This is a genomic window from Mycobacterium sp. (assembly GCF_019247635.1).
Lineage (GTDB): Bacteria > Actinomycetota > Actinomycetes > Mycobacteriales > Mycobacteriaceae > Mycobacterium.
This window is the reverse complement of sequence record NZ_JAFBAR010000067.1, coordinates 1-57671: the sequence shown is the minus strand read 5'-3', so window position 1 is coordinate 57671 and position 57671 is coordinate 1. Positions and strand designations below refer to the sequence as shown.

The window sequence follows — 57671 nt, the reverse complement described above, 5'->3', positions numbered from 1 at the left end:
GGGCGAGGACGTAGCCGTCATATTCGGCGTTCTGCACCACTTGGACCGACCCCAATTGGCGATCAATCACCTTGCAAGCCAATTCAAGTCGGTCCTGGTGCTTGAGCCCAACGGCTTCAATCCGGCGTTGAAGGTGATAGAGAAGGTATCTGCCTATCACCGCGAACATGACGAAAAGTCCTACTGGCCGCCGGCGCTCAACCGCTGGTTTGCTCATGCCGGCATGTCCGTCGTTGCGCAGAAGTACTTCTGCCTCGTTCCTTATTTCTTTCCGACGTCGGCGGCCAAGGCATTGGCGAAGCTGGAACCGCGAGCCGAATCGACACCCCTGATTCGTCAGGTGACGTGCGGAACGAACCTAATTCTGTACCAGAAGCCGTAGCCTCGTCAGGTCGAGTCAGTGGGCTTCACGCCGCTTGTTATCGCATTGCCGACGTCCACACCGAGCTTGACCCGGTCGAAACGGACGACCTCGGCGCTCTTGGCCACCGCCCGCTTGATGGGTCCTGGCGCGGGCGCCAACCGCCACCAGTACCGGAACGCGTACCGATTGATGAGGCGCTCGACTCGAACGTTACTGTAGCCCGTTGTCTCGAAAAGGATTCGGATGCTGGAGTCCGAGAACAGCTGCATGTGCTCGATGTCGATGATCGGCGACCGTCTCCCGAGCAAGCGATTGAGCCGGCCGCGATAGTCGTGGGTCACCGTGACGAAGGCCCCGCCTGGGCGGAGTAGCCGCAACGCGGCAGCCGCGATGACTTTTGGGTCCAACACGTGCTCCATCGTCATGAAGCAACAGATCAAGTCGAACGACTCAGGTTCGAAATCCTGCTCTTCGAACACGCCCTGGCGGATCCAGGGCCGGCGGTGCGGCGGGGCCGCGTCGATGGCCGCGGCGGAGGGCTCCACGCCCACCAACTTGGTAAATCCCTGGTGCGCCAGGCGATCCAGCAAGGCTCCGGTGCCCGTACCGATTTCGAGCGCGGATTCCCGCATGGGCAGCGCAGCCAATAGTGGTTGCATGGCGCGAATGTACGTCGCCGCGGCATCATCGGCCTCTTCGGCGCTGTCGTAATCGGCAAGGTGGTAGGCGTGTGCCAGATCGTCTTGGCTGGGGGGCTCGTCGGCGTACACCAAATCGCACTTCAGGCACTGCACGAGGTTAAGGTTCATGTATTCCGGCGTCTTGCGGGACGCGTAGCTGAATTGGTCCAGGCGCTGTGGATCGACGTTGCTTCCGAGAAACGACCGCGCGTGCAGCGACCCAGCCCCACAGACGGGGCAACATCGCTTCGAACTCATCGTCGATCTTCCGTAGCCGAAACCTTCATGGCCTTACCGTCGGGCAGCAACTCCGTGTGTTCTCCGTTGCGGATCAGCGAGGCCCTGATCAAGCGGGGCCGCTCTTTCACCTCGGTCATGATCTTCGATACGTATTCACCGACTATGCCGATTGCGAAGAGATTGAAGGAACCAAATATGAGCGTGACGAGTAGAACAGTCGTCACGCCCTGAGGTGCCAGGTGGGGCACGAACACCCGAAGCAGGAATACGACCACCGCGGCTACCAACGACACTGCCAGTGAAATGATTCCGGCGTTTGTCAGCATGGTCAGTGGAGCGTTGCTGAAGGAGAAGATCGCCTTCTTGGCCCAGTCGATGTTCTTCGTGAAGCTGTTGGTCGAGCGCCCGAACATCCGCTCGGGCCGGACATAGTCGACGCCGGTCTGTTTGAAGCCGACGTAGGCGCGCAGGCCACGCATGAACAAATCGCGTTCCGGGCAATTGAGCAACCATCGCACCACCCGCCGGTCCATCAGCGAGAAGTCCCCCGCGTCAAGCGGGATGTTCACGTAGCTGTATCTGGCGAACAGTCGATAGAAGAGCTTGTACTCCAGGCCACGGTGCCATGGCATCTCACGCTTGATGCGCCTTCCGTAGACGACGTCGTAGCCGGCCTCCCAGTTCGCGTAAAATTCAGAAATCAGCTCGGGCGGGTCTTGCAGGTCGCCGTCGAGCAAGACGACACCATCCATCGTCGAAAGCTCCATCCCGCTGCGAAATGCCATCTGCGACCCGTAGTTTCGTGAATGGGTGATCCCAACTACGTGATGGTCTCCCTTGCTGATCTCGCGGATCACGTCGGCGCTGTCGTCCGGGCTTCCGTCGTTGACGAAGATGATTTCGTAGTCGACGTCGAGCTGATTGAACGTCGCGGACAGCCGTTTGTGCATCACGGGTATGGCCTGGGCGTCTTTGTAGCACGCGATGACCGCTGACACGCTGCGCCGGCGACCCATGCTTCCCTTTTTGGTCGCCGCTGCCATCTGCCGATCACTAAGGCTGTCAACCCATTTCGACATCGACACCAACCCGTCCTCGAGGGTGGTGCGTGCGCTCCAGCCAATCTCACGCGAGGCCTTGGCAGGATCGGAGTACCAGTCGGGGACGTCCCACGACCGTCCTTCCATCGAGCCGAATTGCGGTTCGGCCTCGATGTGGAAGATCTCTCGGGTGAGCTCGACCAGGTCACCGATCGTGGTCTTGGCTCCGGTGCCAATGTTGATGCTCTCGCCGTATAGCCCTGGGTGGATCCGTGTCGCGGACAGAACGAATGCTTCGCACACGTCGTCGACGTGGACGAAGTCACGCGAGGTCCTCGGATCCACCAGCGGCGGCAGCCTCCCGGCCGACGCTTCGCGCAGCAGCGTCGGAAGCAGACGCGACGTGTCTTCCAGCGGCCCGTACACCGAGTAGAGCCGGAGGTTCACCGCCGGAAAGCTCTGCTGCTTGCCCATGTAATGCAGGTAATTGGCAATCGCTACCTTCGAAACGGCGTACGGGCTATTGGGCTCGCAAAGGCTGTCTTCCGTTGGTGCCGTGCAGTTCGTCCCGTATTCGGACGAACTACCGGCGCTCACGAACGCGGTGAACGATCGCGACGAGAGGCGGTCGACCAGATTGACCGCCGACTGAAAGTTCGTCTGGTAGATCAGGGTGGCGTCGTCCTCGAACGAGTACGCGCCGTAAGCGGCGCAATGGAATACCGTCTGCGGCGCCGAACTGTCGACAAGGTGCCTGGTCAGCACGTAGTCGTTCAGGTCGACCTCGATGGTCTGCTCGTCCGGCACCTCGCGCAGCCGCCACCCCTTGTCGCCGTGCACGATCGCATACACGTCGTCGCGAATGCCGTACAGCTTCTTGAACAGATTTGCACCCACGAAGCCCGACGCGCCGGTCACCAGGATCGGGCCCTTGAGCGCGCGGATGTTCGATTCGAGCGAATCCATCGTCAGACACTCGCCAACGCGGACAACATCGTTGTCTGGTCGAGCCCTGACTGCGCCCGCATGAACTTCTGCGAACCGTAGCGACCAAAGCTGTGTGCGCGCGCACACAAATGTGTAAATCGCTTCGGCGTGCATCCGTGCTCGCTCAGGCTCAGAATCAGCTGCGACGCGAAAGATCCTTGGCGAACGTGCTCTTCGACCGCGATGAGCCGCCCTGACGAATTGAGCTTCGTCAGCAACTTCTCCGGGATCGGGTTGCTTTCCAGCGGCAATTCGCCGACGACCCAGAGATTGGGCCGCTGCTCGGCCGGCATGGCTTCGAAGCACCCCACGTACGAGCCGACCACCGCGCCAACCCCGATCACCGTCGGGCCCTCTCCCGTGGTCAGCTCCCGCCACGGCTGGAATGGAGGCACCGTCCATCCCGGGGGAGGCTCGCCCATTCCCACGCGCACGTATGCCGGATTCTCGGCCGAACCGGCAAGCGCCACAACTGCTTCGACGTCTTCATTGAAGGTGGGAACGATCGCGGTCATGCCGGGCAGGGTGAGCAGTGCACCGTAGTCGTCGACCGCGTGGTGGGTCGGGCCCATCACACCGTATCCGTAACCGCCGCCGTTGCCGATCAGTTTCACCGGAAGGTGGTGGAAACAAATGTCATTGCGGATCTGCTCGAACGGGCGTGCATACATGAACGGCGCGATGCTGTAGACCCAGACCTCCAGGTGCTGGGCGGCGAGCGCGGCGGCGACGGTGATCATATTCTGCTCGGCGACACCAGCATTGATGAACCGTTCACCCATCGCGTTCTGCAGCGGCTCAAGGGCGTTGAAGCCGAGATCGCCGGTGAGGAAAACCATGTCGTTCTCTTTGACCGATCGGGCGACCAGCGCGTCGCAGAGCTGCTTTCTCATTGGTGCCCGATCTCGTCAATCGCCTGCTGGTAGAGTTCCGCGCTGAGCGGTAGGTAGTGCCACTTCATTTCGTGTTCCATGAAGCTGACACCATGGCCCTTGACCGTGCGCAGGACGATCACCCTGAGCCGGCTGCACGGGGTCGCCAACGCCCTGCGTATCGCGCTTGCGTCGTGCCCGTCGACGACATCGATATCGACGTCAAATCCCTGCAACCGCTGCCACAACGGCGACATGCTGGCAACTTCGGTGGTGGATCCGAAACCCTGGAGGCCGTTGTGATCGACCAGGATGGTCAAGTTGTCCAGCTGGTGGTGGGAGGCGAAGATCAAGCCCTCCCACGTCGAGCCCTCCTGCCATTCGCCGTCGGAAGTCAGACATACCACCCGCGCGTCGGTTCGCTTCAGCCGGAACGCCAGCGCAGTGCCCGCAGCGAGTGATAGCCCGTGGCCCAGACTGCCTGTTGCGAAAGGAATTTCGGGAATTCCTGCGGCTGGCGGATGCCCGGCGAGCAGGGTGTCGTCCCGGTGGAAAGACTCCAGGTCATGATCGTCCAGTCGCCCGAGACTCCACAGAGTCGTGTAAAGGGCACCAGCCGAATGTCCCTTCGACAAGAAGAACCTGTCCTGCTCGCGAAGGTACTCGTGAAACACGACCAGCATCGCGTCGAGGCACGACAGGTTGCCGCCGATGTGTCCGACACCGCTCTCGTAGTGCATTTTGAGCAGCCGCTGACGCGCCACGCGAATGTCGTTCGCGCAGAGCGGTCGCCCAGTGGTCATCGTCATCGTCATCGTTCGGTAGATCGCGTCGTCGGCGGAGGAGGCCGCACCGATGACGCCCCCCGCGGCTCGCGGTCACAGCACGACGCCACCTGCTTCAGCAGCGCACCACGGACCGGAGTCATGAGCTGAAACATACTGGATCAGGCTCCTGGCCGTGCCCAATCCGACCAGATCGCCCGTGCGTTACCCGAACATCACCCGGCCGACGCGATCCAGAATCAATGCCGCTGAGTTGCGTTCAGCGCGCCCGCAGGACCGGCACCTCCTCAATCATTCTCGGCTAAGTCGCGTTTGCCGCACGATAGGCTTGGGACGCAGTCGAGAGGAGTCTCCCATCCGCGATCTCCGCATGCGGCCCACCGTCCTGTACACGTTGGTTGCGGCCGGTCTCGTCATGGGCAGCCTGGTACTGCGCAGCCCGGCGATCAGCGAGTGGGGCTTCCTGAATCCTGACGAAGCCGCACTCTTGACCTGGGCCCGCGCCGCGCGTGATTCTCCCGTTCCGTTCAGCACCTGGGAAACCGGCACCACTGGGCCGGTGGGCCCGCTCGTCCTCGCCGGCCTCAGCGGACTGGGCGCACCGCTGACACTGGCATTCGCGCACCTGCTCTCGGCGGTTCTACTGGCGCTCATCGCCTTCGGCCTTTTTGTCGCCGCTTCGCGGGCCATCGGTCGGGGACCCGCATTCGTGGCGATTATGGTGTGGTGGTTTCCGATCGCCATCACTTACCCGTTGGGCGGTCGCGCGGATTTCGACGCGCTGAGTACGGAGTACTTTCCGGTGTCGCTCATCGTGGCTTCGGCGTTGGTGCCCCGCGGGCAACTGGTGGCCCGACCATGGCTGTTCGCGATCGTCGGGGTGCTCGCGGGTCTCGCGGTCGGGGCCAAGTACCAGGCGGCTCCGCTGGCGGTGGCGTGGTTCGCAGCGCAGCTGATCGCGCTGCGCCCAGGTGTGAAGCGCGCCGCAGTGGCGGTGCTCTGGTGGCTGGTGGGCGCCGCGCTGCCAGCAGCAGTTGTCATGCTCGTGATGTTGGCCTCCTCGGCGACGAACTGGTCTTTGGTCGCGCAGGAACTGTCTTTCCTGACGGCTTACGCGGGTGGGCCCTCGCAGCTGCAGAAGGTCGCTAGCACGCTCCACGCTCTCATCACCCCGAAGTACTACCTACTGGTTGGGCTCGCCGGCCTGATTTGGCTAGGTAGGCACAGCGACAGGTCGTCCAACGTGGCACGTATCGTTCTCGTCGCCGGCGGCTTCACGGCGGTGCTCATGGGAGGCATGGGATTCGCCCACTACCTCATACTTCTGTTCGGAGCCGGCGGCCTGGCCGTCACCATGCCGGTCAAGCCTGGCGCCTCGCTGGTCCCGCGTCGGGTTGCGCCAAGGCTGGTGATCGGTGGCGTGGCGGTGGCATTGATGGTTGCGCTCGTGAACGGGTGGGTCATCGACAAGGGACGAGCCGCATCACCTCACAGAGTTCTCGCCGCTTTCTCGCCAGATTCCGTCGAAAGCAATCCCACGATGGCACGCGTGTGCCCAGCGCGGTCCAAGGTTGTGGTCTGGGGCTGGGCGGCTCAGCTCTACATCGCACAGGACTGGCAGAGCACCATCCCTTACGTGACCGCATACTTCCTGACTCCCGACAACAAACGGACGGCCGAGGCGGTGGTGCGCTCGGGGATCGAGGGTGCGGACTGCGTCGTCGAAGCCACCAGCATGAAGCTCTGCCCACCAACCACGTGCAACACGACGATGCCGCCGGAGTTCGCCCTCGCACGGTTCTATCCCGAACTCGCCGAGCTGGTCAGCACGCGGTTCCAGAGTGTCCCGATCAATGACTGCGACGGATGTAGCCTCTACGTCCGTAACAAACCGTCCTAACCGCCGCTGATTGGCGGAAGTTATTGCGTCGCGCGAGAATAGCCGCGTACAGCGCCTTCTGCCTAAAAACCTCCGCCAGGGACAGAATCAACCGGCATCTCGTAGAAGCGCAATCGCGCGTGCACGCCCGCCTTAACCAGCGGCAGAGTGTGACCGATACCGATTGAGTGGGCATGGATCTCGAGATTGCTGCCGCTGACCGACGAAGGGGTGGAGACGAGAAACGGTTCGGCTGCGTTGGCCGCAATGAGGCGATAGTCCGCCCCATCGAGCACCAGGGTAAAGAAACCCAGCGGAGCCACTGCGCCCTGGAAGAATCTATGCACGAACGCCGGATCCAGATCGATTCCTACCATGACCGCCATATTCGGTGCGCTCGGTGCGGGGCTCGTCACGGTGTTGTTGTTCAGATCAAACTGCGCCAACGGCGTGACCGCCCCGCAATGGGGAGCCGTGCGGGTGAACAGCGCCCAGTGGTTCTCGGCGGCGGTCAGCGTGTAATTGCACAGCAGCGCACGCGAATACAGCGGCGACTCCTGAGTCCCGAGCCGACCGTCAATGCCCTTCGCGGGCAGCGACGTGGACACCCGCGACAAGACATATTCCGGCCCGTTAACCAGCGAGTCGGCATTCAACCTGTCCAGCGATGGAGTGTAGGCGGAGTAGGTCGCGAAAACCGGTGTCGGCTGCCACGTCAGGTTGTAAGCCCATGCGACCGAGGTTTCGTCGGGGTCCACGTGAACGGTTTTGGTCCCGATGGTCTCGATGAAGCGCTGTGGGACGCCGTCGCGCTGCCGCTGCTGCGCTTTCGCGCGTTCGGCGCGGCGCTGGACACCGCCCGGCACGGCCAGCGTGACCAGACGTTCGATGGACTGCTCGGGGCCCTGTACCACGGCCACCGCTCGGTCGATGACGCCCCCGGGACCAGTGACGGTCGCAAAGACCACAAGCACGGCCGTCGCAATGAACACGCGATGGCGAGCTCTAAACCGAGGTGTGACAGCCACTACGACGATGATCGTGCCGAGCAGGATGCCGTAGTGCCAGACATCGAAACGGCCGAATGCACTTTTGGCCATCACCACGCTGACGAAGCCGACCAGCACCACAAAGGTGCGCGGGGTGCCGGGGGCGTTACGCACGAACAGCAGGCAAATGCATCCCAGCCACGCGAGGGTCAACAGCACGGCCGGGACGGCAGTCGGCATGAGGGGCTCGGATTGCGCTTCGCTGTAACCCGAAACCACGGCCGCGCTGAACTTCAACCAAGCCGGGAAGTCCCTCAGCTGCTGGCCCGCGATGAGCCAACAACTGAGTGTGGAAACCACGAAGGCGGCGACGGTTGCCAGATGACGCTCGATGCGCTTCCAGCCGAGCAGCAGCGACATAACAAGGGCGATGGCGAAGATGGCGAAGCCCGTGTTCAACTTCACCAGTAGCTGCAGGCCAGCGACGGCCCCCAGCACGGTGCACGTGACAAAGACCGTCGACCGCTTGCGGTCTTCCTGCAACGTCGGCATGACCGCCCAGACCAGTGCCGCGAGGACCGCCAACTCGGGATACATCAAGCCCAGCGAAGATCCGTGACCGACCTGCAGAGCGGCGGCGAGGGCGGTCGTCAAGAACGCCGCGGCGATCGACGTCGTCGGGGCGTAGCGCAGGCGCAATGCTGCCGTGAGCCCCAGAAAGAGCGCAGCGACTATCGCGAATTGGTAGATCGTGGCGAGCACCGACTGGCCGAACGAATAGTAGGCGGTGGTTTGCAGGTAGCCGAGGGGTCCGTACGTGAACACCAACCCCGGACCCCAGGCGATGTGCCGGCTCGGGGCCATCGCAACGACGGCTTCCCAGGACGGATCGATACCAACGCCGGCATCGGCCGAAGACTGCGGCGCGACGATGAGAACGGTAGCGGCCGCCGCGATGGCAAGCTGCCAGCGGGCCGCACCCCACGCTGTCGAACGCCAGGCCCGCGGTGTCCAGCGCCGCGTCCCCGATTGTTCCCCAGGCTCTGCCTCAGTGCCCTGCGCGTTCGCCGGGCGCGGCAGATTCTGGAGAAAGCTTCGCATCGGTCCCCTTGTGGCCTGATTCGCGATGGCGGTTCGCCAGGCGCCCACCGTCAAAGCAGCATCCCCCGAATCCACATCTACGCACCCGCATCCTGATCGACAAAGTGCGACCCTACTTGGTCCGTCCAGGTCGCGGGCCCGAAATGCCCGGGTTCCCATAAACCGCACATGTGTGCAACAACCCCGTTACAGCTTGTTGAAGTCGCCACTGATAGCGGCGAAAGCCCAGCGACGGGCGGCGCCGAAGAATTACATTGGGGAGCATGAGTGCGAGTGGTCGCCCGGCGATCTCGGTGGTGGTGCCTTGCTATGACGAAGAGGCGGTGCTGCCGGAGTTCCTCCGCCGGGTGGGGACTGTATTGAGTTCGTTGGGAGGAACCAGCGAGGTCGTCCTGGTGGACGATGGTTCACGAGATCTCACCTGGGAGATCATGTCCAAGGCTGCGGCGGAGGACCCGCGAATCGTTGCCGTTGGGTTGATGCGCAATCATGGTCACCAGCTGGCGCTCACCGCCGGGCTGAGCGTCTGCCGCGGCGAGCGCGTCCTGATCATCGACGCCGACCTTCAGGATCCGCCAGAGCTGTTGCCGGACATGATGGCTCTGATGGACGAGGGCGCCGACGTCGTCTACGGTCAGCGTCGCCATCGCGAGGGCGAGGGCATTTTCAAGCGTGCCACCGCCAGGATCTTCTACCGCACACTCAGCCGAGTCACCGACGTCGACATCCCGCACGACACCGGCGATTTTCGTCTGATCACGCGCGAAGTCCTGAGTTTGCTGATGAGCATGCCCGAGCGTCATCGCTTCATCCGTGGCATGGTCGCCTGGATCGGCGGCAAGCAAGTCCCGCTGGTCTACGATCGCAAAGCCCGAGCCGCGGGGGAGAGCAAGTACCCGTTCACCAAGATGGTGCGTTTCGCCTCCGACGCCGTAACCGGCTTCTCGGTGACGCCGCTCAAGCTGTCGACCAGGCTCGGCTGGGCCATGGCGGGGGTCGGATTCTTCTTCGCCATCTACTCGACCATTGGCGCGATCCTGGGCCACACGATCCCCGGCTGGAGCTCGCTGATGGCGGCCCTCTGTCTGCTGAGCGGCATGCAGTTCTTGATGCTCGGCGCCATCGGTGCCTATCTGGGCCGACTGTACGACCAGAGCAAGGGCCGGCCGCTGTTTATGATCCGCGAGGTGGTCGGCGGCACCGGCGATATCACCGTGCCGGTGATGTCGGCTGCTACCGCCGTGCCCGCGATGCAGGCCAGTGGGACGCTAGCGGCATTCGCGGGACGCGAACCCGACTAGGCAGACCATCGATGAGCATCGACGCCTTCACGGGCGGACACGAGCGCGCACGTCTTCCGGCGGGCATGACCGGCGTTCCCGGTCCGCTGTTCCGGATCGTCCGGGATCAGCGCGTCGCGTTCCTCATTGTCGGCGGGATGAACACGGCGATTGGAACCGGTTTTTTCGTACTGTTTCTTTGGCTGGTGGGGGGTTTCGTCGGCTATTTGGGCGTGCTGTTGTGCGCACACGTCGCCTCGGTTCTTTGCGCGTTCATCCTCTACCGCACATTTGTATTCCGGGTTACCGGTCACGTGTTGCGTGACTTGGCGCGATTCGAGTTGGTCAACCTGTCTGTTCTGGCCTTTAATGCGGCCACTCTGCCGCTGTTGGTGCAGCTGTTCGGCTGGCCGGTACTGCCATCGCAGTTGGCCATTACCGCGACGACTGTTCTGTACAGCTGGTTTGCCCACCGCGGGTTCTCGTTCCGCCGGAGCTCGTCCAAGGCGGAGCCACCGGTGCAACAACAAGCCCCCTTGTGACGCCGCGGGTTTCGGTCGTCGTTCCGGCCTACAATAGTGCCGCCTACATCGACGCGACGATGAAATCGATTCTGGCGCAGACCTGCACCGACTTCGAGTTGCTGGTCTCCGACCACAGCTCCACAGACGGCACCTGGGAGTCCTTGCAGCCCTACGCCGCCGACTCCCGGGTTCGGCTGAGCCGGTTGCCCCGGGGCGGGGGAGCGCCGGCGAACTGGAACGCCGTCACCGATCTGGCCACCGGCGAGTTCGTCAAGCTGGTCTGCGGCGACGATCTGCTCTACCCGGAATGCCTTGCGGTACAAGTGGATGCGCTCGCCGCGCACCCCTCTGCGGTACTGGCAGCGAGCCCCCGCGATGTCGTCGACGCCGTGGGCACGCCATTGCTGCGCGACCGGGGGTTGGCAGGATTGCGCGGCGAGGTAACCGGCACCGACGCCATCCGGCGCACCGTACTGGCCGGCACGAACATCTTCGGTGAGCCGGCGTCGGTGTTGTTCAGGCGCAACGCATTAACCGATGCCGGCGGCTGGGACGGCCGGTTTCCGTACATGATCGACGAGGCGACGTACTGCGCGGTTCTGCTGCACGGAAACCTCGTCGCGGTGCCCGGGCCGCTCGCCGCGTTCCGGGTCAGCCAATCGCAGTGGAGCGTGCGGTTGACACGCAGCCAAGCCGACCAGGCGATCGGTTTTCACCAGTGGTTCGCCGCCGAGCACCCGGGGCTACTCGACAAGCGCCACGTGTTCGTGGGCAACGCGCGAGCCCGCTTCAATGCCGTCGCCCGCCGCGCGGTCTACCGCTGGCTGGGGCGACGGATGCGCAGCGCGCCGGATGCCGGGGCGGTGGTCGGTCAGACGTCGACCTAGGGCACGTCGGTTCCAAACCCCATCTGCCACATAACTTCCTGCCGAGACTGGATTGTCAGTGTGTCCGCCTCCGAGCGACATTCGAGCGACAATGGAACTTTGTCGCGCAATTGTCGCCCGGAGGCGGGCGAACCGAGTGCACACTCGGCGGAGAGGCGGATGTGATCAATGTGGCGCATGGTTGTTCGGCGTCGATGAACGTGCGGTCTATTCGGTCGCGCCGCCGTGCCGTCGATCGGTGATGATCGTCTGCAGGAGGTCAACAATCTGCTGCTGTCCGGCGGCCGTGGCGTCGAGCGTGCCGCGTATCGCGATGAAACCGTCGTCCACGCGTGCGAACCTGTCATCGACATGTTGTCGGAGATCGACGAAATCTTGCCGAAGGGCATTGAAGCTTCCCGTGGTTGCTCGGCGGAGATCTGCTATCTCACCCCGGAGTTCACCGCGGAGGTCTGTTATCTCACCCCGGAGTTCACCCCGGAGGTCTGCTATCTCACCCCGGAGTTCACCCCGGAGGTCTCCTATCTCACCCAGGAGTTCACCCCGGAGGTTTCCTATCTCACCCCGGAGGTCTCCTATCTCACCCCGGAGGTCTCCCATCTCACCCCGGAGGCCACGTACTTCGCCACGGAATTCGCTGACGTCACGGTCGGCGGCGCCGGCGAGCACACGCGCCGCGGCCGCGTCCTGCTCGCTTGCCCGTACCCGGCCGTTCAGGTCGCGGACCTGATTTTCGAGAGCTGCGACGCGTGGTTCGAGATCCCCGGCCTCCATGCGGCAGAGCTTACCGGTGAGCACCGAGGCGACAACTCGGCTTTGAAGGGGCTTGGGACGATCGGGGTTTCGCGCAGAGAGTGACGCCACGCCAGCACCGGTCTCGGTGCCGATGTGGAAGGTCCATCATCGGCCCCTAGGTCGAAGGCGATGCCACGCAGGCGTACTGCAGGAAGACCCCGTCGGCGAAATAGCCGGCGCTCAGGACGATGAACAGCGCGCCAAACGGTCCCAAGAACGGGTTGATCCCCTTGATGCGCTGTACGGCGAAACCGGCGTCCTCGAACATCCGCACGATGCTGCTGCGCGTGAAGAACCGTAAGTGTGTGCGGTCGAAGATGCCAAAATCCTCCTGCGGGAAGTCCCGTCGGAAAACCACCTTGCCCAGCGCGGGCAGGTAGCGGATGTTCGGGATCGAGGCGACGACGACACCGTCGGGCTTGAGCTTGCCCCGGAGCCGCGTCAGCGTGTCGCGCGGATCAATCAGATGCTCTAACACGTCGTTGCAGATGACCGCGTCGAAGTACTTGTCGGGCAGCTCGGCAATTCGGTCGTTGGCGTCTCCGGCCAACACCTGATCCAGGTGTTCACCGGCGCGCCGGGCCGCCTGCTCGTTGTACTCGATGCCCCACACCTCGGCGCCTCTGCCCCGCTTGAGCTGAGCACTGAAAACACCCTCGCCGCAACCGAGTTCGAGTACCCGCCGCGCATCCTCGGGGATAAACCGCAACATCTCCGGGCGCTTGTGGCCGTAATACTCTGTGATGCTTTTCGACTCCGGCAAAATGCGCATGGTAGCGACCTGCCGTCACGAAGGCGTCGAGGCTTCCTCCGGCGCCAGCTTGGCGTAGAGGTGATCGGCCAATCCGCGCACCGTCGTGATGTCGGTGGAGCTGATCCGTATTCCCGTTTCGGACTCGACCCGGGTGCGCAACTCCAGGTTGCCCAGCGAGTCAAGCCCGTACTCGGAGAGCTGGCGATCCGGATCGATCGTGCGACGCAGGATCAGGCTGACCTGTTCGGACACCAGGCGGCGAATCTGCGCGGGCCACTCTTCGTGTGGCAGCGACTCCAGCTCGGAGCGGAATTTGCTGGTCCCCGAACGCCCTTGCTCCAGCGCTTTGAACGCCTCGGCGAACTTGCTGCGTTCGGCAAATGCGGTCACCCACGGCGCTCCGATGATCGGCGCGTACCCGGTGTACGCGCGGTCGTGGCGCAGCACCGCCTCGAACGCGTAGGCACCCTCCTCCGGGGCGATGGCCGCGTCACTGCTTTCCGCCAGCGCGATAGCGCGGCCGATCTCGGCCCACGGGCCCCATGCGATCGCGGTGGCCGGCAGGCCCTGCGCGCGTCGCCAGTGGGTGAACGCGTCCAGCCAGCTGTTGGCCGCGGCGTAGGCACCCTGGCCCGGCGAGCCCAGCAGCGCGGCCGCCGACGAAAACGAGCAGAACCAGTCCAGCGGCTGATCGGCGGTGGCCACGTGCAAATGCCACGCCCCCAGCGCCTTCGGCGCCCAGTCACGGTCGAGCAGCTCGTCGGTGATGTTGGTCAGAGTGGCATCCTCGACAACCGCGGCCGCGTGCAGCACCCCGCGCAACGGCAACCCGGTGGCGGTCGCGTTGGCCACCAGGCGCTTTGCGGTGTCCGCCTGCGCGATGTCACCGCACTCCACGACGACATCGGAACCGATCGAACGAATGATTTCTATTGTCTCCAAGGCCTTTTGGCTCGGCGCCGACCGCGAGGACAGCACGATCCGGCCGGCGCCCGCGTTGGCCATCTTCTCGGCCAGGAACAGTCCGAGACCGCCCAGGCCACCGGTGATGATGTAGGAGCCGTCGGCACGGAAGACCTGCGACTGCTCGGGCGGCAGCACGACGCTGCTGCGCCCGGCCTTCGGGACGTCGAGGATCAGCTTGCCGCTGTGATCGGCCGCGCCCATCACCCTGATCGCGGTGGCGGCGTCGGCGAGCGGGTAGTGCGTGCTCTCGGGCATTGGCAGCGACCCGTCGGCTGTCAGGCGGTACACCGTGCCCAACAGCTCGCGGATCTGCTGCGGATGGGTCTGCGACATCGCCCCCAGGTCCACGCCGTAGAACGAGAGGTTGCGCCGGAACGGGAACAGTCCCATCTTGGTGTCGCCGTAGATGTCGGCCTTGCCGATCTCGACGAAGCGCCCGCCCCACGCCAGCAGCTCCAGCCCGGCGCGCTGCGCGGCACCGGTCAGCGAGTTGAGCACGATGTCGACGCCGTAGCCGTCGGTGTCGCGCCGGATCTGCTCGGCGAACTCGATGCTGCGCGAGTCGTAGATGTGCTCGATCCCCATGTCCTGCAACAGCCCTCGGCGCTTCGGGCTGCCGGCGGTGGCATAGATCTCAGCCCCCGCCGCCCGCGCGATCGCGATCGCGGCCTGGCCCACCCCACCGGTTCCGGAGTGGATCAGTACCTTGTCGCCGGCCTTGATCCGGGCCAGGTCGTGCAGCCCGTACCAGGCGGTCGCGTGCGCGGTGGTCACCGCCGCGGCCTGGGCGTCCGTCAGGCCCGACGGGATGGGTGTCGCCAGCCTCGCGTCACAGGTGACAAAGGTGGCCCAGCATCCGTTGGGTGACATGCCCCCCACGTGATCACCGACCTGGTGATCGGTGACGTCCGGCCCGACAGCGGTGACCACACCGGCAAAGTCGGTGCCCAGCGCCGGCATCCGCCCGTCGGGGGAGTTGTAGCGGCCGAAGGTGACCAGGACATCGGCGAAGTTAATGCTGGACGCGCTGACCGCGACCTCGATTTCACCCGGTCCCGGCGAAATCCGTTCGAACGCAACGAATTCCATGCTCTGCAGGTCACCGGGCGTGCGGATCTGCAGTCGTATGCCGTCGCACTCATGCTCCGCCACGGTGCTCTGCCGCTCCTCGGGCCGCAGCGGCATCGGGGATAGGCGTGCCGTATACCACTCGTCGTTGCGCCACGCGGTCTCATCTTCATCCGATCCGACCAGCAGCTGGCGCGCGATCTGTTCGGCATGAGTCTGGTCGTCGACGTCGATGTGGGTGGTGTGCAGATGCGGGTGCTCGGAACCGATCACCCGCAGCAGGCCACGCAACCCGGCCTGTTCCAGGTTCGCGTGATCATCGCTCAGCACGCTCTGGGCATTCCTGGTCACGACGTACAAACGGGGCGCCTCACCCAGGATCTCCGGCACTTCACGTGCGATACGCACCAGGTGCCGCACGTACTCGCCACCGCGGAGTGCGCTGGTCGCAGCCCCGTCACCACTGTTCGGGCCGGTCAAAACGACCGCGCTGTGGAATCCGCCCGCACTCAGCTGGCTACGCAGCTGCTCGGCGCTGTCCGCGTGGTCGGCGTGCTCGTGCCAGCTCAGGGTCGCGCAGTGCGCCCCGTGCAGCTTCAATGCGTCGGTCAGCTCCGTGGCCGTGAGCTCCGCGGCGTCGGAGGTGCTGATCAGCAGCCACGATCCGGCGTCGGTAATGTCAAGCTCGGGCAGCTCGCGCTGGTGCCATTCGATGGTCAGCAGGCGCTCGCTCAGCACGCGGTCGCGGCTTCCGGCCTCGGAGACCCCGGTACCGAGCTGCAATCCGCGCACCGCCAGCAGCACCGTCCCGTGCTCGTCGAGTACGTCGAGGTCCGCCTCGACCTCGGCCGTATCGACGCTGGTCACCCGCGCGTAGCAATAGTGGGCGTTGCGGGTGGACGCGTAGGCACGGACCTTGCGCACCCCCAACGGCAGCATCAGCCCGCCACTGCCCGCCACCTGGACGTCCGGGTGAGCGCCGACCGACTGGAAGCAAGCGTCCAACAGGGCGGGGTGAACCGCATAGGCCTTCTGCTGGGAGCGCATCGCGCCGGGCAGCGCGACCTCGGCCAAGACGGTGCTGAGGGTCCCCTCCGCGATGTGCGCCGCGCCCAGCCCGGTGAACGCCGGGCCGTACTGCACGCCGTGCTCGTCGAACCGCTCCCGCAGCTCGGCGCCGTCCTGGGTGCGTTCGTGGGACGCCAACAGCGCCGGGATGTCGTACGCAGACGGCTGCGGGTCTGAATCCTCGGCGTCGTCGATGACGTGCAGCGTCGCCCGGCCTCGCCGGACCGCTCCGGCTTCCCCGTACGTCTCGACCACAAATTCGGCGACGCCCGGCGATTTCACCGAAGCAACGGCGGACACCGGAGTCTCCTCGTCGAGCAGCAGCATCTGCTCGAAGCGGACATCGCGAACCTCGGACCTCGTACCCAGGACCGTGCTGGCCGCGGCCAGCGCCATCTCGCAGTACGCGGCGCCGGGCAACGCGGGCGCACCGTGTATCTGGTGATCCTCCAGCCACGGCAGCGTCTCAATGCCGACGTCGGCCTGCCAGACGTGGCGCTCGGGCTGCTCTGGCAGGCGCACATGTGAGCCCAGCAGCGGGTGCACGGCAACCGTGGCACCCTCGGATTGGTGGTCGTGACCGCCTCGGTTCAGCAGCAATGTTTGGTGCGTCCAGGCCGGCAGCGGCGCGTTCACCAGCTGACCACCGGGGTAGAGCACGGAGAAGTCCACCGCGGCGCCCGCGCTGTGCAGCTCGGCCAGCAGGCCCCGCAGCCCGTGCGGCAGCGGCTGCTCGCGCCGCATGCTGGCCAGCGCCGCCACCGGCATATCGAGGCTCTCGGCGGTTTTTTCAACGGCGTGGGTGAGCAGCGGATGTGGCGCCAGCTCGGCGAAGACCCGGTATCCGTCTTCGAGTGCCGCCTGCACCGCGGCACCGAACCGCACGGCATGCCGCAGGTTATCCGCCCAGTAGCCGGCGTCGCAGTACGGTTCCTCACGCGGGTCGAACAGGGTGGCGGAGTAGTAGGGAACCTCTGGTGTCAACGGCTCGAGATCGGCCAGTACCTCATAGAGGTCATCGAGGATCGGATCCATCTGCGGCGAGTGCGATGCGACGTCGACGGCGACCTCGCGGGCCATTACCTCACGCGCCTCCCACGCGGCGACGAGTTCGCGAACCGTCTCGGTGGCCCCGCCGATCACGGTGGACTGGGGGGAGGCGACGACCGAGACCACGACGTCATTGATGCCGCGCGCCATCAGTTCGGAAAGGACTTGCTGCGCAGGCAGTTCCACCGAAGCCATCGCGCCGGATCCGGCGAGGCGGGTCATCAAGCGGGAGCGGCGGCAAATGACCCGCGCGCCGTCTTCCAGCGACAGCGCGCCGGCGACGACGGCCGCCGCGGACTCGCCGAGCGAGTGTCCGATGATCGCGCCGGGGCGGACGCCATAGGACTGCATGGTGGCGGCAAGCGCCACCTGGATGGTGAAGATCGTCGGTTGCACGCGGTCGATGCCGGTGACGGTCTCTGGCGCGGACAGCGCTTCGGTGACCGAGAACCCGGACTCCGCGGCGATCAGCGGCTCCAGCCGGGCGACGGTCGCGGCGAACACCGGCTCCTTGGTGAGTAGGTCGAGACCCATCGCGGCCCACTGCGACCCGTGCCCGGAGAACACCCACACCGGGCCCCGATCGTCCTGGCCCACCGCGGCTTGATACGGAGTCTCGTCCTCGGCGACCTCACGCAGCGCCACGGACAATTCCCGGGGGCTGCCGGCCAGCACGGCCGTCCGCACCGGGCGGTGGCCACGTCGGCGCGCAAGCGTGTAAGCCAGATCCGGTGCCGATAGGTCTGGCCCCTGGGCGTCGACCCAGTCGGCGAGGCGCCCAGCGGTCTGCCGCAGCCCGTCCGGCGAGGTGGCCGAGAGCGGGAAAATCAGCGCGCCGTCGACGGCGGTGGCCGACGGCACGCGGTTACCCACGCCGGTGTCGGGGGATTGCTCCAGGATGGCGTGCACGTTGGTTCCGGAGATTCCGTACGACGACACCGCCGCGCGGCGCGGCTGTTCGCCTCTCACCGGCCACGGTGTGTTCTCTTGTGGCACAAAGAGTTCGGTCTCGATCTGCGCCAGGTCGTCGGGCAACCGGGTGAAGTGCAGGTTGCGCGGGATCACTCCGTGTTGCAGAGACAGGATGGCCTTCATCAGCCCCAGCGCCCCGGCAGCCGCTTGGGTGTGGCCAAAGTTGGGTTTCGCGGAGGTCAGCGCGCAGGCGCCGGCGGCGCCGTATACGTCGGCGAGGCTTTCGTACTCGATAGGGTCGCCAACCGGGGTTCCGGTGCCGTGGGCCTCCACCAGGCCGACCGTGCCGGCGTCCACGCCCGCCGTTGCCAGCGCCGCGCGGTACACCGTGGACTGCGCTTCGACCGACGGCGTCGAGATGTTGACCGTGTGGCCGTCCTGGTTGGCGGCGGTTCCACGTAGCACGGCCAGGATGCGATCGCCGTCGCGCTGCGCGTCCGGCAGCCGCTTGAGCAGCAGCACGACGGCGCCCTCGCCCGAGACAAAGCCGTCAGCGGCGACGTCGAATGCATGGCAATGCCCGGTGGGAGACAGCATGCTCAGCGCCGACCCCGACGAGAACCTGCGCGGCTCTAGCATCACGTAAACGCCGGCCGCGAACGCCAGGTCGCTTTCCCCATCCTGCAGGCTGCGAAATGCCAGGTGCGTCGCGAACAGGCTGGACGAGCACGCAGTGTCCACCGTGACTGCCGGACCGTGCAAGCGCAGGGCATAAGAGATCCGTCCAGAGGCAAAGCAGCTGTTGGTGCCGGTGTTTCCGTACGGGCCGCCGAACGTGCCGGCATCGGCGTGCACAAACTGGTAGTCGCCGTGATTCAGCCCGACGAACACACCGGTCAACGATTCGGCCATCGACTCCGGTGTCTGGCCGCCATGTTCCATGGCCTCCCACGCGGTTTCCAGCAGCAGGCGGAACTGCGGATCCATCTCGGTCGCTTCTTTTTCGGTGATCCCGAAGAACTGGGCATCGAAGGCGCCAACGTTGTCCAGGAACGAGCCCCACTTGCATACCGAGCGACCGGGCACACCCGGCTCGGGGTCGTAGTACTCGTCCGCGTCCCAACGATCGGCGGGGACCTCGGTGACCATGTCGTCGCCGCGCAGCAGCGCCGCCCATAACTGGTCAGGGGACTCGATGCCCCCTGGCAACCGGCAAGCCATGCCAATCACAGCAACGGGCGTCACACGCGGATCATTCACGGCCGTTTCACCTCTTCTTCTCCCCCTGCACGCCAAGGAGACCTGGTTTATTCCGATCTGGGCCCGGAGGCCGCAACATCGCAGGGCGAGCCACGGTTCCCCCACATCCAAGCCGACCGTTGACTAGTCAAGTGATCAGCAGCGTAGCGGGTCCGCCACCGCCATGTGGAAAAACGGTGCGGACGTGCAAAAAAATTTGACCCCGGAGCGCCGCAACGGTTGGTCTGGGAGGGTTGGTCTGGGAGAATGCCGCCGCCGCTGGATTGTAGCGAACCCCGCTGAGGCGGGCAAAAAAAGCGCCCGGGCGTGCGTGGCTGGCAGCAGTCTCCGGCGCTGCGACCGCCCGTTCCGGTCGCGAACGGCGCGTCTGCGACTGGCATCCAAGGTAATGTGTGGCCCGTGATTGAGTCTTCGATTCCTGCTGTGTTGCGTGAACGCGCCAATCTGCAGCCCAACGAAACGGCGATCACTTTTCTCGACTACGAGAAGAGTTGGGACGGCGTCACGGAAAGCCTGACCTGGTCGCAGCTGTATCGGCGAATGTTGAACACCGCTGAATATCTCAAGCAATTTGCGTCGGTTGGGGACCGTGCGGTGATTTTGGCCCCGCAGGGGGTCGACTATATTGTCAGTGTACTCGGCGTATTGCAGGCTGGGATTATCGCCGTTCCGCTGTCTGTACCGTATGGCGGTGTCCACGATGAGCGCACGGTCTCGGTCGTGGCTGACACGTCTCCCGCGGTTATTCTGACGACTTCGACGGTGATTGAATTCGTGGGTGGATACGGCGAGCCGCAATCCGGACAGTCTGCGCCAGCTATCGTCCAGCTTGATTTGCTGGATCTGGACTCGCGGCAGGGTTCGTCGAGCAGACCGAGCTCTCGCAACATCTCCGCAGATGAGTCCAACCCTCTTTATTTGCAATACACTTCGGGGTCCACACGTACACCGGCCGGGGTGATGATAACGAACAGCAATCTCTTTGCCAACTTCGAGCAGATCATGGACGGTTACTACCGTCGCTTCGGAAACGTTCCGCCGCGGGATTCGACCGTGGTGTCGTGGCTGCCGTTTTATCACGACATGGGCTTCTTTGTGGGAATAATAATTCCGATTCTGGCGGGAATGCCTGCGGTCTTGACGAGTCCGGTGGGATTTCTGCAGCGGCCGGCCCGATGGTTGCACTTAATGGCGAACAACGGCCGTGTATTTTCGGCCGCACCGAATTTCGCATTTGACATCGCGTCCCGAAAAGTCTCCGACGCAGACATGGAGGGGGTGGACCTCGGGGGAGTGCTGCACATTCTCAACGGCAGTGAGCGGGTCCAGCCTACGACAATGAAGCGCTTCGCTGACCGGTTCGCTGCCTTCAACCTCGACCCCGCGGTATTACGGCCTTCGTACGGAATGGCGGAAGCGGTGGTATACGTGGCCACCCGCGAACCCGGCGAGCCACCGAAAGTCGTCTATTTCGAACCTGACAAGCTGCCGGCGGGCCGGGCAGTGCCGTGCGGGAGCGAAAACGGCACACCACTGGTCAGTTACGGCGTCCCGCAGCAACAGACGGTGCGCATCGTCGATGCCGACACTTGTATCGAATGTCCGGAGGGAACGGTCGGCGAGATCTGGCTACATGGACGCAATATCGGCCTCGGTTACTGGCAGAAGCCCGAACAGTCTGAACGTACGTTTGCCGCGCAAATCGTCAACCCGTCAGCCGGGACACCAGAAGGTCCCTGGCTGCGAACTGGAGACTCGGGGTTCTTCTCCGGCGGAGAGCTTTTCATCATTGGCCGCATAAAAGATCTCTTAATTGTCTACGGGCGCAACCATTCTCCCGACGACATCGAGGCTACGATCCAGGAGGTCACCCCGGGCCGATGCGCAGCCATCGCGGTACCCGACCGCGGCGCCGAGAAGCTGGTCGCAATCATCGAGTTAAAGAAGCGCGGGGACTCGGAAGAGGACGTGTCGGACAGGTTGGGCCTCGTTAAGCGAGAGGTCATCTCGGCGATATCGAAGTCGCATGGGTTGAGTGTCGCCGATCTGGTTCTGGTGTCGCCCGGGTCGATTCCGATCACCACCAGCGGCAAGGTCAGGCGGGCGCAGTGCGTCGAGCTGTACCGACAGGACGAGTTCACCCGCTTGGACGCGTAGCCCGGGACAGTTCTCCCTCGCTCGGCGCCGCATGCTGATCAATGCGATTGGCCGGCAAGGCTTTTGCGCGCGATCGATCACGAAAGGTCGTGTCAAATGGATGGCGTTGGTCAGAGCTACTTTTTCCGAGGATTGACCAGCACGTGGGGCGTGCCGACCGGGCCGAACATCGGTAGCGCGTGGTCGACGGGGTCATCGTCGCCCTCGTCCCCGCCCTCGCTATCAGCCGCTGCCGACGGGCCTGACTCGCTCGTTTCAACCATGAGATGCGGCACGCGGATGGGGCCGAACACGGGCAGCGGTTGACACTCGAATTCGTCGCCTTGCGAGCCGTTCGACTGATCCTCTGTTGAGTTGCCATTGCCGCTGCCATTGCCATGGCCATTTCCCTTGCCTTTGCCGTTGGGCAGGAGGACCAGTCGCGGCAGCATGCCAACCGGGCCGAAGAGCGGCAGCGCATGACCGTCGAGATCCTCGGCGGGCTGTTTGCCGTCGCCGTTGGCTTTGACATGGCCGTTGCTCGGGTCACTTTGCGTGAGCTCGCGTGGCAGCAGGACGGCGCCGAACAGCGGCAGCGCGTGGCCCTCTTCGACGTCGTCATTGACGGTGATCGGGAACTGCGGTGCCTCTTCCTTGATGTCGCTGTCCGAAGGACCGGTGTCGCTGGGCTGAGCAGCGGCGATGCCGATCTTCGGAAGTAAGGGGACTTGGCGGGTGAGCACAGTGCGAGTCTGCATGGCCTTCAGCCGCTCCACCAGGCTGGGTTTCGGTTTGGACTGGATGACCCAGGGCCGCGTGGGCGCGCGCGTGCCAAGCTTGGACGGCCACCAGTTGGCCTGACCGATCATTGCGGCCAAGGCGGGCACCGTAACGGTCCGCACCAGGAACGTGTCGATCAAAATTCCGGCGCCGATGATGAAACCGGCTTCGACCATCGTCATGATGCTGGCCGCCAGCAGGCCGAACATCGAAGCCGCGAAAATCAAACCCGCAGAAGTGATTACGCCGCCGGTTGAGCCCACGGTGCGGATTACGCCTACTCGCACCCCGTGCGGTGATTCGTCTCGGATACGGGAAATGAGCAGCATGTTGTAGTCGGCGCCGACCGCCACCAACAAGATGAAGGACAGTCCGGGCAGGCTCCAGTGCAAATCCTGGCCGAGTATCAACTGGAAAACCACGACCCCTAGACCCAGTGCCGACAAGAACGAAAGCAGCACCGAGCCAATGAGATACAACGGCGCAACGATGGCGCGCAGCAGCATGACGAGAATGAGAAAGACGATGAGAATGGTCGCGACCACGATGAACTGGATGTCGTGGTTGTAGTAGTCGCGGGTGTCCCGAAGCCCGGTCGGAATTCCGATCATCGATATCGTGGCGTCCGAGAGTTCGGAGTTCGGTTGCGCCGCATGGGCCGCGGCGAGGATGTCCTTGACCTGATCCATGGCCTTGGTGGTGAACGGATTGAGCGCGCTCTGGATGAGGAACCGCGCCCCGTGCCCGTCAGGCGAGATGAAAGCTTGCAGGCCCGTTTTGAAATCCTCGTTGGCCAGCGCCTGGGGAGGAATGTTGAAACCGCCCATCGACGGTTTGCTCGCGTCGTGCTTCATCCCGAGCAGGAAGGACGACGCTTGATCGAGTCCGTTGCCCATGTTCTTGGTCTGCTTGACCAGCTCGGCTACGCCCATGGCGATGGCCCGGCTGCCGGCGGCCAGGGCAGCGGAACCCTGCTGCATCTGGTTCAGCCGGTTCTGCATTCCGTCGATGGAGCGCAGCAGGCTGACGGCCTGGTCGAGATTCTTCTTCAGCTTGTCAATCGTCTGGGCGAGGGTCTGGTATTGCTCGGTCTGTTGCAGGCTGCGGCCCAGCGCATTGATGTTGCCGAGCGCCCCGCTGTTCTGCGCGTCGACCAGTGTCTGCAACTGATAGCGCGAGGACACGCAGCCTGGGTCGGCGTTGCACTGAGGGCTGACGTTGAGAGCCGCCACCACCGGACCAGCCCACGCGACGATGTTGGACACCTGGGTCGTGTTCGAGGTAAGCGCATCGCCCATCGCCCGCATTTGACCCAGCATGTGGGACATCTGGTCGAGATCGTTGATCGTCTTGTCGCCACCCATCAGCTGTTTCATGGTCACCAGGATGCTAACCAGCTGGGTGGCATTGCCGACGGACTCGGTGACCTCGTCGCGCACGCCGGCCAGAGCATTGGCCAACTGGTTGGAACCGTTGACCAGTCTGTCCAGATCGCCGCCATGGTCGTGAATCGCCGAGGACGCTTCGTCGAGTTTGCCGCCGACTTCGCCGGCCTGATACGACACCTTCGTCTGGTCTAACGGTTCGCCGTTGGGCCGGGTCAACCCGCGTATCGCGATGATGTCAGGCAGCTGGGCGATCCGGCTGGCCATCTGCTCCATGTCGGCGAGGGAGCTCGGGGTCCGAAGGTCGCGTGGCGACTTTATGAACAGCATCATCGGGGTCATCATGTTCTGCGGGAAGTGACGGTCCATCACGTTGTATCCCGCGACGCTCGCGACGTCAGACGGGAGTGCCCTCATGTCGTCGTAGTTGAAGCGCACCAGCAGCGTGCAGCTGGCCAGGCTGACCAGCACGATCAGGCTGCCGATCAGATGAATCCGGGGTTGGCGCACGGTGCGTGTCCCCACGATCCGCCAGACGCGGCGGGTGAGCTCACGGCGCGGCTGGATCCAACCACGGCGGCCGATCAGCACGAGAATGGATGGCAGCAGCGTCATCGCGGCCACGAAGGCCACCAGGACCGAGATCGAGATGGCGGGCCCGATGCTGACGAACAGCGCCAGCTTGGAGAAGACCATCGCGAGGAACGTCACCGCCACGGTGGCCGCCGAGGCGGCGATGACCTTGCCGATGGACATCATCGCGTTCTTGACCGCTTCGTCCGAATCGAGGCCGTGCCGGACGTAGTCGTGATATCGGCTGATCAAAAAGACGGCGTAGTCCGTGCCGGCCCCGATCATCACCGCAGTCATGAAGACGATGGTCTGCATCTGCACGTCCAGGCCGATTTTCGACAGGCCCGACAACACGCCCTGCGCGGTAGCCAGGGAGATGCCAATGGTCGCCAGTGGCACCAACATGGCAACGACGTTTCGGTAGACCATCAAGAGAATGACAAGCACGCTGAGCGCGGTGCCAATCTCGATCAGATGCGTGTCTTCCTTGCCGATCGTGACGAGGTCGTCAACAGTGGCCACCGCGCCGGCATAGTTGGCGCTGAGCGTGGTACCCGCAAGCGTCTGTTTGACGATGTCCTGGATTTGTTTGTATTCCGACTGAGTAGCGGGGTCGTCCTGGTTGGTCGAGAACATGACCGGCAGATTCCAGGCCTTGTTGTCCTTGCTGGCCAGCACCGCGTGCAGTGGCGGTGTGCTGATGAAGTCCTGTACCGAGAATTTGGCGTCGCGCAGGTTGTCTACCAGCTTGTGGTAGGTAGCCAGATCGGCTGGCCCCAGGCCCTTTTCGTCGGTCAGGATGATCAACAGCTGCGAGCCGCCGCCCCCGCCTTTGGCTTTGTCTTTGTCGCCACCGTTGCCGGTGTCTCCGCCACCAGGGTTGCCGCCGTCGGGCGCTTTGTCGGGCTTGGCATCGAAGGCCTGGGTCATCTGCTTGGTGGCGATCACCGTCGGGGCATCGTCCGGCAGTTTGGCTGCGTCGTTCTTGCCGGCGGCCGCGTCCATCAGCGATGGGAATACGACGGCGAGAATGCCCGCAAGCGCGATCCAGACCGCAATGACCAGGAACGGCTTGCGTATGACGAAGTAGCTCAGCTTGTCGAAGACGCCCCCGACCTTGGCCGACTCAGAACCGCTCATCGGCCGAAGAGCCCTCCGGTGCCCGCCGCCAGCGTTGCTCGTCCCTTGTCCATGTCAGCCCACCTCTTCCCGGTGGCGCTCGGGCCGTGAATCTCCAGGCGCCGCACGTCGATCCACACCCCCCAACTTCCAAGCTCGGTCGCAATTCAGCAAGTGAGCAACAGACTATCGGGTCGGCCGAGGAGATGTCAGAAAACCGTGCGATCGTACACAAAAGTGACCCGGCCCACGCCGGGGATTTGGCTGCTCAAGATACACCGGCCGCGGCGGGAGTGCCACCGCGACGCTAGGGAGCGGCTCAGCCGCGGTGCGCGGCCCAGCAAACGCCGGAAGCGCCGCTTGCGTGTCCGCGGAGTTCTCGGCGTCTCCAGCGACGCCGAGGTACCGCTGGGCGGCCGGCACGCCATGCCGATGACGGCCGCCGGGGTGATTCGTACAAGTTAGCTGCCGCGCAAGTCGTTTCGGCTGTGCCACACCCCGATAGTGTGCTGGACCATGACGACTTCTCGCCTGCCCCGGTTGCCGCTCGACGAGGCGAAGGCCGCCGCCGACGAAGCGGGCGTGCCCGACTACATGGCCGAGTTGAGCATTTTCCAGGTGCTACTGAACCATCCACGGCTGGCGCGGACGTTCAACGACCTGCTCGCCCTCCTACTGTGGCACGGCGAGCTGGATTCGCGACTGCGCGAACTGGTGATCATGCGGATCGGCTGGCTCACCGCCTGTGACTACGAGTGGACCCAGCACTGGCGCGTTGCTTCGCGTCTCGGTGTGTCCGCCGACGATCTGCTCGGCGTACGGGACTGGCAGGGCTACAACGGGTTCGGGGCGGTCGAGCGGGCCGTGCTGGCGGCGACCGACGACATCGTGCGCGACGGCGCGGTGAGTGCGCAGAGCTGGGCCGCCTGTGAACGCGAATTACGTTGGGATACAATGGCGCTCATCGAATTAGTCACCGCCATCGGCTCGTGGCGAATGGTCGCTTCGATCCTGCACAGCCTCAAAGTCCCGTTGGAAGACGGGGTATCGAGCTGGCCGCCCGACGGCCAAGCTCCGTAACGCGGGTTTCGCCCTCACGCCACGCTCGCCGAGGCGACCACGGCAACCAGACCCACGCCCCTCACCGACCGTGCACTCAGGCGAGATTTCTCCGAAAAATCGCACGGGCAACGCGTTCGGCGAAGGTGTTAGCGTCGGCAAATGCGAACCAGAGCTGCCGAGTTGCTCGGCGTCGAGTTTCCGATCTGTGCGTTCAGTCACTGCCGCGACGTCGTGGCGGCGGTGACGAACGCGGGTGGGTTCGGGGTCCTCGGTGCCACCGCGCACAGCCCCAAGCGGTTGGACAGCGAGCTGACTTGGATCGAGGAGCAGACGGGCGGTAAGCCGTATGGGGTGGACCTGCTCTTGCCGCCCAAGTACGTCGGGGCTGAGCAAGGCGGGATCGACGGGCAGCAGGCCCGGGCCCTGCTGCCCGAAGAGCACCGCGCGTTCGTGGCTGAGCTCCTGGCCCGCTACGGCATCGTGCCGGACGACCAGGGCCGGCCGCGCGAGTCAGGCGGCCTCAACATCTCGCCCAAAGGCTACGAGCCACTGTTGGACGTGGCATTTGCCCACGACATCCGCCTGATCGCCAGCGCGCTGGGACCCCCGCCGCCCGAACTCGTCGAGCGCGCTCACGAGCAAGACGTGCTGGTAGCCGCCCTGGCCGGCACCACCCAGCACGCGTCAAGGCACGCCGCGGCCGGGGTTGACCTGATCGTCGCTCAGGGCACCGAGGCCGGTGGCCACACCGGCGAGGTGGCCACCATGGTGCTGGTTCCGGAGGTGGTGGACGCTGTGGCGCCGACGCCCGTACTGGCCGCAGGGGGGATCGCCCGCGGCCGGCAGATCGCCGCGGCTCTCGCCCTGGGCGCCGAGGGGGTGTGGTGCGGTTCGGTGTGGTTGACCACGGAGGAGGCCGAGACGGCCCCGGTGGTCAAGGACAAGTTCCTGGCCGCGACCTCGTCGGACACGGTGCGATCCCGGTCGATGACCGGCAAGCCGGCGCGCATGTTGCGGACGGCGTGGACCGACGAATGGGCGCGGCCGGACACCCCCGATCCGCTCGGCATGCCGCTGCAGACGGCGCTGATCACCGAGTCGCAGGTGCGCATCAACCAGGCCGCCGGCCAGCCCGGGGCGAAGGCCCGCGAGCTGGCTACCTACTTCGTCGGTCAGGTCGTCGGATCACTCGATCGGGTGCGCCCGACCCGGGCGGTGGTGCTCGACATGGTCGAGGAGTTCATCGACACCATCGGAAACCTCGAGACCCTGGTCGAGAAGTGATCGACAGCAGGATCCCTGACAGGCTGCATAAAGAATGGTAAAGATTCGGCAAACGGGCCTGTTTCAGATTGACCGGGCCAGGTCGGTCATGCATCATCGGTCGTGCACCTCGTTAGGTGAGGCGGCTACACGAACATAGGCCACTGACCCCGAACGTCGAAAGACGCCCCGGGTCAGGACAGCTCCTCCCGGCTTAAGGGTTGAGCCCAGGTGGCTTCCGGATCACCGGACACGTCGTGTGGTGCCAAAGCTCTGACGAGTGGGGTGCGGATTTCCGACGCTCGTCGGGTTTCTGGACTCCTTTGTGCGCGTGCAAATTGTGCGGGTGACCGTACGTGCCGCGACCGCGAGGAGGTGAGGGACACATGAGTTCCAGCGATAGTCCGGGTCGATATCCGGGCTATGTTTCGTCCCACCCCGACCTCCTGCGCGACGTTCTCAGCTGAGTCGTCAAACCTCTTGGATCGGAACCGTTGCAGGACGAGACAACGTCCAATCCCCAACTGCTCGTTCCGAATACTGTCCAGGAGGCGATCATGTCCGTAGCCCTGTACGACGAAGTGGTAACCGTAGGGCCCGCCCGCACGCTGCGAGTGGTGCGCGATGAGACCCCGGCGCCCCGGAAGGTGGTCGACAGCCGGCCCATCGTTGTCAGCGACCCACTGGTGGATGGTGCGGCCCGGCTGTTGAGCGTTCCGGTGCGGCACGTGTACGCCGCGCTGTGGCGCGTCGGACTGCTCGAGGTCCGGGCGTAGTCGCATGGTTGGTGATCAGCTTCGACGGCTCCAAGGGGTTGCCAAGCCGCAGAGGTAGTCTGCGGCTTGGCAACCCCTTGGAGTAATCGGCTGTACAGTGTCGCATATGACCCTTGACGGCCATTTGCTGCATCCCGAGCTGTTGGCGTTAATTCCATTTGGTAATTCGCTGACTACTAACCTGCTGAACCGACGCATCGATGAAGCATTGGCCGATGATCCGGCAAACGACCCGGAGGTAAGTGTGGTCGTGCGAGTGTTTAATGAAGCTGCCAAATTAGAGAAAGTCTTCGAGGATATAGACAAGCAGCAATTTGGCCGCTCGATCGAGGTGGTGGTCGTCGATAATGGGTCCAGCGACCGGAGCCCCGAGGTGGCAAAACACTATGGCGCGGAGCTGGTGACGCTGCCGCAAAGCGAGTTTACCTATCCAAAATCGTTGAATCTGGGCGTGGCCGCCGCGAGCAACGACGTGGTGTTCGTGACCGTCGCCCATGTGCGGTTGACGAGCGTGCACAACCTGCACGCCGGCGCCCGGCACTTTCGCAAGGCCGGCAACGTCGCAGGTGCATACGGCGTAACCCTGCCCAACGAGGGCGCTTCCCGGGTGGAACGGGTAGGTGCGTCCACCGGTATGAATCAGTGGCTGTCAAGGCCGGCCCGGCGGACCAAGCGGGTCAGTCCGGGGGTACTGAGCGCGACGGGAGCGATGATTTCCAAGCCGGTATGGCAGGAACTCGGCGGTTTCGACAATCGCTACCAGGCGGGTGGCGAAGATACGGCATTGGGAAAGTCGATGCTGAGGAATGGGTATGAGATCGTCCAGGAGCCGGCATTGACGGTTCATCACTCGCACGGGCTCGGCGTGCGTGACTCCATAAAGCAGGGTATTCATCAGCTTCAGATACTCAGAGAGCCGCGACAGTTCAATCGAGAAAAATTGCTAGAGCGCAGGCCGGACCTGCGGGCGGACGGCACCGACGTCTAGTCTGCACTTTCTGATCTGTTACTCCGATGTTTGCTAGACCCTCCTGAGCGCATTTGGTTCCGCGGCCGGGCAGCCGTGCCCGCCGGGCTGGGCCCGCCGCTGGCCCGGCTGGCTCAGAGTTGCGAGAAATTCGAGCCACCGACATGAAGGGCGGCCCCGGTTGGGATCACTGCCAACGCGATGACTATGCAAACGAAGACCAAGACGTTTCGCCGGGACGGTGCTTCTTCGAGTTCCTTTCGGTCCATCGCGAAAAGGATGTAGACCATCGAGACATCGAACGTGATCAGCACCCACCAACGGGTCCAATCGACGCCGGTCATGAAGACCGGCACCATCAAGGCGAGCGCCAGCACCGGCGAAACCAGCTTGCCGCGTATTTCACGAAGGAATGCGCCGAAAGGCACCCCGGAATAATTGCGGATCATCCATGTGGAGCCGACGAAGAACAGCAACCCGAGCACGAATGAACCGAGGAGTGGGACGAAGCCGAAGTGGGTCACGAACCGGACGCCGTCGGCGAAGCTGTTGTCGAGAAGTGGTGTCGCATAACGACACATCCAGTCGTGGTAATCCGACCGGCTGTCGATATGGCCGAGCAGGTAGGAGACAGCGCCCCGCGGCGTCGCGGTAACCGGGTATGGATTTTCCAGCATGCGGTGCGGGACCTGGGTGCACAACTGCGACCCGAGATTGCGGTGTCCGAGACCACCGACCAGCAGTGCCGAAACGATCCCGGGCCCAACCGCCAAGACGGAGCAGGCTTGCTGGGCCACCGGAGTCGCGTCTCTGGACAGAACGACGATAGCCAGCACCGCCCCAAGGGCGAGTTGCAGTGGAATCGCTTCGTGCGCGAGCGCCATCGCGGCCATCCCAATGCCATACACTGCGCTGACGATCAGCCTGGACCGAGTGCTGCGAACTCTGGTGAGCGCGATACTGAACGCGAGTACCGCGGCCATCCCGGCGTGTTCGGGATGCGGCGAATACAGGGCATAGGAAATCGAAAAGGGCAACACCGGAACCAGCAGGGCGAGCATGATCCTGCGTTCGGTCCTGGCGCCCCGGGACACAATGATCCACATCCAGACGGCAAGGGCGACGAGCCAGACTATCGCCGGCGCCCACATCAACGCGTAGGAAACGATGAAGTAATACTTCTCGGGGAATATGCGGATCAGCTCGCCGCCCAGTCCCCGCCGCACAAACCCGAAGTGATAGTTGGCGACGTTGTACGACAGCCAGTAGATAGCCGTCGGAAAAGCAACCAGCACGATATACAGATGCCCAATAGCCGAGACCACCAGCCCCGTCGATGCCAGGGCATACATTTGCACACGTTTGCGGTCGAGACCCGCGTGCGTCACAAGGTTCCTTGAATTCGGTGGATCAATGAATTCGCAGATTACACGATGGCGAAAACCGAGTTGACGGAAACTAACGATTCACGGAAGGCGCCACCATAGAACCCCTGATCACTCGCCTTTGACGTGCGTTGACGTGCGCTGACGTGCGCTGCGGCGGCATCGGTGCTCGCGGACGGTCGGAGCACCCGATATCGGGCATTATGGATTTCGTCTCATCTGGAATGAACCCCGGTGGCGAGGCTGGCCCGGTACGGTTTGATTCATGTCCGTTCTGATTACGGTCCCGGTTTATGGGCAGCACGAGTACACCCATGCGCTCGTCGGTGACTTGGAGCGTGAGGGCGCCGACTATCTCATCGTCGACAATCGGGGCGACTACCCCAAGATCAGCAATGAACGTGTCATCGCACCCGGCGAAAACCTCGGCTGGGCCGGGGGAAGCGACCTCGGATTCCGCATCGCATTCTCGGAAGGCCACTCCCACGCGATGACACTGAACAACGACACCCGGCTCTCGAAGGGGTTTGTCACCGGCGTGCTGGACCCGCGGCTGCCCGACGACGCGGGAATCGTCGGCCCGATGTTCGACCACGGATTCCCGTGCGCGGAAGACGACGAGAAACCGGACGCCGAAAACTATGTCCCGCGAGCGCAATACCGCACGGTCAACGTAGTAGAGGGAACGGCGCTCACGCTGACCCGCGAATGCTGGCAGACGATCGGCGGCATGGACCTGCGCACGTTCGGCCGCTACGGGTGGGGCGTCGACTTCGATCTCGAACTGCGCGCCCGCAAGGCGGGATTCGGGCTGTACACGACTGAGATGGCTTACATCAACCACTTCGGGCGCAAGACCGCCAACACTCACTTCGGAACCTGGCGGTACTTGCTGGGTGCCAATCTCGCCATGGAGCGGGCGATGCGGAAGGCGCACGGTCGCACGTGGCGCAAACAATTCCCGCGGGGAACCTTGTCGAAGCCATTGTGGGGCAAACAGATCGATGCATACACGGCCCATCCGCTTGTGGACTAAGCGCGCCGCTGCGCGGCCGGTGTTGCCACGCACGCGTACTGCAGATACAAGCCGTCGGCGAAATACCCCAGGGTTACGACGGCGAGCACAACCCCGGCGGTTCCGCGCCACGCGTGGAGGCCCTCGGTTCGCTGCACCTTGAAGCCGGCCTTCTTGAACAGCCGCTTGATGCTTCTGCGGGTAAAGAAGCGCAGGTAGGTCCGGTCGAAGGTGCCAACGTCCTCCTGCGGGAAATCCTTTCGGAGAAGCACCTGACTCAAAGCGGGTAGATAGCGGAAGTTGGGGACCGCGGCAACCATGGCGCCGTCGGGCGCCAGCTTGTCCCGAAGCCGCGTAAGCGTCGCAAGCGGATCGACCAGGCGCTCGAGCGTGTCGTCGCAGACCACGACATCGAAGTGGCCGTCGGGCAGCTCGTCCACCTGCTCGTCCACGGGCCCGGCCAGAACGTGATCGACTAGGGCGCTCGCACGTTGGGCCGCCCCGTCGTCGAACTCGATGCCCCAGACTTCCGCGCCGGTGTGTTCCTTGACCGTGGCACCGAACGCCCCGTTGCAGCCGCCTAGGACGAGCACGCGGCGCGCCGAGACAGGTATGAACCGCAACAACTCCAGCTGTGCTGGTCGGTAGTGGTCGGCGACACTGCCCATCCGTCCAGCTCAGACTCCCAGCCCGGCGGCGATCAGCGCCACGCCGGCGACGGCAACAGTGCCGGCCAGGATCCGCCGCCGGTGGGTACGTAGCCACTCACGCAGGCTGAGCATCGCGGCTTCGGTGCGACTGGGCTTGATCAGGTAGCTGGCCAGCGGGATCTCGACGATGGCAAGCATCACGAGGAGATATGTGCCCACGGCGCTGACCTGGGTGCCCAAGGCGGCTCCCGAAGCCCCGATGGCGGTCAGCGCCATCAGGTACTCGACGGGAGGCGGGCCCGCCGAACTCAGTCCCACCACGTACGCCAACCAGGGGAAACCGGTCTCCAATGCGCCGTGGGCGTTGGCTAGCAGGCGGGCGAATCGGCCCGGCCTCTCGGCCACCAGCACGGCCGACGGTTCACCGCTGGCGACGAGCACCGGCGCCGGTTGGCGCACCGTTACCCCGGCCGCGATCAGCCCCGCGACCACCAGCGCGACCAAGCCGGCCCCGATCTGAATGTGCGCAACGGTGGAACTCGACAGGAACGACGTCAGGTGATGCATCACGATGGACGCGACGTCGCGCATCAGCAGCAGCACACCCAGGGCGACGGTGACGCCGGTCGTCATGCCGCCAAACCAGAACGCGAGCAGGTTGACCATCGGCCGTGGCCGGGTGATCAGGAAAATGGCCATACCGAGACGCACGGGTTCGGTTGCCGTCATCAACGCGAGGACCAGCACTGTGGTCCACATAAACGTCCCCCTCCCGTCCCCTGGGCGGTCAACCGAAGCTCAGCTCGCCCTATCTTCTAACAAATCGGCGGCGGCCGTGACACTTTCACCCGGTTTAGTCATCCGGTTGGCGATCTCGCGAGCCCGATTTATGCAGCTCGGGGCCAGTATTGAGCGGAGATCGGCGACTAGGGATTCCTGGGTGGTCGCCGAAAGCCGACGTCCGGCGCCGATGCCCAGCCGCTTGATTTGGGCGGCCCAAATAGGCTGTTCGATCCAGATCCAGAGGATCAATGTCGGGATGCCCGCCCGCATGCCCGCGGCTGTGGTGCCCGCGCCGCCGTGATGGACGACCGCCCGGCAGGCGGGAAATACGGCCGCATGGCTGACCCCGGGAACGAGCTTCACGTGGTCCTTTACGTGGTCTAAGAGCGGTGCGTCGCTGAAATCATTCGCGCCGGTGCAGATCAGCGCCCGTTCGCCCAATTGCGCGCAGGCGGCGCTGATCATGGCGACGGTGTCGGTGGGCGATTCGACGGGCATGCTGCCGAAGCCGAAGTAGATCGGCGGCGTCCCCGCCGCGATCCACGACAGCACCTCGTCGTCGTACTGCGTCGGCAGCTCCATGGTCAGTGCCCCGACGAACGGTCGTTCCTTGGTCCACTGCGCCCAGTCGCCGGCCAGCCCCGGAAAGCAGAGGTCGTCGTAGGCCTGAATCTCGAGGGATCGGCTCTCGATCATCCGTCGTGTCGAGGACGCGGTCGCCTTCGGCAGGCCGAGTTCGCGGCGTTGGGCTTCTTCCACGTTCTTCGTCACGCGCCAGTGCACCCACCACAGCGTCGAAATCAGCGACCGGTTCATCCACGCCGGCATCGGAATCGCATAGCCGTTGACGCGCGACGGCAGGAAGTGCATCGCGGCCAGCGGAATGTCGTAATACTCCGCGACGTTGGCGGCGATGCCCTGGTGGATCATGCTCGTCAGGATCAGGTCGGCCCCGTCCGCCAGCGACCTGAGCGTCGCGGCCATATCCGCCCACGCCTGCCGCAGATCGTCCATGCCTTGGCGGAGCAACTTGATCGAGTTCTGGATCTTCCAGAACTTCTGCAGGTTGTCCTCGTCGTCCAACAACTCCTGGGTGTCCGGCCCGTAGGGCACGGCGCTGAGCCCGGCCGACTCGACGAGGCCGATCAGGTTGGGCGGTACGGCCATGCGGACCTCGTGACCCCGGCGCACCAGCTCGCGGCCCAGCGCGGCACACGGCTCGACATCGCCGCGGGTCCCATTCACGGCCAGAGCAAATATCATCGACCCCCCGGCTATTCGTATCTCGCCGCGGTCAGGCCGTAGTCCGCGAGCGTTTGTTCGATCAACTCCCGGACATTTTCGTTCGAATTCTCGGCGCCCGGTTGATACGCCGAGACGCTAATGAATATCTGACCATTGACGCGCCCTGAGAAAAGGTACAGCTCCCCGCCCGCATTCTCCATGCGTTGTTTCGTCGCACCTTGATTGAATAGCCGCGCGTACCCGTAGTCACAATCTGCACCATCGATGCGCTTCAAGGCTTCGGTCAATTGTCTGACGTTCGAACAACATACGGGCAGGTCGGCGCCCCCGATCGCCATACCCTCCAGCCTGCGCACCGCCCACTTTGGTGTGAACGGAACCAGTGGAAGTGGTTTGAGCAGCTCGTTAGGGGTGTGCTCCAGGGCGGCCAGGCTACGCTTCATCTCGTTGCCAACGACCTGTAGATCGGTCGCCGCGCGGTCTGGGTCGAGACGGAACGTTGCCGCCGTCAGCGCATTTCCGCGTACATCGTCTGGGCCGCGTTCGCTTACTGGGACCGTTATGGTAACGGCGCCGTCGACGGGGCTCACCCGTCCGAGGTGTTGAGCCAACCGCGCGGCGAACGCAATGAACAGCGAATTGCTGGACCCGCCGAATTCGAGTGCCCGTGCGTCCCAGGCATCTAGGTCGCAACAAAGCGTAACGGACGGCACCTCAATGGGTTCGTCGCCGAAATTCGTTTTGGCCGAGCGCGGCAAATCGGTCTGGCTCGCCGCGTCCTTGCGGCTCTTCAGCAGAATCATGATGCAGGCGACGAGCGCCAGCACAACCTGCGGTAGGCCGCGAATGGTGTCGAGCGCGTCCGCGAGTAGTCCCTGTCGGCGACTGCGAGATCGCGGTGGGGGATAGCCGAGGTCCCGCCTGATGTCGTGGATGGCCTCGTAGATCGAGATGCCCAGCGCGATGCCGTCGACCACGGTGTGGGAGCTGACCATCGTGACCGCGGTCCCGCCGTCCTCCAGGGGAAGGACGGCCAGGTGCCAGCACGGTCCGTGCTCGGGGTTGACCGGAACTTGCGCCCGTTCGGCTTTCCACGCGCCTACTTCCGCGCGGGGCCGGGGCGCTGGCGCGATATCGATCTCCGTCGGTTCGTGATAGGCGACCCAACGTGGACGGCCAAACGGCAACGGCGATCGCTCGATCCGGCGACCGAGCAAACCGTACCCCAGATTTTGGTTGAACTGGCGTAGTCGGTCCATGTCGACGGCCCGGTCGTAGACCCAGGTGACCTGCGCGACGGTTTCGAAGCCGGTCGCCCGCAACCGAAGAAGGGACGCGTGGTCAAGGAATGCGACCCGGTTATCGACCGCACTGGACGCACTGGCCGGCGCGAGAACCATTGACTAACCTAACCTTTCACCTCACCAGACGCGCGCGAGGTCGCCGGTCGGCCGTGATCTCGCTTATCCGGTGCGCCATCTGGTCATGGGTGCAGCAGCCGTGGCGGGTTCGCGGGTGCGGCGACTGTAAGCGAGGTGCAACTGGCTGTGGCGACGCGGATGCGGCATCACATCGCGGCCCTCGGCGACGCAGACAAACGCCGATTTCAGCGCCTCGACATAGCGGGTCACCGATTCCCGGGCGGTCGGGTTGTTCGGGAACAACACCGTCAGCTGCGTCTCGTTTTCGAGACGATTGACCCGGATGTCGATCTGTCCCGCCATCCCGCCGTCGTGGCAGAGTCGGGCCCGCAGCCCCTCCACGTGGGAGTTGGCCAGCGCCGAAAGAGGAGGAATACCGGCGTCCAAGTAGAACAGCAGCGGCGCGCCCCATTGGCCCTTCTCCAGCCACGGCACCAGTTCCAATACCCGGTCCAACGGCACGTCGGCGAGCTCCCGGCCGGAGTCGAAGTTCTCCTGAGCGGCCTGGACGACCTCGCCGAAAGTGGAGGCGGTGGCGGGGAAGCTCATCGGAACGAAGCCGACGAACCACCCGGTCGTCATGAAGTCGGTGGGGGTGCGACGAATGTCGATGGGAACCATAGCGTGATACGTCTCTGCCCCGGTCAGGGCGTGCTCGACCACCGCGGAGATGGCGAACACGCCGCCGCAGAACCGCGCCCCCACCGACCTGCACGCGTCTTCGAACGCGGCCGTCTGACGCTCGTCTAACAACCGAACGCCGATCATTTCGCAGGGCGCGGATGTGTCACCCAGCGGCAATGGGAACTTGGGCAGCGAGCCCTCGTTGGTCTCGAAGAATTCGGTCCACTTGCGGACCACCGGGGAGTCCAGAGTCAGCGAGGAGCAGTGCTCGTGCTGCCGCACGCAGTAATCGTCGTAGCTTCCCGGCTCGGCCAGCCGCAGGGGGGCTCCACCGCTGACCAACGCGTGGTACATCAGATGGATCTCAGCGAAAGCGACGCCGACGAACATGGCGTCGCAGTGCAGGTGGTCAATCGCCACGCAGAAGGTGAAGTGGTCCGCACGCTGGATGATCGAGTACCGGAAGCAGTCCCACTCGAGCGGACTCGGGGTGGCCAGCACGTGGTCGCGCCACTGGTCGTGCGTGGTCAGCTCGCCCTGCTGAACAGCGACGAACTGAATGTCGTTGGGCTTGCTGATGGTGCGGCGCACGAAGTTGTCGCCACCAGTGTGCTCGAACCAGCTGCGGTAGGTGTCGTGGCGCCGCAGGTGAGCGTTGAGAACGTGCGTCATGGTGCGGATATCGCATCGACCAGGCATATCCCAGGCGGAAATGAGCAACCGTGACATCTCCAGGCCACGGTCGGCGTACGAGCGGTAGTTACGAAGGTGGTGGGCCTGCATGTAGCTGGCCGGCACCGTGCTCGCCGGCGCCTGCTTGGCCTTCGCGAGCGATGCGGGCGTAGGTTGCCACGACACCAGCGTGCCGGGTTCCGGCGCCCAATCGTGGATGGTCCCGGCATGGACCTTCCCTACTCTCACCATGTGTCCTCCAAGCCCCTCTGCAGGTCGCGGTTCACCCGATAGTCACGGCTGGTCCGCGAACCCCGAAACCATGATGATGTCTGTGGAGCCCCCATGGATCCGACGATCAATTTCGTGACTACGTCTTGCTCAGGCACGTTACACAGTGACACCGCGCACGCCCGCATCCCGCCAGGTAGCGGGCGGGCAACGGCCGGGGCCGCTTTACGTGCGACGCGCCATGTGGTGTTCACTTGCCCCCTTCAGTGGCCGTGCCTTCTGCGAAGCCTCGACCGGATCGCCGTCGGTGCGGGCTGCCTGCTCCGACGCTCGGGCGACCGTCCGCCCGGGTACAGCTAAATTCTGGTGTCGCTTCGGAGAGCCTAGTTGATGTTTGTCGTTGGATTTGCGTTTCGGCTGCATCTGATTGAACCCAGGTAAAACAAGAGCCACGCGCTGCAGTCTCCGTCGTCGTCGACCAGTAGAATTGCGCCCATCGGCATCGATCCGGCTATCACCGGTTAGCCTTCGGAAGAACGGCGTAAACGCCCAGTAGAACCGAACGGGTGGGCCCGTCACAGCCTTCTTGGATGAGCGGCCGCGCGCCAGCGCGGCAAGCGGGGTGGTACCGCGGCATTCGCGCACCGTGCGCGTCGTCGTCCCCGTGCCTGGACAGGGTGTGATTTTAGGCACAGGGGAGTCGAATGACGGATAATGCGTACCCGCGCAGTGACCTCGGTGCCGACCCGCGCGGCGGCTCGCCAGACTTCCCGGCGCTGGAAGCCGAGGTGCTCGATTACTGGTTTCACGACGACACCTTCCGCGCCAGCATGGGCCACCGCGACGGGGCCCCCGAGTACGTGTTCTACGACGGCCCACCGTTCGCCAACGGTCTGCCGCACTACGGGCACCTGCTCACCGGCTATGTGAAGGACCTCGTTCCGCGGTACCGCACGATGCGCGGGTACAAGGTGGAGCGCCGCTTCGGTTGGGACACCCATGGGCTGCCGGCGGAACTCGAGGTCGAGCGCCAGCTGGGCATCACCGACAAATCCCAGATCGATGCCATGGGCGTCGCGGCGTTCAACGACGCCTGTCGCGCGTCGGTGTTGCGTTACACCGGCGAATGGCAGGCGTATGTCACCCGCCAGGCCCGCTGGGTGGATTTCGACCACGACTACAAGACGCTGGACCTCAGCTATATGGAGTCGGTGATCTGGGCGTTTAAGCAACTCTGGGACAAGGGGCTGGCCTACGAGGGCTACCGGGTGCTGCCCTACTGCTGGCGCGACCAAACCCCGCTGTCCAACCACGAACTGCGGATGGACGACGACGTCTACCAGAGCCGCCAGGACCCCGCGGTCACCGTGGGCTTCAAGGTGGTGGGCGGCGCGCTGGATGGCGCCTACCTGTTGGTATGGACGACAACGCCGTGGACGCTGCCGTCCAACCTCGCCGTCGCCGTAAACCCCGAGATGACCTACGCACAGGTCCGGGTGGGAGAGCAGCGTTTCGTGCTGGCCGAGGCCCGGCTGGGCGCCTATGCCCGCGAAGTGGGTGAGGAGCCCGACGTGCTCGGTAGCTATCGCGGCGCCGAACTGTTGGGGACGCGGTACCTGCCGCCGTTTCCGTACTTCATGGATTCCGCCGGCGCGTTTCAGGTGCTGCCGGGCGACTTCGTGACCACCGAGGACGGCACGGGGATCGTGCACATGGCGCCCGCCTATGGCGAGGACGACATGACCGTCTGCGACCTCGCCGGTATCAGGCCGGTCACCCCGGTCGATTCCAAGGGACGTTTCGACGCCACGGTTCCGGATTACCGGGGGCAGCATGTCTTTGACGCCAACGCGCAGATCATCCGGGACCTGAAGAACCAGAGCGGCGCAGCGGCGGTAAACGGCGCGGTGCTGCTCCGCCACGAGACCTACGAGCACCCGTACCCGCACTGCTGGCGCTGCCGCAATCCGCTGATCTACCGGGCGGTCTCGTCCTGGTTTGTGGCAGTGACGAAGTTCCGTGACCGGATGGTGGAGCTGAACCAGCAGATCACCTGGTATCCCGAACACGTCAAGGAGGGCCAGTTCGGCAAGTGGTTGCAGGGTGCGCGCGACTGGTCGATCTCGCGAAACCGTTACTGGGGCACCCCGATACCGGTGTGGAGGTCCGATGATCCGACCTATCCCCGCATCGACGTCTACGGCAGCCTCGACGAGCTGGAGCGCGATTTCGGCGTGCGGCCGGACAATTTGCACCGGCCCTACATCGACGAGCTCACCCGGCCCAACCCCGACGACCCCACCGGGCGCAGCACCATGCGACGGATCCCCGACGTTTTCGACGTGTGGTTCGACTCGGGCTCGATGCCCTACGCGCAGGTGCACTACCCCTTCGAGCACGGGGATTGGTTCGAGGCGCACTATCCCGCCGACTTCATCGTCGAGTACATCGGCCAGACCCGCGGCTGGTTCTACCTGATGCATGTGCTGGCGACCGCACTGTTCGATCGGCCGGCGTTCAAAACCTGTGTGGCGCATGGAATTGTGTTGGGCTTTGACGGCCAGAAGATGAGCAAGTCGCTGCGCAACTACCCCGATGTTTCCGAGGTTTTCGACCGCGACGGCTCCGACGCGATGCGCTGGTTCCTGATGGCCTCGCCGATCCTGCGCGGTGGCAACCTGATCGTCACCGAACAGGGCATCCGCGACGGTGTGCGGCAGGTGTTGCTGCCGTTCTGGAATGCTTATAGTTTTCTGGCGCTGTATGCGCCGAAAGTTGGTACTTGGCGCACTGATTCGACGCACGTGCTGGATCGTTACATCCTGGCCAAGCTGGCCGCGCTGCGCGACGACCTGACCCAGGCCCTTGATGTATACGACATCTCCGGGGCCTGCGAACAGCTGCGTCAATTCACCGAGGCGTTGACGAATTGGTATGTGCGGCGGTCGCGTGCGCGGTTCTGGGAAGAGGATATCGACGCGATCGACACCCTGCATACCGTGCTGGAGGTGGCCGCCCGGTTGGCCGCGCCGTTGCTGCCGCTGGCCACCGAGGTCGTGTGGCGCGGCCTGACGGGTGAGCGGTCGGTGCACCTGACGGACTGGCCCGAGGTTGACCAGCTGCCCGCGGATCCCGACCTGGTCACCACGATGGATCAGGTCCGCGAGGTGTGTTCGGCGGGATCTTCGCTACGCAAGGCCAAGAAGCTGCGGGTGCGCTTGCCGCTCCCGAAACTGACTGTGGCAGTGGAGAACCCGCAACGGCTGGAGCCCTTCGTCGACCTGATCGGCGACGAACTCAACGTCAAGCAGGTCGAGTTGACCGACGCGATCGACGCTTACGGTCGGTTCGAGCTCACCGTCAACGCCCGGGTGGCCGGACCCCGGCTCGGCAAGGACGTGCAAGCGGCGATCAAGGCCGTGAAAGCCGGCGACGGTGTGGTCAACGCGGACGGCACGCTGACGGCGGGCCCGGCGGTGCTGCAACCCGACGAGTACACCTCGCGGCTGGTGGCCGCAGACCCCGAGTTCACCGCGGCGCTGTCCGGCGGGGCCGGCCTTGTGGTCCTGGACGGCACGGTGACTCCCGAGTTGGAAGCCGAGGGCTGGGCCAAAGACCGCATCCGGGAACTGCAGGAGCTGCGCAAGTCGACCGGCCTGGACGTCTCCGACCGCATCCGCGTGGTGATGTCGGTGCCGGCCGGGCGGGCGGACTGGGCATCGGCCCATCGCGACCTCATCGCCGGCGAAATCCTGGCCACCACCTTCGATTTCGGCGAGCCGGCCTCAGGCGCCACCGAGATCGGCGACGGCGTGCGGGTGAGCCTGGCCAAAGCGTGAAGGGGGCCCGGTCATCACCCCCGCCGGCGCAAGGTCACTGCAGCCCCGCGCCTTCGTCCGAGTGTGAAACCTGCGACGCGACACGCCGAGTTGTCGTCGCATAGTTCACACTCGGCGTCGCTGTTCGGAGTTCGTCAGGCGGCCTTGGCCGCGCGCCAACGCAGGGTGCCGCGATTGGCGTCGACGCGCACCTTGCCAAACCCGTTCGCGTGCAAGCGCTCCGGCAATGTGTCTGGTGACACCGGGTTGCACGTGTCGTGGAAATGCATGATCCGGAACGGAATCGACGCAGCGCTGTCGCTGCCGGCGAACACCCCGCCGGGTCGCAGCACGCGGAACGCCTCGGCGAATAGGCGGTCCTGCAATGCCGGCGTCGGGATGTGGTGCAGCATCGTGAAGCACACCACCGAGCTGAACTCGTCGGCCGGCAAGCCGGTGTTGGTCCCGTCGCCGTGGATGATCCGGGCCCGGTCCCCGTAGGCGTCCTGCAGCCGCTTCGCCAGCACCGGGTCAATCTCGACCGCGGTGTAGTACGGCGTCCGGTCGATCAGCACGCGGATGTTGGCGCCGTAGCCCGGTCCGATCTCCAGCACGCGATCGCCGAGGTCCACATCTTCCAGCGCCCAAGGCATCAGCCGGCGCTCGACGACCTCGGCGTAGCGGCGCGAACTGCAGAACACGCGGTGGCACAAGTTCATTGCCATGGGCAGAGACGCTAGCGCAATAGCATCGACAAGTGTGGAGTCCCGTTGGGTGCTGCACCTGGACATGGACGCGTTCTTCGCCTCCGTCGAACAACTCACCCGGCCGACCCTGCGGGGCCGGCCGGTGCTGGTCGGCGGGGTGGGCGGCAGGGGCGTGGTGGCCGGCGCGAGCTATGAAGCGAGGGTGTTCGGCGCTCGGTCGGCCATGCCGATGCACCAGGCTCGCCGGCTGATCGGCGTGACGGCCGTGGTGTTGCCGCCGCGCGGGGTGGTGTACGGCGTGGCCAGTCGCCGGGTCTTCGACACGGTGCGCAGCCTGGTGCCCGTCGTCGAGCAGTTGTCCTTCGACGAGGCGTTCGGGGAACCGCCCCAGCTCGCCGGGGCGCCGGCCGACGACGTCGAGACGTTCTGCGAGGACTTGCGGGCACGGGTGCGCGAAGAGACCGGACTGGTGGCCTCGGTCGGTGCGGGCTCGGGCAAACAAGTCGCCAAGATCGCTTCCGGCCTGGCAAAGCCCGACGGCATCCGGGTGGTGCGCCGCGCCGAAGAGCAGCTGTTGCTGAGCGCATTGCCGGTGCGGCGGCTGTGGGGCATCGGCCCGGTCGCCGGGGAGAAGCTGCATCGGCTCGGCATCGAGACGATCGGCCAGCTGGCCGCGCTGACCGACGTCGAGGTGGCCAACGTCCTCGGCGCGACCGTCGGGCCCGCGCTGCATCGGCTGGCCCGCGGGCTCGATGACCGTCCCGTCGCGGAGCGCGCGGAAGCCAAGCAAATCAGCGCCGAGTCCACCTTCGCCGTCGACCTGACGAGTCTGGAACAGTTGCGCGAAGCGATCGACCCGATCGCCGAGCACGCCCATCAACGGTTGCTGCGCGACGGCCGGGGCGCGCGGACGGTCACCGTCAAGATGAAGAAATCCGACATGAGCACGCTGACTCGCTCCGCGACAATCCCCTACGCGACGACGGAGGCCACAACCCTGGCCGCGGTCGCCCGGCGACTGCTGCTGGACCCGCTGCAGATCGGGCCCATCCGCCTTCTCGGCGTTGGATTTTCGGGGTTGACCGAGGTGCGCCAGGAACCGCTGTTCGTGGATCTGGAGCTAGCGCCGGAGACCGCGGAGGCCGAGCATTCGGTCGACACGGCGCCGACGTCGGGAGCCGAATCATGGCGGGTGGGAGACGACATCACCCACCGCGCGTTGGGGCACGGCTGGGTGCAGGGCGCGGGCCACGGGGTGGTGACCGTGCGGTTCGAGACGCGCGGTTCCGGGCCGGGGCCGGCGCGGACTTTCGCCCTCGACGACGGCGACATCACCCGCGCCAATCCGGTCGACAGCCTGGACTGGCCGGATTACGTCGGCGCATTGCAGGCCGAGGTCGATTCAGCCCCAGCGGTCGATGACGTCGGCGACGGAGGCCCCGGTTAGGTCCGCGGCCAGGGCGGCCATGAGCAGCACGCGGGCCTGGGCCGGCCGCAACCGCGGCACCACCAGTGCGCCCGCTTCGACCAGGTCATGGCCAGGACCGTACGTCGCACGGACCCTGCCCCCGGCGACCCGGGTGGACACCGCGATAGTGACCCCGTCGAGGCCCGTGCCGCAATGGCGGCGTACCCCGTCGATCACCGCGGCTCCGACATTGCCAGAGCCCATCGCCTCGAGGACCACGGCTCTCGCGCCCGCAGCGACACACGCGTCCAGGGCCACCGAGTCACTTCCGAGGTACACGGCGACGACGTCAACCCGCGGCGCGGCGGCGCCGCTGAGATCGCCCAGATACGGGCGCGTTTTGGGGTGCGTCAGTGTGACCGGTTCCAAAGCCGAGGCGGACACGGTGCCAAGCAGTTGGCCGGCAAAAGTGCTCACTCCCGCGGTGGCCAACTTGTACAGCCCCAACGGCTGTAACACTCGGCCGGCCATGCACACCAGCACGCCGAATCCGCGCGCGGCCGGGCTGGCGGCCAGTGTCAAGGCGTCGCGCAGGTTGCCCGGTCCGTCGGCGTCGGGAGCGTCGGCGCTGCGCATGGCGCCGGTCAACACGACCGGCGCGGTACCGGAGTAGGTGAGCTCCAGCCACAGCGCGGTCTCCTCGAGGGTGTCGGTGCCGTGCGTGATGACCACACCGTCGGCGCCGGACGCCGCCCGATCTACCGCGGCGTGCAGCGCGGCGCGCATGCGGTCCCAGTCGGCCGGCGTCAGCAGCGAGCTGTCGACCGCCATCAGGTCCACGACATCCACCTCGTGGCCTTGGTCGAGGCCTGCCGTCAGTTCCGCGCCGCTGCGGGTGGGCCGGCGGACTCCGTCGGCGCCGGTGCTGGTCGCGATCGTCCCTCCGGTGGTGATGACGGTGAGGCGTGCCATGGTTGGATCATCCCGCACGCGTTAAGGGATGATGGGGAAGTGCCCGAGGACGCAACCGGATCGACCGAGCCGGTGACCACGGCGGCGGAGGCCGCAGGAACCGGGAAACCCGAAGCTCCCGTGCCGCCCCACAAGCCCTCAAGGCGGCTGCGGCTGCTGCTTTCGGTTGCGACGGTGGTGCTGACCCTCGACATCATCACCAAGGTGATCGCGGTCAAGCTGCTGCCGCCCGGTCAGCCGGTGTCGATCATCGGCGACACGGTGACCTGGCCTTTGGTGCGCAATTCGGGGGCGGCGTTCTCGATGGCGACCGGGTACACCTGGGTCTTGACGCTGATCGCGACCGGTGTGGTGGTCGGCATCTTCTGGATGGGTCGACGGCTGGTCTCTCCCTGGTGGGCGGTGGGCCTGGGAATGATCCTCGGCGGTGCGATGGGCAACCTCGTCGACCGGTTCTTCCGGGCGCCCGGGCCCTTGCGTGGACACGTTGTGGACTTCCTGTCGGTGGGTTGGTGGCCGGTGTTCAACGTCGCCGACCCGTCGGTGGTCGGCGGCGCCATCCTGCTGGTGGTGCTGTCCGTCTTCGGTTTCGATTTCGACTCTGTCGGCCGGCGTCAGGCCGATCGAGACTGATGACTGAACGGTCCATGCCCGTCCCGGAGGGATTGGCCGGCATGCGGGTGGATGCCGGGCTGGCCCGGTTGCTGGGGCTATCCCGGAGCGCCGCGGCGGCGATCGCCGAGGACGGCGGGGTTGAGCTGGACGGCGTGCCGGCGGGGAAATCCGACCGGCTGGCCTCCGGAGCGTGGTTGCAGGTGCGGCTGCCCGCGGCCCCGGCACCGCTGCAGAACACGCCCGTCGACATCGAGGGCATGACGGTCCTGTATTCCGACGACGACATCGTCGCTGTCGACAAGCCGGCGGCGGTGGCCGCGCACGCGTCGGTGGGGTGGACCGGGCCAACGGTGCTGGGCGGCCTGGCCGCGGCCGGTTACCGGATCACCACGTCCGGCGTGCACGAGCGGCAGGGCATTGTGCACCGTCTGGACGTCGGCACCTCGGGAGTGATGGTGGTGGCGCTCTCCGAGCGTGCCTACACCGCGTTGAAGCGCGCGTTCAAACAACGCACCGTCGACAAGCGTTATCACGCTCTGGTGCAAGGACATCCGGACCCGTCCAGCGGTACGATCGACGCGCCGATCGGCCGTCATCCCGGCGGTGACTGGAAGTTCGCGGTGACCACCAACGGCCGGCACAGCCTCACCCACTACGACACCGCGGAGGCCTTCGTCGCGGCCAGCCTGCTGGACGTGCACCTGGAAACCGGCCGCACCCACCAGATCCGAGTGCACTTCGCCGCGCTGCATCATCCCTGTTGCGGCGATCTCGTTTACGGTGCCGATCCGAACCTAGCCAAAAGGCTTGGCCTGCAACGTCAATGGCTGCATGCACGGTCGCTGGCGTTCGCGCATCCGGCCGACGGGAGGCGGATCGAGATCGTTAGTCCGTACCCGGACGATCTGCAGCACGCGCTGGACGTCTTGCGCGCCGAGAGGTAGGGAAGCGCTGGAATGTCCCGGTCGGCTGGGCGCGCCCGGGATGGATGTGCCTTTTGTCTGAACTCGTAGCAAAGACTCGAATTGGCTTGAGTGGCATATCTTTTGGCCCGGGCGGTGACACGGCGCGTTGCCGCCGGAAACCGGACAAAAGTGTCGCCTCGGCCAGGAACGCGTGTGACCGATGGGCGTTACATATGCGAGAGGCTGCTCTCACCCGATGCGATGTCTCCGGCCAGCGGGGCGACGACGCCGATTATTTCGGCGACGGTCTCCGCCGGAACTCCGGCCGCGGCCAGCGCGTCACCCAGGTGCCCTGCGACCAGGCCGAAGTGGTGCATAGTGATTCCGCGGCCCTGGTGCACCTGCTTCATCGGTGCTCCGGTGTAGGGTTGCGGCCCGCCGAGGGCCGCGGCAAAGAATTCCGCCTGCTTGCCCTTGAGGCGGCTCATGTTGGTGCCGGTGAAGAAACCGCTGAGTTGGTCGTCGGCCAGCACCCGCACATAGAAATCTTCGACGACGACCTCGATGGCCTCGTACCCGCCGATCCTGTCGTAAATGCTCACCGTCTGGGGCTTGCGAAAGCGTGACCGTATTCCCATCGCGAAAGGCAACCATCCCGCGATTGCCTATCCGTTAGAGCGCAATCACAGTCGGATTAGATTGTGTAACAAGCTGATTGCGGTGTTCTCAAACAGCGGGCTACTTGCCGGTGCGTTCGCGGTGCCGGCATCCCGGCCAGCAGCATGGCCGGCGCTTGCCTTCCTCCAGCTCCTCGAGGGTTCGGCGGATGCGGCGCTCCCGCGTGGTCTGCTGCTTGGCATCCTCGACCCAGCAGATGAATTCGTTGCGCGCCAACGGGGTGATGTCTTTCCAGGCCGCGAGCGCGGTGTCGCTGCCGATCAGCGCCTCGCGCAGTTCTGCCGGGAGCTTGTGCACGGCCCCGCCGGGCACTCGTTGGCCGCTCATGGGGCCAGGGTAGCGGCGCCGGATAAGACCAACCTGCATCCACTCGTTGACTGATGTCATAGGTTGGCTCTATGGCCTGCGTCACACCCTCGTCATCAGGAGCTGCCACCGATGAATCTTGGTGATCTAACGAACTTCGTCGAGAAGCCCCTCGCGACGGTGTCAAACATCATCAACACGCCGAACTCGGCCGGGCGATATCGGCCCTTCTATCTGAGGAATCTGCTGGATGCGGTGCAGGGCCGGAAACTCGGCGATGCGGTCGACGGCAAGGTCGTCCTGATCACGGGCGGGTCGTCGGGTATCGGCGAGGCGGCGGCGAAGAAGATCGCCGAGGCCGGCGGCACGGTGGTGCTCGTCGCGCGGACGTTGGAGAACCTGGAAAAGGTCGCCGGCGAAATCCGGGCGGAGCGCGGCGATGCCGCCGCGCACGTGTACCCGTGTGACCTGTCCGACATGGACGCCATCGCCGCGATGGCCGATCAGGTGCTCGACGATCTGGGCGGTGTCGACATCCTGATCAACAACGCGGGCCGGTCGATTCGGCGTTCGTTGGCGCTGTCCTACGACCGCATTCATGACTATCAGCGAACCATGCAGCTCAACTACCTCGGCGCCGTCCAGCTCATCCTGAAGTTCATTCCCGGGATGCGCGAACGCGGCTTCGGGCAAGTCATCAACGTCTCCTCGGTCGGCGTGCAGACCCGCGCGCCGCGATTCGGCGCCTACATCGCCAGCAAGGCCGCGCTGGACAGCCTGTGCGATGCGCTGCAGGCCGAGGTCGTCAACGAGGACGTCCGGTTCACCACCGTGCACATGGCGCTGGTGCGGACCCCGATGATCAGCCCGACCACCATGTACGACAAATTCCCGACGCTGACGCCTGAGCAGGCGGCGGGGGTGATCACCGACGCGATCGTGCACCGGCCGCGGCGGGCCAGCTCACCCTTCGGGCAGTTCGCCGCCGTGGCCGACGCCGTCAACCCGGCGGTGATGGACCGGGTACGCAACCGCGCGTTCAGCATGTTCCACGACTCCGCCGCCGCCAAGGGCAGCGAATCCGCTTCCGACACAAAGGATTCCGAGAAATCCGAGGATGCCGGGGATTCTCAGAAACTCGACAGACGAAGCGCGACGTTCCTGCAGGCCACCCGAGGGATCCATTGGTGACATCATGAGTCTCCCGAAACCGACCAACGACACCACTGTTGTCATCACCGGCGCCTCGTCGGGCATCGGCGCCGAGCTGGCCCAGGGCTTGGCCCGCCGCGGCTTCCCACTGTTGCTGGTGGCGCGCCGCCGCGAGCGCCTCGACGAACTCGCCAACGAGGTGGGCAAGGAATACTCGGTGGGAGTCGAGGTTCTGCCGGCCGACCTCAGCGACCCCAAAGGCCGTGCGAAACTGGCCCACCGGCTTCGCGCCGAGCCGATCGCCGGTCTGTGCAACAGCGCCGGCTTTGGCACCAGCGGGGTCTTCTACGAGTTGCCCTTGGAACGCGAGAGCGAAGAGGTCACGCTCAACGCGCTGGTGTTGATGGAACTGACTCACGCGGCGCTACCCGGAATGGTCGAGCGCGGCGCCGGTGCGGTGATGAACATCGCCTCGATCGCCGGGTTCCAGCCCCTTCCTTTCATGGCGGTGTATTCGGCCACCAAGGCTTTCGTCCAAACGTTTTCCGAGGCCGTCCACGAGGAGCTGCACGGCACCGGGGTGTCGGTCACGTGCCTGTGTCCGGGCCCGGTGCCGACGGAGTGGGCCGAGATCGCCAATGCCGAGCGGTTCAGCATCGGCGTCGCCCAGGTCTCGCCACACGACGTCGCCGAAGCTGCGATCGCCGGGATGCTTGCCGGCAAGCGCAGCGTGGTGCCCGGCGTCGTACCCCGGGCCGTCAGCGTGGGCGGCAGGTTGGCGCCGCGCAGTCTGCTGCTGCCAGCCATCCGGATCGGCAATCGGCTGCGCGGCGGACAGGGGCGTTGATGGCTGCCGTCGAACTGACGGCCGACGTGCCGATGAGCCCGCACGACATGTGGGACCACGTATCGGACCTGTCGGACCTCGGCGACTGGCTCGTCATGCACGAGGGGTGGCGCAGCGAGCTGCCCGACGAGATCACCGAGGGCACGGAGATCGTGGGCGTGGCGCGTTCGAAGGGCTTGCGCAACCGTGTGACCTGGACGGTGACGAAGTGGGATCCGCCGCACGAGGTCGCGATGTCAGGATCTGGCAAGGGAGGCACGAAGTACGGCGTCTCGCTGACCGTGCGGCACGCCGAAGACGGGTCCAGGCTCGGTCTGCGCCTCGAGCTGGGCGGTCGCGCCCTGTTCGGGCCCGTCGGCTCTGCGGCGGCGCGGGCCGTCAAAGGCGATGTGGAGAAGTCGCTGCGAAACTTCGTCGAGCTGTACGGCAATCAGTCCTGAGACACACTTCGCGACACGCCCAAAATACGTCGGTGGTCAGTCATAGACTGGCGTCCCTATGACCGGTCCGTCTGCTTCTCGCGCGAGCGCTCGTCACGAGTCCTCGTTCGTCCACCTGCACAACCACACCGAGTACTCGATGCTGGACGGTGCCGCGAAGATCACGCCGATGTTCGCCGAGGCCGAGCGGCTGGGAATGCCCGCGATCGGGATGACCGACCACGGAAACATGTTCGGCGCCAGCGAGTTCTACAACGGGGCCACCAAGGCCGGCATCAAGCCGATCATCGGGGTCGAGGCCTACATCGCGCCCGGTTCTCGTTTTGATACCCGTCGCATCACCTGGGGTGATCCCAGCCAGAAGGGTGACGACGTGTCGGCCAGCGGCGCCTACACCCACCTGACGATGGTGGCCGAGAACGCAACCGGTCTGCGCCACCTGTTCAAGCTGTCCTCGCTGGCGTCCTTCGAGGGCCAACTCGGCAAGTGGTCACGCATGGACGCCGAACTCATCGCCGAACACGCCGAGGGCATGATCGCCACCACCGGCTGCCCGTCGGGCGAGGTTCAGACCCGGCTCCGGCTGGGGCACGAGCGCGAAGCGCTGGAGTCCGCCGCCAGATGGCGGGAGATCTTCGGCGCCGACAACTACTTCCTCGAGCTGATGGATCATGGGCTGAGCATCGAACAGCGGGTCCGGGAGGGCCTACTCGAGATCGGCCGAAAGTTGGGCATCCCGCCGCTGGCCACCAACGACTGCCACTATGTGACACGCGACGCCGCCCACAATCACGAGGCGCTGTTGTGCGTGCAGACGGGCAAGACGCTGTCGGACCCGACGCGCTTCAAGTTCGACGGCGACGGCTACTACCTCAAGTCGGCCGCCGAGATGCGGCAGATCTGGGACGACCAGGTTCCCGGTGCCTGCGATTCCACCCTCCTGATCGCCGAACGGGTGCAGTCCTACGCCGACGTGTGGGAACCGCGCGACCGGATGCCGATCTTCCCGGTGCCGGTGGGACATGACCAGGCATCCTGGCTGCGGCACGAGGTGATGGCGGGACTGCAGCGACGGTTTTCGTCCGGGGTCGGGCAGGACTACCTCGACCGGGCAGAGTACGAGATCAAGGTCATCTGCGACAAGGGCTTCCCGTCGTACTTCCTGATCGTCGCCGACCTGATCAACTATGCGAGGTCGGTCGACATCCGGGTCGGGCCGGGGCGTGGTTCGGCGGCGGGTTCGTTGGTGGCCTACGCGCTGGGCATCACCAACATCGATCCCATTCCGCACGGTTTGCTGTTCGAGCGCTTCCTCAACCCGGAGCGGCCGTCGGCGCCGGACATCGACATCGACTTCGACGACCGTCGTCGCGGTGAGATGGTGCGCTACGCCGCCGACAAGTGGGGCCATGACCGGGTCGCCCAGGTCATCACCTTCGGCACCATTAAAACCAAAGCGGCACTGAAGGATTCGGCGCGGATCCACTACGGGCAGCCCGGTTTCGCGATCGCCGACCGGATCACCAAGGCGCTACCGCCCGCCATTATGGCCAAGGACATTTCGCTGTCCGGGATTATCGACCCGGCCCACGAACGGTACAAGGAAGCCGCCGAGGTCCGCGGTCTGATCGAAACCGACCCCGATGTGCGCACCATCTACCAGACGGCGCGCGGGCTGGAAGGCCTGATCCGCAACGCCGGCGTGCACGCCTGCGCGGTGGTCATGAGCAGCGAGCCGCTGACCGAGTCCATCCCACTGTGGAAGCGACCGCAGGACGGGGCGATCATCACCGGCTGGGATTACCCGTCGTGCGAGGCGATCGGCCTGCTGAAGATGGACTTCCTGGGTCTGCGAAACCTCACGATCATTGGCGACGCGATCGAAAACATCAAGGCCAACAGGGGAATTGACCTCGACCTGGAATCGGTGCCGCTGGACGACAAGCCCACCTACGAGCTGCTGGGCCGCGGCGACACCCTCGGTGTGTTCCAGCTCGACGGCGGGCCGATGCGCGACTTGCTGCGCCGCATGCAGCCCACCGAGTTCAACGACATCGTCGCGGTCCTGGCGCTGTACCGGCCGGGGCCGATGGCCGCGAACGCCCACAACGACTATGCCGATCGCAAAAACAACCGGCAGGCCATCAAGCCGATCCACCCGGACCTCGAGGAACCGCTGCGCGAGATCCTTGCCGAGACCTACGGCCTCATCGTCTACCAAGAGCAGATCATGTTCATCGCCCAGAAGGTCGCCTCCTACACCATGGGCAAGGCCGACGCGCTGCGCAAAGCGATGGGCAAGAAGAAAAAGGAAGTGCTGGAGGCGGAGTACAAGGGCTTCTGCGAAGGCATGACCGCCAACGGCTTCTCCGAGCGCGCGGTGAAAGCGTTGTGGGACACCATTCTTCCGTTCGCCGGCTACGCGTTCAACAAATCGCACGCCGCCGGCTACGGCCTGGTGTCCTACTGGACCGCCTATCTGAAGGCCAACTACCCCGGCGAGTACATGGCCGGCCTGCTGACCTCGGTCGGCGACGATAAGGACAAGGCCGCCGTGTACCTTGCCGACTGCCGCCGACTCGGGATCACCGTGCTGCCGCCGGACGTCAACGAGTCGGGTCTGAACTTCGCCTCGGTAGGAAACGACATCCGCTTCGGCTTGGGCGCGGTGCGCAACGTCGGCTCCAACGTGGTGGGTTCGCTGATCCAAACCCGTGGCGATAAGGGCAAGTTCGTCGATTTCTCGGACTACCTGAACAAGATTGACATCTCGGCGTGCAACAAGAAGGTCACCGAGTCGCTGATCAAGGCGGGTGCCTTCGATTCGCTGGGGCACGCGCGCAAGGGCCTCTTCCTGGTGCACACCGACGCCGTCGACTCGGTGCTGGGCACCAAGAAGGCCGAGGCGATGGGACAGTTCGACCTGTTCGGCGGCTCTGATGGGGAAGGCGCCGGGGACGCGGTATTCACCATCAAGGTGCCCGAAGACGAATGGGAGGACAAGCACAAGCTGGCGCTGGAGCGGGAGATGCTGGGCCTGTACGTGTCCGGCCATCCGCTCAACAAGGTGGCCCACCTGCTGGCCGCGCAGGTCGACACCGCCATCCCGGCGATCCTCGACGGCGATATTCCCAACGACGCCCAGGTGCGCGTCGGCGGCATTCTGGCTTCGGTGAACCGGCGGGTCAACAAGAACGGAATGCCTTGGGCTTCAGCGCAATTAGAGGATCTCACCGGTGGTATCGAGGTGATGTTCTTCCCCCACACCTACTCCAACTATGGCGCCGAGATCGCCGATGACGTGGTCGTGCTGGTCAACGCTAAAGTCGCGGTCCGTGACGACCGGGTCTCGTTGATCGCGAACGAGCTTGTGGTGCCCGACTTTTCCCACGCCCAGCCCGACCGGCCGTTGGCGGTCAGCCTGCCGACCCGACAGTGCACCTTTGACAAGGTCAGTGCGCTCAAGCAGGTCTTGGCGCGCCACCCCGGTACCTCGCAGGTGCATTTGCGCCTGATCAGTGGGGACCGGATCACCACGCTAGAGCTGGACCAGTCCCTGCGGGTAACGCCCTCGCCCGCGCTGATGGGAGACCTCAAGGCGCTGCTCGGCCCGGGGTGCCTGGGCGCTTAGCCGCTGGCCGTTTCGCCCCCTGTCGGCGAGCGTGCGCAGTTGCACAGGATTTACGGTGTGTCGCCGGACCGACACGCACGCTCGTGAGTGGTTGCCGGGCGATGCGACGGGTCAGCCGGCGTGCCTAAAGTGGTGGCATGCCGCTAGAAGGTGAATACGCACCCAGCCCCTTGGATTGGTCCCGCGAGCAAGCCGACAAGTTCGTCGAATCCGGCGGAACCGAGGCCGCCGATCTGGGGGGCATGCCCATCGTCCTGTTGACCACCATCGGAGCAAAGACCGGTAAGCTCCGCAAGACCCCGCTGATGCGCGTCGAGCACGACGGCGAGTACGCGATCGTCGCCTCGCTCGGCGGCGCCCCGAAGAACCCGGTCTGGTATTACAACGTCAGGAAGAACCCCCGCGTCGAGCTGCAGGACGGCACCGTCAGCGGTGATTACGACGCCCGCGAGGTGTTCGGCGACGAAAAGGCCACCTGGTGGGGCCGTGCGGTGGCCGCTTATCCCGACTACGCCGACTACCAGACCAGGACCGAGCGCCAGATTCCCGTGTTCGTGCTGACCCCGGTGAGCTGATCGGCTCCTCGCCCGGCATGGCACCATTGACCGGTGTCCGCCGAACCGAGCCAGAACCCGAGCACCTTGCCGCCGCCGCCGCTGTGCGCCGGTGACATTGACGGGGCGGCGAAGCGGATCGCCTCGGTGATCACGCCGACACCGTTGCAGCTCAGCGACCGGCTGTCGGCGGTCACCGGTGCGGCGGTCTACCTGAAACGCGAGGATCTTCAGGTGGTGCGCTCCTACAAGCTGCGCGGCGCCTACAACCTGCTGGTGCAGCTATCCGCCGAGGAACTGGCCGCGGGCGTGGTGTGCTCCTCGGCGGGAAATCACGCGCAGGGTTTCGCTTACGCATGCCGGTCGTTGGGCGTGCGCGGCCGCGTCTACGTGCCCGCCAAAACACCCAAGCAAAAGCGCGATCGGATTCGCTACCACGGCGGGGAGTTCATCGAACTGATCGTCGGCGGCTCGACCTACGACCAGGCGGCGGCGGCCGCGATCGATGACGTGCGGCGCACCGGCGCCACGTTGGTGCCGCCGTATGACGACGTGCGCACCATGGCCGGCCAGGGCACCATCGCCGTCGAGGTGCTCGAGCAACTGGGGACCGAGCCCGACCTGATGGTGGTGCCCGTCGGCGGCGGCGGCTGTATCTCGGGCATTACGACCTACCTCGCGGAGCGCACGTCCACAACCGCGGTGCTGGGCATCGAGCCGGCGGGCGCCGCCGCGATGATGGCCGCGCTGGCCGCGGGGGAGCCGGTGACCTTGGAGCATTGCGACCAGTTCGTCGACGGCGCCGCGGTGAGCCGGGCCGGGACGCTGCCGTATGCCGCCCTGGCCGCCGCCGGTGACATGGTGTCGATCACCGCCGTCGACGAGGGCGCGGTATGCACCGCGATGCTCGACCTGTATCAGAACGAGGGCATCATCGCCGAGCCGGCGGGCGCGTTGTCGGTGGCCGGCCTCTTGGAAGCTGAGGTGGAGTCAGGATCCACGGTGGTGTGCCTGATCTCGGGCGGCAACAACGACGTGTCCCGCTACGGCGAGGTGCTGGAACGCTCGCTGGTCCATCTCGGCCTCAAGCACTACTTCCTAGTCGACTTCCCCCAGGAGCCCGGTGCGCTGCGCCGCTTCCTCGACGAGGTACTTGGCCCCAACGACGACATCACCCTGTTCGAGTACGTCAAGCGCCACAACCGCGAGACCGGCGAGGCGCTGGTCGGCATCCAACTCGGGTCGGCGGCGGATCTGGATGGCCTGTTGGCGCGGATGCGGACTTCGGAGATGCACGTCGAAACCCTGCACCCCGGTTCGCCGGCCTACCGCTATCTGCTGCTCTGATTCTGTTTTTCTGGCGCGAGCGTGCGCAGATGTACGGGTTCTGCGGCGTGTCGCTGTGCCGACACGCACGGTCGCGCGGGAGGTGACCCAGCTCGAGGCGCTAGGACAGGTACGACGGCAGCTGGATAGCCGGGTCGAGATCGCTTGCGGGCGTTGGCGTTCCGGCGGTAAGGCGCAGCGGGATCACCCCGGCCCAGTGCGGCAGGGTCATGTCTTCGGGATCGTCGGCCGGGCCGGCGTTGCGCACCTTGGCCGAAACTTCGAGCAAGTGGAGGGCGAGCACTGCGGTGGCGGCAAGCTCACGCGCGTTTGGGGTCCGGCAATCGGCGGCACGCCCAGGTTGGATGTGATCGAGCAGGGCATGTAGCGCTTGCAACTTCTCAGCCGGGTCGTCGACGACGCGCGCCGTTCCCATCACGACCACCGAGCGGTAGTTCAGTGAGTGATGCATCGCCGATCGGGCCAGTACCAGCCCGTCGACCAGGGTCGCGGTAACGCACACCGGCAGGCCGGACAGCTTGGCGGCGAGCATCGGACCGCTGCCGGTCGAGCCGTGCAGGTAGAGCGTTTCTCCGGAGCGGGCGTGTGTCGTCGGCAGCACCACCGGCTTGTCGTCGGCGAGGTAGCCGAGGTGGCAGATCAGCGCCTCGTCGAGGATGCGATGCACGGTCTGGCGGTCGTAGCTCGCGCGTTCCCGGTAGCGGGTAGGCGTGGTTCGGGGTGTGGGGTGGTATGCAGGTTCCATTGTCCGTTGTTCTAGTGCATAATGACTGCTGTGCCAGTACAATATACGATATCCGGCGCGGGGGCAGAGTCGATAGCGGCCAGCGTCGAAGAGGCCATCTCGACGGGGGCCCTGACGCCCGGCGAGGCGCTTCCGCCAATCCGCGGGATTGCCGGGCAACTCGGCGTCAATGCCAACACCGTGGCGGCGGCCTATCGACTGCTGCGCGATCGTGGGGCGGTGGAAACCGCGGGACGGCGTGGCACGCGAGTTCGGGAACGGCCGGCGACCACGCCCCGGTCGTTGGTCGGGCTCGGCGTTCCCGCGGGTGCCCGCGATCTGTCGACGGGAAATCCGGATCCCGAGTTGCTGCCGATCGCACGGGCCGGGCTGCGGCGAGGGCCGAAAACGCCGCTGTTGTACGGGCAGCCGGCGATGTCGCCCGAGCTGGTCGGATACGCGCGGCGCATCCTCGCCGCAGACGGGGTGCCGGCCGACCATCTCGCGGTGACCAATGGTGCGCTGGACGGCATCGAGCGGGCGCTGACAGCGCATTTGCGTCCGGGCGACCGGGTGGCTGTCGAGGATCCGGGCTGGGCTAACCTGCTGGATCTGCTTGCTGCGCTTAGACTTTCGGCCGAACCAGTGCGGGTAGACGACGACGGACCGGTTGTTGCCGACATGGCCCGGGCGCTGGGCCGCGGTCTGCGGGCGGCGGTCATCACCAGTCGCGCGCAGAACCCGACCGGCGCGGCGGTCTCCGCCCAACGCGCCGACGAGCTGCGCGGGATGCTGAGTGACCACGGCGACCTGCTGCTCATCGAGGACGACCATTGCGCGGACGTCGCCGGCGCGCCGCTGCACACGCTTGCCGGATCGACCAGCCATTGGGCGTTCGTGCGGTCGGCTTCCAAGGCGTACGGTCCGGATTTGCGGCTCGCGGTCCTGGCGGGGGACCACCGCACGGTCGAACGGGTGCACGGCCGATTGCGGCTTGGACCCGGCTGGGTGAGTCACCTGCTGCAGGATCTCGCGATGGACCTGTGGTCGGACGACGCGGCGAAGCGTCTGGTCGGGGCTGCCAAGCAGCGATATGCCGACAGCCGCAACGGTTTACGCACGGCACTGAGCGAACGCGGCGTCACCGCACGCGGCCGGTCCGGGCTGAACGTCTGGGTTCCGGTGCCCGACGAGACGGCCGCGATCACCCGGTTGCTGAGCACCGGATGGGCCGCCGCGCCGGGAAGCCGATTCCGGATTAGTTCCCCACCGGGGATGCGTATCACCATCGCTGACCTGGCCGCCCACGAGATCGATCCGCTTGCCGACGCGGTGGTCGAGGCGGTGCGGGGCAGCGGGCGTTCCAGCGTTTAGTGGCGCTCGCGCAACCAATCAGCACGTCCCGACCGGCAGCACCGACTCGTCGTTGGCGCGGAAGATCGGCTCAAGGGGCACGGCGAACCGTTCGGCCATGTCGGCCAACGACTTTGCCCACACCCGGTCGGCCTGCGAAATCGGGCCGCGCCCGGGTCCGGTCAGCAGGAATGCCACCGTGACGCCGGGCTGGAAGTCACAAAGCGTGGTGCGTAGTGCCGACATGAGATTCTTCAGGATTCGGGCCTTCGGTCTTGGACTCATGGCTATCTGGCTGAGCGCCTTGATCAGCCGACGGTCCGTCCCGACGAAGCCGAACCACAACAGCCGTTGATCGAATCCCAAGGGCCGCATCAGGGCACGCCACCGCTGCCGAAGGTCGGAAGCTGAGTGCACAGGATCGGTGGCGGTGTCCATGGGCGGAACCGGTAGCAGATCGACATGATTCATGCGCGAATCATGGGCGGCCGACTCGGCTACGGCCAGTCAGTTATCCACAACCGGGCCAAGCCGCTTCGCGCAGATGCGCGTTTAGAAGTAGTTGTAGTCGATGTCAAACAGCGGCCCGAAACCGACCTTGTAATTGCCGGTGAGGCCGACGCCGA

General features: G+C 65.1%; 42 protein-coding genes, 1 pseudogene and 1 riboswitch (1 of these 44 running past the window's edge). Of the genes and pseudogenes, 22 read left to right on the top strand and 21 right to left on the bottom strand.

What is annotated here, in order from left to right; all coding sequences use genetic code 11:
* Positions 1-382, top strand: partial view of a class I SAM-dependent methyltransferase gene (locus JO236_RS09615; RefSeq protein WP_293327900.1) — the 3' portion only. Its footprint begins 365 nt before the window's first position; the window shows 382 of its 747 coding nt (coding positions 366-747); its start codon lies off the left edge, out of view; it ends in the stop codon at positions 380-382.
* 5 nt (positions 383-387) lie between these two features.
* Here JO236_RS09615 and JO236_RS09610 read toward each other — a convergent pair whose 3' ends face one another.
* From JO236_RS09610 to JO236_RS09595, 4 genes are read right to left on the bottom strand one after another with little or no spacing between them, the layout of a single operon-like run.
* Positions 388-1302 (bottom strand): class I SAM-dependent methyltransferase, encoded by a 915-nt coding sequence (locus JO236_RS09610; protein WP_293327898.1) that lies wholly within the window; start codon positions 1300-1302, stop codon positions 388-390.
* The gene (locus JO236_RS09605; protein WP_293327895.1) at positions 1299-3290 is read right to left on the bottom strand and encodes an NAD-dependent epimerase/dehydratase family protein; all 1992 of its coding nucleotides are present in this window, start codon (positions 3288-3290) and stop codon (positions 1299-1301) included. The genes JO236_RS09610 and JO236_RS09605 overlap by 4 nt, the downstream gene beginning before the upstream one ends.
* 2 nt (positions 3291-3292) lie before the next feature.
* Positions 3293-4204, bottom strand: coding sequence for a hypothetical protein (locus JO236_RS09600; RefSeq protein WP_293327892.1), 912 nt, complete (start codon positions 4202-4204; stop codon positions 3293-3295).
* Positions 4201-4986, bottom strand: a complete 786-nt coding sequence (locus JO236_RS09595; RefSeq protein ID WP_293327890.1) for a transketolase — start codon at positions 4984-4986, stop codon at positions 4201-4203. The genes JO236_RS09600 and JO236_RS09595 overlap by 4 nt, the downstream gene beginning before the upstream one ends.
* 352 nt (positions 4987-5338) lie before the next feature.
* Between JO236_RS09595 and JO236_RS09590 the strand changes: the two genes are divergently transcribed.
* Positions 5339-6868 (top strand): hypothetical protein, encoded by a 1530-nt coding sequence (locus JO236_RS09590; RefSeq protein ID WP_293327887.1) that lies wholly within the window; start codon positions 5339-5341, stop codon positions 6866-6868.
* A gap of 62 nt (positions 6869-6930) precedes the next feature.
* On the opposite strand, the gene JO236_RS09585 is transcribed toward JO236_RS09590, so the two are convergent.
* Positions 6931-8937: a hypothetical protein gene (locus tag JO236_RS09585; protein WP_293327884.1), complete on the bottom strand. Its 2007-nt coding sequence runs from the start codon at positions 8935-8937 to the stop codon at positions 6931-6933.
* 263 nt (positions 8938-9200) lie between these two features.
* On the opposite strand from JO236_RS09585, the gene JO236_RS09580 reads away from it, so the two are divergent.
* The 3 genes from JO236_RS09580 to JO236_RS09570 are packed head-to-tail and all read left to right on the top strand — an operon-like array spanning position 9201 to position 11628.
* Complete coding sequence (locus JO236_RS09580; protein WP_293327881.1) at positions 9201-10238, top strand: glycosyltransferase family 2 protein; 1038 nt, start codon at positions 9201-9203, stop codon at positions 10236-10238.
* An 11-nt stretch (positions 10239-10249) separates the two neighbouring features.
* Complete coding sequence (locus JO236_RS09575) at positions 10250-10759, top strand: GtrA family protein (protein WP_293327878.1); 510 nt, start codon at positions 10250-10252, stop codon at positions 10757-10759.
* The gene (locus JO236_RS09570; protein WP_293327875.1) at positions 10756-11628 is read left to right on the top strand and encodes a glycosyltransferase family 2 protein; all 873 of its coding nucleotides are present in this window, start codon (positions 10756-10758) and stop codon (positions 11626-11628) included. The genes JO236_RS09575 and JO236_RS09570 overlap by 4 nt, the downstream gene beginning before the upstream one ends.
* A 615-nt stretch (positions 11629-12243) precedes the next feature.
* Here JO236_RS09570 and JO236_RS09565 read toward each other — a convergent pair.
* The 3 genes and pseudogenes from JO236_RS09565 to pks2 all read right to left on the bottom strand — a co-directional run.
* Positions 12244-12402: pseudogene (locus tag JO236_RS09565) on the bottom strand (hypothetical protein); the annotation flags it as partial.
* 136 nt (positions 12403-12538) lie between these two features.
* Entirely contained in the window at positions 12539-13195 is a 657-nt protein-coding gene (locus JO236_RS09560; RefSeq protein ID WP_293327872.1) for a class I SAM-dependent methyltransferase, read from the bottom strand.
* Between the two features lie 15 nt (positions 13196-13210).
* The gene (gene pks2, locus JO236_RS09555) at positions 13211-19462 is read right to left on the bottom strand and encodes a sulfolipid-1 biosynthesis phthioceranic/hydroxyphthioceranic acid synthase (RefSeq protein ID WP_416362203.1); all 6252 of its coding nucleotides are present in this window, start codon (positions 19460-19462) and stop codon (positions 13211-13213) included.
* A gap of 438 nt (positions 19463-19900) precedes the next feature.
* Here pks2 and JO236_RS09550 point away from each other — a divergent pair, with 438 nt between their 5' ends.
* Positions 19901-21658 (top strand): AMP-binding protein, encoded by a 1758-nt coding sequence (locus JO236_RS09550; protein ID WP_293327867.1) that lies wholly within the window; start codon positions 19901-19903, stop codon positions 21656-21658.
* A gap of 116 nt (positions 21659-21774) precedes the next feature.
* On the opposite strand, the gene JO236_RS09545 is transcribed toward JO236_RS09550, so the two are convergent.
* Positions 21775-25515, bottom strand: coding sequence for an RND family transporter (locus tag JO236_RS09545; RefSeq protein WP_293327863.1), 3741 nt, complete (start codon positions 25513-25515; stop codon positions 21775-21777).
* A gap of 495 nt (positions 25516-26010) precedes the next feature.
* On the opposite strand from JO236_RS09545, the gene JO236_RS09540 reads away from it, so the two are divergent.
* From JO236_RS09540 to JO236_RS09525, 4 genes are all read left to right on the top strand, one after another.
* A complete protein-coding gene (locus tag JO236_RS09540; protein WP_293327860.1) occupies positions 26011-26574 on the top strand; it encodes a carboxymuconolactone decarboxylase family protein in 564 nt (187 codons plus the stop codon).
* Between the two features lie 141 nt (positions 26575-26715).
* Positions 26716-27840 carry an NAD(P)H-dependent flavin oxidoreductase gene (locus tag JO236_RS09535; RefSeq protein ID WP_293327857.1) on the top strand — a complete coding sequence of 375 codons (1125 nt, stop codon included), beginning with the start codon at positions 26716-26718 and terminating at the stop codon, positions 27838-27840.
* Positions 27841-27941: 101 nt separating this feature from the next.
* Positions 27942-28111, top strand: a riboswitch (M-box (ykoK) riboswitch).
* 265 nt (positions 28112-28376) lie between these two features.
* A complete protein-coding gene (locus JO236_RS09530) occupies positions 28377-28595 on the top strand; it encodes an Rv1535 family protein (protein WP_293327854.1) in 219 nt (72 codons plus the stop codon).
* 106 nt (positions 28596-28701) lie between these two features.
* Positions 28702-29583, top strand: coding sequence for a glycosyltransferase (locus JO236_RS09525; RefSeq protein ID WP_293327851.1), 882 nt, complete (start codon positions 28702-28704; stop codon positions 29581-29583).
* 113 nt (positions 29584-29696) lie between these two features.
* On the opposite strand, the gene JO236_RS09520 is transcribed toward JO236_RS09525, so the two are convergent.
* Entirely contained in the window at positions 29697-30914 is a 1218-nt protein-coding gene (locus JO236_RS09520; RefSeq protein WP_293327849.1) for a hypothetical protein, read from the bottom strand.
* 298 nt (positions 30915-31212) lie between these two features.
* Between JO236_RS09520 and JO236_RS09515 the strand changes: the two genes are divergently transcribed.
* The gene (locus JO236_RS09515; RefSeq protein ID WP_293327846.1) at positions 31213-31983 is read left to right on the top strand and encodes a glycosyltransferase family 2 protein; all 771 of its coding nucleotides are present in this window, start codon (positions 31213-31215) and stop codon (positions 31981-31983) included.
* Here the strand turns inward: JO236_RS09515 and JO236_RS09510 are convergent.
* From JO236_RS09510 to JO236_RS09490, 5 genes are all read right to left on the bottom strand, one after another.
* Entirely contained in the window at positions 31980-32630 is a 651-nt protein-coding gene (locus JO236_RS09510; RefSeq protein WP_293327843.1) for a class I SAM-dependent methyltransferase, read from the bottom strand. The two genes, JO236_RS09515 and JO236_RS09510, sit on opposite strands and share 4 nt — an antisense overlap.
* A 9-nt stretch (positions 32631-32639) precedes the next feature.
* Positions 32640-33371 carry a GAP family protein gene (locus tag JO236_RS09505; protein ID WP_293327840.1) on the bottom strand — a complete coding sequence of 244 codons (732 nt, stop codon included), beginning with the start codon at positions 33369-33371 and terminating at the stop codon, positions 32640-32642.
* Positions 33372-33410: 39 nt separating this feature from the next.
* The gene (locus JO236_RS09500) at positions 33411-34658 is read right to left on the bottom strand and encodes a glycosyltransferase (protein ID WP_293327838.1); all 1248 of its coding nucleotides are present in this window, start codon (positions 34656-34658) and stop codon (positions 33411-33413) included.
* Between the two features lie 11 nt (positions 34659-34669).
* The gene (locus JO236_RS09495; protein ID WP_293327835.1) at positions 34670-35617 is read right to left on the bottom strand and encodes a hypothetical protein; all 948 of its coding nucleotides are present in this window, start codon (positions 35615-35617) and stop codon (positions 34670-34672) included.
* A 486-nt stretch (positions 35618-36103) separates the two neighbouring features.
* Positions 36104-37609, bottom strand: coding sequence for a condensation domain-containing protein (locus tag JO236_RS09490; RefSeq protein WP_293327833.1), 1506 nt, complete (start codon positions 37607-37609; stop codon positions 36104-36106).
* A 683-nt stretch (positions 37610-38292) separates the two neighbouring features.
* Here JO236_RS09490 and ileS point away from each other — a divergent pair.
* The gene (gene ileS / locus JO236_RS09485) at positions 38293-41427 is read left to right on the top strand and encodes an isoleucine--tRNA ligase (RefSeq protein ID WP_293327831.1); all 3135 of its coding nucleotides are present in this window, start codon (positions 38293-38295) and stop codon (positions 41425-41427) included.
* A gap of 134 nt (positions 41428-41561) precedes the next feature.
* On the opposite strand, the gene JO236_RS09480 is transcribed toward ileS, so the two are convergent.
* Positions 41562-42131 carry a class I SAM-dependent methyltransferase gene (locus JO236_RS09480; RefSeq protein ID WP_293327828.1) on the bottom strand — a complete coding sequence of 190 codons (570 nt, stop codon included), beginning with the start codon at positions 42129-42131 and terminating at the stop codon, positions 41562-41564.
* A gap of 49 nt (positions 42132-42180) precedes the next feature.
* On the opposite strand from JO236_RS09480, the gene JO236_RS09475 reads away from it, so the two are divergent.
* Positions 42181-43560, top strand: a complete 1380-nt coding sequence (locus JO236_RS09475; RefSeq protein WP_293327949.1) for a DNA polymerase IV — start codon at positions 42181-42183, stop codon at positions 43558-43560.
* Here the strand turns inward: JO236_RS09475 and JO236_RS09470 are convergent.
* On the bottom strand, positions 43516-44493 hold the full coding sequence (locus JO236_RS09470; protein WP_293327827.1) for an asparaginase: 978 nt from the start codon (positions 44491-44493) through the stop codon (positions 43516-43518). The genes JO236_RS09475 and JO236_RS09470 overlap by 45 nt on opposite strands.
* Before the next feature lie 39 nt (positions 44494-44532).
* On the opposite strand from JO236_RS09470, the gene lspA reads away from it, so the two are divergent.
* Positions 44533-45126: a signal peptidase II gene (gene lspA / locus JO236_RS09465; protein WP_293327826.1), complete on the top strand. Its 594-nt coding sequence runs from the start codon at positions 44533-44535 to the stop codon at positions 45124-45126.
* The gene (locus JO236_RS09460; RefSeq protein ID WP_293327824.1) at positions 45126-46052 is read left to right on the top strand and encodes an RluA family pseudouridine synthase; all 927 of its coding nucleotides are present in this window, start codon (positions 45126-45128) and stop codon (positions 46050-46052) included. The genes lspA and JO236_RS09460 overlap by 1 nt, the downstream gene beginning before the upstream one ends.
* Positions 46053-46240: 188 nt before the next feature.
* Here JO236_RS09460 and JO236_RS09455 read toward each other — a convergent pair whose 3' ends face one another.
* Both JO236_RS09455 and JO236_RS09450 read right to left on the bottom strand, forming a co-directional pair.
* Positions 46241-46651 carry a group I truncated hemoglobin gene (locus tag JO236_RS09455; protein WP_293327822.1) on the bottom strand — a complete coding sequence of 137 codons (411 nt, stop codon included), beginning with the start codon at positions 46649-46651 and terminating at the stop codon, positions 46241-46243.
* Positions 46652-46751: 100 nt separating this feature from the next.
* Complete coding sequence (locus JO236_RS09450) at positions 46752-47018, bottom strand: YdeI/OmpD-associated family protein (RefSeq protein ID WP_293327820.1); 267 nt, start codon at positions 47016-47018, stop codon at positions 46752-46754.
* A 111-nt stretch (positions 47019-47129) separates the two neighbouring features.
* Between JO236_RS09450 and JO236_RS09445 the strand changes: the two genes are divergently transcribed.
* From JO236_RS09445 to ilvA, 6 genes are all read left to right on the top strand, one after another.
* A complete protein-coding gene (locus JO236_RS09445; RefSeq protein ID WP_293327817.1) occupies positions 47130-48188 on the top strand; it encodes an SDR family NAD(P)-dependent oxidoreductase in 1059 nt (352 codons plus the stop codon).
* 4 nt (positions 48189-48192) lie between these two features.
* On the top strand, positions 48193-48996 hold the full coding sequence (locus JO236_RS09440) for an SDR family NAD(P)-dependent oxidoreductase (RefSeq protein ID WP_293327815.1): 804 nt from the start codon (positions 48193-48195) through the stop codon (positions 48994-48996).
* A complete protein-coding gene (locus tag JO236_RS09435) occupies positions 48996-49436 on the top strand; it encodes an SRPBCC family protein (protein ID WP_293327812.1) in 441 nt (146 codons plus the stop codon). Before JO236_RS09440 ends, JO236_RS09435 begins: the two co-directional genes overlap by 1 nt.
* 58 nt (positions 49437-49494) lie before the next feature.
* Entirely contained in the window at positions 49495-53067 is a 3573-nt protein-coding gene (dnaE, locus tag JO236_RS09430; RefSeq protein WP_293327809.1) for a DNA polymerase III subunit alpha, read from the top strand.
* 137 nt (positions 53068-53204) lie between these two features.
* Complete coding sequence (locus tag JO236_RS09425) at positions 53205-53642, top strand: nitroreductase family deazaflavin-dependent oxidoreductase (protein WP_293327806.1); 438 nt, start codon at positions 53205-53207, stop codon at positions 53640-53642.
* A 33-nt stretch (positions 53643-53675) separates the two neighbouring features.
* The gene (ilvA, locus tag JO236_RS09420) at positions 53676-54968 is read left to right on the top strand and encodes a threonine ammonia-lyase (RefSeq protein ID WP_293327804.1); all 1293 of its coding nucleotides are present in this window, start codon (positions 53676-53678) and stop codon (positions 54966-54968) included.
* A gap of 100 nt (positions 54969-55068) precedes the next feature.
* On the opposite strand, the gene JO236_RS09415 is transcribed toward ilvA, so the two are convergent.
* Positions 55069-55713, bottom strand: a complete 645-nt coding sequence (locus JO236_RS09415; RefSeq protein ID WP_293327802.1) for a pyridoxamine 5'-phosphate oxidase family protein — start codon at positions 55711-55713, stop codon at positions 55069-55071.
* Between the two features lie 30 nt (positions 55714-55743).
* Here JO236_RS09415 and JO236_RS09410 point away from each other — a divergent pair, with 30 nt between their 5' ends.
* Positions 55744-57066: an aminotransferase class I/II-fold pyridoxal phosphate-dependent enzyme gene (locus JO236_RS09410; protein WP_293327800.1), complete on the top strand. Its 1323-nt coding sequence runs from the start codon at positions 55744-55746 to the stop codon at positions 57064-57066.
* Positions 57067-57084: 18 nt separating this feature from the next.
* Here JO236_RS09410 and JO236_RS09405 read toward each other — a convergent pair whose 3' ends face one another.
* Positions 57085-57516, bottom strand: coding sequence for a hypothetical protein (locus JO236_RS09405; RefSeq protein ID WP_293327797.1), 432 nt, complete (start codon positions 57514-57516; stop codon positions 57085-57087).
* Between the last annotated feature and the right edge of the window lie 155 nt (positions 57517-57671).

What these genes read in the sequence shown, in the direction of transcription:
- JO236_RS09610 (WP_293327898.1), bottom strand. Translation starts at nt 1,302, where the DNA reads ATGAGTTCGAAGCGATGTTGCCCCGTCTGTGGGGCTGGGTCGCTGCAC.
- JO236_RS09605 (WP_293327895.1), bottom strand. Translation starts at nt 3,290, where the DNA reads ATGGATTCGCTCGAATCGAACATCCGCGCGCTCAAGGGCCCGATCCTG.
- JO236_RS09600 (WP_293327892.1), bottom strand. Translation starts at nt 4,204, where the DNA reads ATGAGAAAGCAGCTCTGCGACGCGCTGGTCGCCCGATCGGTCAAAGAG.
- JO236_RS09595 (WP_293327890.1), bottom strand. Translation starts at nt 4,986, where the DNA reads ATGACCACTGGGCGACCGCTCTGCGCGAACGACATTCGCGTGGCGCGT.
- JO236_RS09590 (WP_293327887.1), top strand. Translation starts at nt 5,339, where the DNA reads ATGCGGCCCACCGTCCTGTACACGTTGGTTGCGGCCGGTCTCGTCATG.
- JO236_RS09585 (WP_293327884.1), bottom strand. Translation starts at nt 8,937, where the DNA reads ATGCGAAGCTTTCTCCAGAATCTGCCGCGCCCGGCGAACGCGCAGGGC.
- JO236_RS09580 (WP_293327881.1), top strand. Translation starts at nt 9,201, where the DNA reads ATGAGTGCGAGTGGTCGCCCGGCGATCTCGGTGGTGGTGCCTTGCTAT.
- JO236_RS09575 (WP_293327878.1), top strand. Translation starts at nt 10,250, where the DNA reads ATGAGCATCGACGCCTTCACGGGCGGACACGAGCGCGCACGTCTTCCG.
- JO236_RS09560 (WP_293327872.1), bottom strand. Translation starts at nt 13,195, where the DNA reads ATGCGCATTTTGCCGGAGTCGAAAAGCATCACAGAGTATTACGGCCAC.
- pks2 (WP_416362203.1), bottom strand. Translation starts at nt 19,462, where the DNA reads ATGGCTTGCCGGTTGCCAGGGGGCATCGAGTCCCCTGACCAGTTATGG.
- JO236_RS09545 (WP_293327863.1), bottom strand. Translation starts at nt 25,515, where the DNA reads ATGAGCGGTTCTGAGTCGGCCAAGGTCGGGGGCGTCTTCGACAAGCTG.
- JO236_RS09540 (WP_293327860.1), top strand. Translation starts at nt 26,011, where the DNA reads ATGACGACTTCTCGCCTGCCCCGGTTGCCGCTCGACGAGGCGAAGGCC.
- JO236_RS09535 (WP_293327857.1), top strand. Translation starts at nt 26,716, where the DNA reads ATGCGAACCAGAGCTGCCGAGTTGCTCGGCGTCGAGTTTCCGATCTGT.
- JO236_RS09530 (WP_293327854.1), top strand. Translation starts at nt 28,377, where the DNA reads ATGTCCGTAGCCCTGTACGACGAAGTGGTAACCGTAGGGCCCGCCCGC.
- JO236_RS09525 (WP_293327851.1), top strand. Translation starts at nt 28,702, where the DNA reads ATGACCCTTGACGGCCATTTGCTGCATCCCGAGCTGTTGGCGTTAATT.
- JO236_RS09520 (WP_293327849.1), bottom strand. Translation starts at nt 30,914, where the DNA reads ATGTATGCCCTGGCATCGACGGGGCTGGTGGTCTCGGCTATTGGGCAT.
- JO236_RS09515 (WP_293327846.1), top strand. Translation starts at nt 31,213, where the DNA reads ATGTCCGTTCTGATTACGGTCCCGGTTTATGGGCAGCACGAGTACACC.
- JO236_RS09510 (WP_293327843.1), bottom strand. Translation starts at nt 32,630, where the DNA reads ATGGGCAGTGTCGCCGACCACTACCGACCAGCACAGCTGGAGTTGTTG.
- JO236_RS09505 (WP_293327840.1), bottom strand. Translation starts at nt 33,371, where the DNA reads ATGTGGACCACAGTGCTGGTCCTCGCGTTGATGACGGCAACCGAACCC.
- JO236_RS09500 (WP_293327838.1), bottom strand. Translation starts at nt 34,658, where the DNA reads ATGATATTTGCTCTGGCCGTGAATGGGACCCGCGGCGATGTCGAGCCG.
- JO236_RS09490 (WP_293327833.1), bottom strand. Translation starts at nt 37,609, where the DNA reads ATGGTGAGAGTAGGGAAGGTCCATGCCGGGACCATCCACGATTGGGCG.
- ileS (WP_293327831.1), top strand. Translation starts at nt 38,293, where the DNA reads ATGACGGATAATGCGTACCCGCGCAGTGACCTCGGTGCCGACCCGCGC.
- JO236_RS09480 (WP_293327828.1), bottom strand. Translation starts at nt 42,131, where the DNA reads ATGGCAATGAACTTGTGCCACCGCGTGTTCTGCAGTTCGCGCCGCTAC.
- JO236_RS09470 (WP_293327827.1), bottom strand. Translation starts at nt 44,493, where the DNA reads ATGGCACGCCTCACCGTCATCACCACCGGAGGGACGATCGCGACCAGC.
- JO236_RS09460 (WP_293327824.1), top strand. Translation starts at nt 45,126, where the DNA reads ATGACTGAACGGTCCATGCCCGTCCCGGAGGGATTGGCCGGCATGCGG.
- JO236_RS09455 (WP_293327822.1), bottom strand. Translation starts at nt 46,651, where the DNA reads ATGGGAATACGGTCACGCTTTCGCAAGCCCCAGACGGTGAGCATTTAC.
- JO236_RS09450 (WP_293327820.1), bottom strand. Translation starts at nt 47,018, where the DNA reads ATGAGCGGCCAACGAGTGCCCGGCGGGGCCGTGCACAAGCTCCCGGCA.
- JO236_RS09445 (WP_293327817.1), top strand. Translation starts at nt 47,130, where the DNA reads ATGAATCTTGGTGATCTAACGAACTTCGTCGAGAAGCCCCTCGCGACG.
- JO236_RS09440 (WP_293327815.1), top strand. Translation starts at nt 48,193, where the DNA reads ATGAGTCTCCCGAAACCGACCAACGACACCACTGTTGTCATCACCGGC.
- JO236_RS09435 (WP_293327812.1), top strand. Translation starts at nt 48,996, where the DNA reads ATGGCTGCCGTCGAACTGACGGCCGACGTGCCGATGAGCCCGCACGAC.
- dnaE (WP_293327809.1), top strand. Translation starts at nt 49,495, where the DNA reads ATGACCGGTCCGTCTGCTTCTCGCGCGAGCGCTCGTCACGAGTCCTCG.
- JO236_RS09425 (WP_293327806.1), top strand. Translation starts at nt 53,205, where the DNA reads ATGCCGCTAGAAGGTGAATACGCACCCAGCCCCTTGGATTGGTCCCGC.
- JO236_RS09415 (WP_293327802.1), bottom strand. Translation starts at nt 55,713, where the DNA reads ATGGAACCTGCATACCACCCCACACCCCGAACCACGCCTACCCGCTAC.
- JO236_RS09405 (WP_293327797.1), bottom strand. Translation starts at nt 57,516, where the DNA reads ATGAATCATGTCGATCTGCTACCGGTTCCGCCCATGGACACCGCCACC.